The organism is Mycobacterium sp. 1164966.3, assembly GCF_001665395.1.
Taxonomy (GTDB): Bacteria; Actinomycetota; Actinomycetes; order Mycobacteriales; family Mycobacteriaceae; genus Mycobacterium.
Genome location: NZ_LZSG01000044.1, coordinates 227448 through 285118, shown reverse-complemented (window position 1 = coordinate 285118; position 57671 = coordinate 227448). Strand labels below are relative to the sequence as shown.

Annotated in this window: 47 protein-coding genes, 1 other RNA gene and 3 pseudogenes (2 of these 51 cut by a window edge); 31 read left to right on the top strand and 20 right to left on the bottom strand. The window is 62.6% G+C overall.

Annotated elements, in window-relative coordinates:
• The 3 genes and pseudogenes from A9W99_RS17075 to A9W99_RS17065 all read right to left on the bottom strand — a co-directional run.
• On the bottom strand, nucleotides 1–957 hold the 5' portion of the coding sequence (locus A9W99_RS17075) for a homogentisate 1,2-dioxygenase (RefSeq protein WP_067380383.1). Its footprint begins 147 nt before the window's first position; the window shows 957 of its 1104 coding nt (coding positions 1–957); it begins with the start codon at nucleotides 955–957; its stop codon lies beyond the left edge, outside the window.
• 285 nt (nucleotides 958–1242) lie between these two features.
• Complete coding sequence (locus A9W99_RS17070; RefSeq protein ID WP_067380381.1) at nucleotides 1243–2223, bottom strand: NADPH:quinone oxidoreductase family protein; 981 nt, start codon at nucleotides 2221–2223, stop codon at nucleotides 1243–1245.
• A gap of 21 nt (nucleotides 2224–2244) precedes the next feature.
• Nucleotides 2245–2574: pseudogene (locus A9W99_RS17065) on the bottom strand (oxidoreductase); the annotation flags it as partial.
• Nucleotides 2575–2649: 75 nt separating this feature from the next.
• On the opposite strand from A9W99_RS17065, the gene A9W99_RS17060 reads away from it, so the two are divergent.
• Genes A9W99_RS17060 through A9W99_RS17050 form a run of 3 tightly spaced genes read left to right on the top strand, consistent with a single transcriptional unit; the run spans nucleotide 2650 to nucleotide 4167 of the window.
• Nucleotides 2650–3507 (top strand): oxidoreductase, encoded by an 858-nt coding sequence (locus A9W99_RS17060; protein WP_067380377.1) that lies wholly within the window; start codon nucleotides 2650–2652, stop codon nucleotides 3505–3507.
• Nucleotides 3508–3556: 49 nt separating this feature from the next.
• Nucleotides 3557–3787, top strand: coding sequence for a type II toxin-antitoxin system Phd/YefM family antitoxin (locus A9W99_RS17055; RefSeq protein WP_067380374.1), 231 nt, complete (start codon nucleotides 3557–3559; stop codon nucleotides 3785–3787).
• On the top strand, nucleotides 3784–4167 hold the full coding sequence (locus tag A9W99_RS17050; protein WP_067380371.1) for a type II toxin-antitoxin system VapC family toxin: 384 nt from the start codon (nucleotides 3784–3786) through the stop codon (nucleotides 4165–4167). Before A9W99_RS17055 ends, A9W99_RS17050 begins: the two co-directional genes overlap by 4 nt.
• Before the next feature lie 195 nt (nucleotides 4168–4362).
• Here A9W99_RS17050 and A9W99_RS17045 read toward each other — a convergent pair whose 3' ends face one another.
• From A9W99_RS17045 to hisN, 3 genes are all read right to left on the bottom strand, one after another.
• Nucleotides 4363–5565 (bottom strand): acyl-CoA dehydrogenase family protein, encoded by a 1203-nt coding sequence (locus A9W99_RS17045; RefSeq protein WP_067380368.1) that lies wholly within the window; start codon nucleotides 5563–5565, stop codon nucleotides 4363–4365.
• A 28-nt stretch (nucleotides 5566–5593) separates the two neighbouring features.
• Nucleotides 5594–7012, bottom strand: coding sequence for an acyl-CoA dehydrogenase family protein (locus A9W99_RS17040; protein ID WP_067380365.1), 1419 nt, complete (start codon nucleotides 7010–7012; stop codon nucleotides 5594–5596).
• A gap of 81 nt (nucleotides 7013–7093) precedes the next feature.
• Nucleotides 7094–7882 carry a histidinol-phosphatase gene (gene hisN, locus A9W99_RS17035; protein ID WP_067380362.1) on the bottom strand — a complete coding sequence of 263 codons (789 nt, stop codon included), beginning with the start codon at nucleotides 7880–7882 and terminating at the stop codon, nucleotides 7094–7096.
• 23 nt (nucleotides 7883–7905) lie between these two features.
• Here hisN and A9W99_RS17030 point away from each other — a divergent pair, with 23 nt between their 5' ends.
• Both A9W99_RS17030 and A9W99_RS27345 read left to right on the top strand, forming a co-directional pair.
• A complete protein-coding gene (locus A9W99_RS17030; RefSeq protein WP_067380358.1) occupies nucleotides 7906–8259 on the top strand; it encodes a hypothetical protein in 354 nt (117 codons plus the stop codon).
• A 149-nt stretch (nucleotides 8260–8408) separates the two neighbouring features.
• Nucleotides 8409–8689, top strand: a pseudogene (locus tag A9W99_RS27345) (group III truncated hemoglobin); the annotation flags it as partial.
• Between the two features lie 24 nt (nucleotides 8690–8713).
• Here A9W99_RS27345 and A9W99_RS17025 read toward each other — a convergent pair.
• Nucleotides 8714–9145 (bottom strand): pyridoxamine 5'-phosphate oxidase family protein, encoded by a 432-nt coding sequence (locus tag A9W99_RS17025; protein WP_067380355.1) that lies wholly within the window; start codon nucleotides 9143–9145, stop codon nucleotides 8714–8716.
• A 256-nt stretch (nucleotides 9146–9401) separates the two neighbouring features.
• Nucleotides 9402–9728: pseudogene (locus A9W99_RS27825) on the bottom strand (NAD(P)H nitroreductase); the annotation flags it as partial.
• A 268-nt stretch (nucleotides 9729–9996) separates the two neighbouring features.
• On the opposite strand from A9W99_RS27825, the gene A9W99_RS17015 reads away from it, so the two are divergent.
• Nucleotides 9997–10197 carry a hypothetical protein gene (locus A9W99_RS17015; protein WP_067380349.1) on the top strand — a complete coding sequence of 67 codons (201 nt, stop codon included), beginning with the start codon at nucleotides 9997–9999 and terminating at the stop codon, nucleotides 10195–10197.
• Between the two features lie 9 nt (nucleotides 10198–10206).
• A complete protein-coding gene (locus A9W99_RS17010) occupies nucleotides 10207–11790 on the top strand; it encodes an FAD-binding oxidoreductase (RefSeq protein ID WP_067380346.1) in 1584 nt (527 codons plus the stop codon).
• 99 nt (nucleotides 11791–11889) lie between these two features.
• Here the strand turns inward: A9W99_RS17010 and A9W99_RS17005 are convergent, their stop codons facing one another.
• Entirely contained in the window at nucleotides 11890–13248 is a 1359-nt protein-coding gene (locus A9W99_RS17005; RefSeq protein ID WP_067380344.1) for an FAD-dependent oxidoreductase, read from the bottom strand.
• Nucleotides 13249–13397: 149 nt separating this feature from the next.
• Between A9W99_RS17005 and prfB the strand changes: the two genes are divergently transcribed.
• The 9 genes from prfB to ssrA all read left to right on the top strand — a co-directional run bounded on the left by prfB (nucleotide 13398) and on the right by ssrA (nucleotide 20616).
• Nucleotides 13398–14504, top strand: a complete 1107-nt coding sequence (gene prfB / locus A9W99_RS17000; RefSeq protein ID WP_067380894.1) for a peptide chain release factor 2 — start codon at nucleotides 13398–13400, stop codon at nucleotides 14502–14504.
• Nucleotides 14494–15465, top strand: coding sequence for a mechanosensitive ion channel family protein (locus A9W99_RS16995; protein ID WP_156623145.1), 972 nt, complete (start codon nucleotides 14494–14496; stop codon nucleotides 15463–15465). Before prfB ends, A9W99_RS16995 begins: the two co-directional genes overlap by 11 nt.
• A gap of 2 nt (nucleotides 15466–15467) precedes the next feature.
• The gene (locus tag A9W99_RS26160; protein ID WP_082930067.1) at nucleotides 15468–15947 is read left to right on the top strand and encodes a hypothetical protein; all 480 of its coding nucleotides are present in this window, start codon (nucleotides 15468–15470) and stop codon (nucleotides 15945–15947) included.
• 44 nt (nucleotides 15948–15991) lie between these two features.
• Nucleotides 15992–16681, top strand: coding sequence for a cell division ATP-binding protein FtsE (ftsE, locus tag A9W99_RS16985; RefSeq protein ID WP_067380890.1), 690 nt, complete (start codon nucleotides 15992–15994; stop codon nucleotides 16679–16681).
• Nucleotides 16682–17575, top strand: a complete 894-nt coding sequence (ftsX, locus tag A9W99_RS16980; RefSeq protein WP_067380336.1) for a permease-like cell division protein FtsX — start codon at nucleotides 16682–16684, stop codon at nucleotides 17573–17575.
• Between the two features lie 4 nt (nucleotides 17576–17579).
• Complete coding sequence (gene smpB / locus A9W99_RS16975) at nucleotides 17580–18071, top strand: SsrA-binding protein SmpB (RefSeq protein WP_067380333.1); 492 nt, start codon at nucleotides 17580–17582, stop codon at nucleotides 18069–18071.
• Between the two features lie 48 nt (nucleotides 18072–18119).
• Nucleotides 18120–18965 (top strand): maleylpyruvate isomerase family mycothiol-dependent enzyme, encoded by an 846-nt coding sequence (locus A9W99_RS16970; RefSeq protein WP_067380330.1) that lies wholly within the window; start codon nucleotides 18120–18122, stop codon nucleotides 18963–18965.
• 153 nt (nucleotides 18966–19118) lie between these two features.
• Nucleotides 19119–20081: a hypothetical protein gene (locus A9W99_RS16965; protein ID WP_067380327.1), complete on the top strand. Its 963-nt coding sequence runs from the start codon at nucleotides 19119–19121 to the stop codon at nucleotides 20079–20081.
• Nucleotides 20082–20248: 167 nt separating this feature from the next.
• Nucleotides 20249–20616: a transfer-messenger RNA gene (ssrA, locus tag A9W99_RS16960) on the top strand.
• Between the two features lie 13 nt (nucleotides 20617–20629).
• On the opposite strand, the gene A9W99_RS27335 is transcribed toward ssrA, so the two are convergent.
• Nucleotides 20630–21241 (bottom strand): site-specific integrase, encoded by a 612-nt coding sequence (locus A9W99_RS27335; RefSeq protein WP_253869947.1) that lies wholly within the window; start codon nucleotides 21239–21241, stop codon nucleotides 20630–20632.
• 498 nt (nucleotides 21242–21739) lie between these two features.
• Nucleotides 21740–22204 carry a helix-turn-helix transcriptional regulator gene (locus A9W99_RS26155; protein WP_082930052.1) on the bottom strand — a complete coding sequence of 155 codons (465 nt, stop codon included), beginning with the start codon at nucleotides 22202–22204 and terminating at the stop codon, nucleotides 21740–21742.
• Between the two features lie 124 nt (nucleotides 22205–22328).
• On the opposite strand from A9W99_RS26155, the gene A9W99_RS16950 reads away from it, so the two are divergent.
• The 3 genes from A9W99_RS16950 (at nucleotide 22329) to A9W99_RS16940 (ending at nucleotide 25700) form a co-directional block, all read left to right on the top strand.
• Nucleotides 22329–22559, top strand: a complete 231-nt coding sequence (locus A9W99_RS16950) for a hypothetical protein (RefSeq protein WP_067380324.1) — start codon at nucleotides 22329–22331, stop codon at nucleotides 22557–22559.
• Nucleotides 22556–24901, top strand: coding sequence for a hypothetical protein (locus A9W99_RS16945; protein WP_156623144.1), 2346 nt, complete (start codon nucleotides 22556–22558; stop codon nucleotides 24899–24901). Before A9W99_RS16950 ends, A9W99_RS16945 begins: the two co-directional genes overlap by 4 nt.
• A gap of 526 nt (nucleotides 24902–25427) precedes the next feature.
• Nucleotides 25428–25700, top strand: coding sequence for a hypothetical protein (locus A9W99_RS16940; protein ID WP_156623143.1), 273 nt, complete (start codon nucleotides 25428–25430; stop codon nucleotides 25698–25700).
• A gap of 328 nt (nucleotides 25701–26028) precedes the next feature.
• On the opposite strand, the gene A9W99_RS26650 is transcribed toward A9W99_RS16940, so the two are convergent.
• From A9W99_RS26650 to A9W99_RS16915, 5 genes are all read right to left on the bottom strand, one after another.
• On the bottom strand, nucleotides 26029–26892 hold the full coding sequence (locus tag A9W99_RS26650; RefSeq protein ID WP_172828893.1) for a carbohydrate kinase: 864 nt from the start codon (nucleotides 26890–26892) through the stop codon (nucleotides 26029–26031).
• Nucleotides 26893–27053: 161 nt separating this feature from the next.
• Nucleotides 27054–28157, bottom strand: coding sequence for a hypothetical protein (locus tag A9W99_RS16930; protein ID WP_082930051.1), 1104 nt, complete (start codon nucleotides 28155–28157; stop codon nucleotides 27054–27056).
• Nucleotides 28150–30054: a hypothetical protein gene (locus tag A9W99_RS16925; RefSeq protein WP_067380310.1), complete on the bottom strand. Its 1905-nt coding sequence runs from the start codon at nucleotides 30052–30054 to the stop codon at nucleotides 28150–28152. Before A9W99_RS16925 ends, A9W99_RS16930 begins: the two co-directional genes overlap by 8 nt.
• A gap of 8 nt (nucleotides 30055–30062) precedes the next feature.
• Nucleotides 30063–31169, bottom strand: a complete 1107-nt coding sequence (locus A9W99_RS16920) for a hypothetical protein (RefSeq protein ID WP_216639736.1) — start codon at nucleotides 31167–31169, stop codon at nucleotides 30063–30065.
• A gap of 35 nt (nucleotides 31170–31204) precedes the next feature.
• Nucleotides 31205–33082, bottom strand: a complete 1878-nt coding sequence (locus A9W99_RS16915; RefSeq protein WP_156623141.1) for a sucrose-6-phosphate hydrolase — start codon at nucleotides 33080–33082, stop codon at nucleotides 31205–31207.
• 401 nt (nucleotides 33083–33483) lie between these two features.
• On the opposite strand from A9W99_RS16915, the gene A9W99_RS16910 reads away from it, so the two are divergent.
• Nucleotides 33484–34044 carry a recombinase family protein gene (locus tag A9W99_RS16910; protein WP_067380304.1) on the top strand — a complete coding sequence of 187 codons (561 nt, stop codon included), beginning with the start codon at nucleotides 33484–33486 and terminating at the stop codon, nucleotides 34042–34044.
• Between the two features lie 66 nt (nucleotides 34045–34110).
• On the opposite strand, the gene A9W99_RS16905 is transcribed toward A9W99_RS16910, so the two are convergent.
• Both A9W99_RS16905 and A9W99_RS16900 read right to left on the bottom strand, forming a co-directional pair.
• Entirely contained in the window at nucleotides 34111–35232 is a 1122-nt protein-coding gene (locus A9W99_RS16905; RefSeq protein WP_067380301.1) for a hypothetical protein, read from the bottom strand.
• Between the two features lie 14 nt (nucleotides 35233–35246).
• Entirely contained in the window at nucleotides 35247–36968 is a 1722-nt protein-coding gene (locus tag A9W99_RS16900) for an McrB family protein (RefSeq protein WP_067380298.1), read from the bottom strand.
• A 391-nt stretch (nucleotides 36969–37359) separates the two neighbouring features.
• Here A9W99_RS16900 and drmD point away from each other — a divergent pair, with 391 nt between their 5' ends.
• The 11 genes from drmD to A9W99_RS16855 all read left to right on the top strand — a co-directional run bounded on the left by drmD (nucleotide 37360) and on the right by A9W99_RS16855 (nucleotide 55008).
• Nucleotides 37360–40914: a DISARM system SNF2-like helicase DrmD gene (gene drmD / locus A9W99_RS16895; protein WP_253869944.1), complete on the top strand. Its 3555-nt coding sequence runs from the start codon at nucleotides 37360–37362 to the stop codon at nucleotides 40912–40914.
• On the top strand, nucleotides 40914–44987 hold the full coding sequence (locus A9W99_RS16890; RefSeq protein WP_067380295.1) for an Eco57I restriction-modification methylase domain-containing protein: 4074 nt from the start codon (nucleotides 40914–40916) through the stop codon (nucleotides 44985–44987). Before drmD ends, A9W99_RS16890 begins: the two co-directional genes overlap by 1 nt.
• Entirely contained in the window at nucleotides 44987–48700 is a 3714-nt protein-coding gene (drmA, locus tag A9W99_RS16885) for a DISARM system helicase DrmA (RefSeq protein ID WP_067380292.1), read from the top strand. Before A9W99_RS16890 ends, drmA begins: the two co-directional genes overlap by 1 nt.
• Nucleotides 48700–50751, top strand: a complete 2052-nt coding sequence (gene drmB, locus A9W99_RS16880) for a DUF1998 domain-containing protein (RefSeq protein ID WP_067380290.1) — start codon at nucleotides 48700–48702, stop codon at nucleotides 50749–50751. The genes drmA and drmB overlap by 1 nt, the downstream gene beginning before the upstream one ends.
• Complete coding sequence (drmC, locus tag A9W99_RS16875) at nucleotides 50741–51445, top strand: DISARM system phospholipase D-like protein DrmC (RefSeq protein WP_067380287.1); 705 nt, start codon at nucleotides 50741–50743, stop codon at nucleotides 51443–51445. The genes drmB and drmC overlap by 11 nt, the downstream gene beginning before the upstream one ends.
• Nucleotides 51445–51828: a hypothetical protein gene (locus A9W99_RS27330; RefSeq protein ID WP_253869940.1), complete on the top strand. Its 384-nt coding sequence runs from the start codon at nucleotides 51445–51447 to the stop codon at nucleotides 51826–51828. Before drmC ends, A9W99_RS27330 begins: the two co-directional genes overlap by 1 nt.
• A 257-nt stretch (nucleotides 51829–52085) precedes the next feature.
• Nucleotides 52086–52832: an antitoxin Xre/MbcA/ParS toxin-binding domain-containing protein gene (locus A9W99_RS27325; protein ID WP_067380283.1), complete on the top strand. Its 747-nt coding sequence runs from the start codon at nucleotides 52086–52088 to the stop codon at nucleotides 52830–52832.
• Entirely contained in the window at nucleotides 52832–53392 is a 561-nt protein-coding gene (locus tag A9W99_RS26150) for an RES family NAD+ phosphorylase (RefSeq protein ID WP_082930049.1), read from the top strand. The genes A9W99_RS27325 and A9W99_RS26150 overlap by 1 nt, the downstream gene beginning before the upstream one ends.
• 410 nt (nucleotides 53393–53802) lie before the next feature.
• The gene (locus tag A9W99_RS27565) at nucleotides 53803–53907 is read left to right on the top strand and encodes a helix-turn-helix domain-containing protein (protein WP_082930048.1); all 105 of its coding nucleotides are present in this window, start codon (nucleotides 53803–53805) and stop codon (nucleotides 53905–53907) included.
• A 10-nt stretch (nucleotides 53908–53917) separates the two neighbouring features.
• The gene (locus tag A9W99_RS16860; RefSeq protein ID WP_067380279.1) at nucleotides 53918–54268 is read left to right on the top strand and encodes a hypothetical protein; all 351 of its coding nucleotides are present in this window, start codon (nucleotides 53918–53920) and stop codon (nucleotides 54266–54268) included.
• An 8-nt stretch (nucleotides 54269–54276) separates the two neighbouring features.
• Nucleotides 54277–55008 carry a TetR/AcrR family transcriptional regulator gene (locus A9W99_RS16855; protein WP_253869984.1) on the top strand — a complete coding sequence of 244 codons (732 nt, stop codon included), beginning with the start codon at nucleotides 54277–54279 and terminating at the stop codon, nucleotides 55006–55008.
• Nucleotides 55009–55083: 75 nt separating this feature from the next.
• Here the strand turns inward: A9W99_RS16855 and A9W99_RS16850 are convergent, their stop codons facing one another.
• Nucleotides 55084–56775, bottom strand: coding sequence for a class I adenylate-forming enzyme family protein (locus A9W99_RS16850; RefSeq protein ID WP_067380273.1), 1692 nt, complete (start codon nucleotides 56773–56775; stop codon nucleotides 55084–55086).
• Nucleotides 56776–56791: 16 nt separating this feature from the next.
• On the bottom strand, nucleotides 56792–57671 hold the 3' portion of the coding sequence (locus A9W99_RS16845; RefSeq protein WP_253869937.1) for a MaoC family dehydratase N-terminal domain-containing protein. 398 nt of this gene lie beyond the right edge of the window; 880 of the gene's 1278 nt are visible here — the last part of the coding sequence; the start codon falls outside the window, past its right edge — the gene reads right to left on this strand; its stop codon occupies nucleotides 56792–56794.

Here is a 57671-nt window from a genome sequence, read left to right as displayed (position 1 = left end):
GTGAACCCCTTGCGGCGCATGGGATATCAACCCCGGCGGCATCGGAATACCGTAGAGCGAGCCGCCGTGGAAGAACGCGATCTCGTCGTAGTCGACGTTGCGGTGATACCACGGGGTGCGCTCGGTGCCGGCGACGCCTTCGGCGGGTTTGGGCAGAAAGTTCATCACGTAGACACCGGTGGCCTGCATGAACAGGTGCACTGTTGGCGGCAGGTGGACGCTGTCGGAGGTGATCACGTTGTAGTCGGCGATGTTGAAGGTGAACGCGAAGTTGTCGCCGCGCCACCCTTCCACGTCGATCGGATTGTGTTGGTAGTAAAGCGTAGTGGCGGGCCCGCCTTGAACATCCCGGTGCACGAGCCGAACCTCGTATTCGTCGCGTCCGTCATCTGCTATTGGGGCCGGTTCGGGGATGGTGGCCTGCGACGGGTCGAACGGGAAGTGCCGTCCGAGTTGTCCGGGCGGCGGGACCCGGAACTCGTCGGTGGCCTCGACCATGAGCAGCGTGGTCTCGCTGTCCGGTACCTGGCGCCATGTGCAGGCTTTCGGAAGGTAAACCCAGTCGCTCTGCCGGTAGCGCAGCGGGCCGAACTCGGTTTCCAGTAGCCCGGCTCCGGCATGGACGAAGCACAGCAGATCGCCGTCGACGTGGCGGGTGTAGAACGGCATTGCCTCGTGGCGGCGGCTCAAGAAAATCCGGCAATCGGGGTTGCTGAACATCAGCAGCGGCCCGCCGTTGGGGTCGATGGCGTCACTGGGCTTGAGCTCGCTGGCCAGCACGTCGACCGGGCGCAGTGGACCCACCGCGCGAAACGCGGTCGGGTCGTGGCGGCGGTAGATGTTGGCGGTACGCCCGGTGAAACCACCGCGGCCCAGCTCGTCGTCTTTCAGGCCGTCGAGGTCGGCATGCAGACGCCGCGGCGTCTTTCCTTTTCGCAGGTGAACGAACGATTCCATGTGGGCTCCACGGTTGGCGACAGCTTTGGCGACGGAAGAAACTGAAAGTGACGTTACTTTTTGTTTGCGGCGGGCACAAGGTGCGGATGGACGAGTAGCTGGTAAATGGTCAAACTCGTGACCATGCCGGAAGTCAGCTCACTCGCCGAGGCAAAAGCGCATCTGTCGGAGCTGATAGCCACGCGGTACTTATCGCGTTCTGTGCAGAATCGATAACCAACGTCGGTGCGTCACCGTTGTCGGCATGTTCAGCCGTGCGCTCGGCGGTTTTCGACCGGCAAGTGGTCAGTCGCGGACGCGCAAGACGACCTTGCCCTTGGCGGTGCGATTCTCCAGCGACGCGACCGCCGCGGCGGCCTCCTCGAGCGGGTAGACCGCAGGCTCAGGAGGTGACAACCGGCCAGAGGTGAGCAAATCCTCCAGTCCGGCCCACTGCTCGGCGAGCGCGCCGGGATGCGTCGCCGTCCAAGCGCCCCAGCCGACGCCGACCACGTCAATGTTGTTGAGCAGCAGGCGGTTTACCTTCACCGTCGGGATATCGCCGCCGGTGAAGCCGATCACCAGCAGCCGACCCCCCGCAGCGAGCGAGCGAAGCGAGTCTGTCATCCGGTCGCCGCCGACCGGGTCGACGACGATGTCGACGCCTCGTCCGTCCGTCAACTCCTTGACCGCGTCCTTGAACCCGTCGGCCAGCACCACATCGGTCGCACCGGCCGCCGTCGCGATGCGGCCCTTTTCCTCAGTGCTCACCACAGCGATGGTGCGCGATGCCTCTAGTGCCGGCGCCAGCCGCAGCGCCGACGTTCCGATCCCGCCCGCTGCACCGTGCACCAGCACCGTCTCGCCCTGCTGCAGCCGGCCCCGCACGGTCAGCGCGAAGTAGACGGTCAGGTCGTTGAACAGCACGCCTGCGCCGGCCTCGAAGCTGACGTTGTCCGGTAGCCGGAACGTCCGGTCCGGTGCCAACACGGCGACCTCGGCCATGCCGCCGGTGAGCATCGTCAAGCCGACGACGCGGTCGCCGGGTTGCCACTGGCTGCCGTCCGGTGCCGATCGAATCACTCCGGCTATCTCGGCTCCGAGCACGAACGGCGGGTTGGGCTTGTATTGATAGAGGCCGCGGGTGAGCAGCGCGTCGGGAAACGCCACGCCGGCGGCGTGTACATCGACGACCACGCCTTGAAGATCAGGGTCGGGCGGCTCGTCGACCTCCACGACCTCGATCGCTTCCGGACCATCCAGCCGAGTCACCCGTGCCGCACGCATGCCGAACAATGTACTTCCGCTTCAGAACCCGCCCGCGACCCGCACCACCGCCCGCCCGGAGAACGTCCCCGCCCGAACTTGATCGATCACGTCGAGCACGTCCTTGGCGTCGACGTCGGAGGTGATCGAGCCCAGCCGGCGCGGCCGCAACGAGTCGCCGAGCCGGTCCCAGAGTTGCCGGCGCCGCCCGATGGGCATCTGGACGGAGTCCATCCCGAGCAGTGCCACCCCGCGCAGGACGAACGGCATCACCGTTGTGTGCAGGGCGGCGCCGCCGGTGAGGCCGCTGGCGGCCAAGGCGCCGCCGTAGTCGACGGTGCTGAGCACATCGGCCAGCGTGGCGCCGCCCACGGGCCACTGGCCAAGGCGCGCTGGCGCGCGACCAGCCCTTGAAACATGTCCATGATGCGACGCTAACCTCTCCTGATGGATTCCTTCCCGCTTGGTGGGTTTTCGGTCAGCCGCATCGGCTTCGGCGCCATGCAACTGCCGGGCCCAAACGCCTTCGGTCCGCCGCGCGACCGGGACGAGGCGCTGGCCGTGTTGCGGCGGGCCTTCGAGCTCGGCGTCGACCACATCGACACCGCCCAGTTCTACGGCCCCGACGTTGCCAACGAGCTGATCCGTGAGGCGCTGCATCCGTATCCGGAGAACTTGGCGCTGGTAAGCAAAGTTGGTGCCCGCCGCGACGACACCGGAGGATGGCTACCGGCCTCGGACCCTGCCGAACTGCGCCAAGACATCGAAACCAACTTGTGGGCGCTCGATGTCGACCAGCTAGCCGTGGTCAACCTGCGGCTGGTGGAAAGTGAAGGGCCGGATCAGCGTTTCGACGACCAACTTTCAGCGATGATCGCCGCTCGTGACGAGGGCTTGATCGGCGGAATCGGGTTGAGCGAAGTGCGGCTCGAGCACCTGCAACATGCCTTGGAGCGCACCGAAATCGCCTGTGTACAAAACGCTTTCAACCTGGTCCACCGGTCGTCGCAGGACGTGCTGGACGAGTGCCGGACGCGCGGTATTGCGTTCGTCCCGTTCTTCCCGTTGGGATCGGCGTTTATGCCGTCGAATCCGGTGTTGGGCAACGATGTGATCCAAAGGGCGGCTGCGCAACTCGGCCGCACCCCGGCCCAGGTTGCGCTGGCATGGACGCTGAGCGTGGCCCCCAATATTCTGCTGATTCCGGGTACTTCGTCAGTACGGCATCTCGAAGAGAACATGGCCGCCGCCGACATCGAACTCGACGACGAGACCCGCGAGCAGTTGAATGCCGTGGCTGCCTGAGCTGGCGCACGACCTAGTCCAACTAGACTAAGTCCGGTATCCTAGGCCTGTGTCGACCGTAAACATTCATGATGCGAAGACCCATCTGTCGCAGTTGCTCGCTCGCGTCGAGGGTGGGGAGACGATCACAATTGCGCGTGCCGGTAAGCCAGTTGCCGATCTCGTGCCGCACACACGCGTCGATATCGTCTTCGGGGTCTTGGCTGGCCGTCTCCGCTACAACGCAGATCATTTCGACGACGTCGATAGCGATCTCAACAAGTTGTTCGGCATCGAATGAGCGGTCTGTTGCTTGACAGCCACGTGGTGCTGTGGCTCCTTGACGACAGTTCCCGGTTGGGCCGGGGGGCACGCGATCGGATTGCGGCAAGCACCGCCGTTTACTTTTCGGCCGCGAGCATGTGGGAGCTCACCATCAAGGCGGCTATCGGCAAGCTGGCGCTGCCTCACGACCTGGACGATGCGACCGACCGATCCGCCCTGCGGGACTTGCCCGTGACTCGTCGTCACGCGCTCGTGTCTGACCTCACCGCGTTGCCCCACAAAGACCCGTTTGACGCGATTCTGGTAGCCCAGGCGACGGTGGAGGGGCTTGCGTTTCTCACGGCAGACGCGAAGCTCGTCAGGGCGCTGCCTGATGTCGTCGATGCCAGGCTCTAGCGCAGCGTCGAGATCAGCCGGCGCTCATCAGGCGCGCGACGACCCGCATGGCGCTGCGGCTGACGGTGTGTCGGAGCTCTTGGCGCAACTGCATGACGGCATCCGCGACTGATTCGCGGCGAGCGCTAGCGCGAGCAGACACAAAATCCCCCCAAAATCGTTGATTTCGAGGGATTTTGCGTCTGCTCGCCGTGGCTACTTCAGCTCAGACGACGACAGGCCCAGCAGCCGGCGCGCGACTACCAACTGCTGGATCTGCTGGGTGCCCTCGAAGATGTCCAGGATCTTGGAGTCGCGGGCCCACTTCTCCAGCAGCGATTGCTCCGAATAGCCTGTGGTGCCGGCCAATTCAACGGATTTGCAGGTGACGTCGCTGGCCATCCGGCCGGCCTTGGCCTTGCTCATCGAGGCTTCTTTGGAGTTGGGAATGTTGTTGTCGGCCTGCCAGGCCGCCCGCAGCGACAGCAGGTAGCTGGCCTCCCAATCGGCCTCCATCCGCAGGAACTCGGCCGCCGCAGCGCTCTGCACATGGGCCGGCCGGTCGTAGTCGATCTCCACCCCGGCATTGGTGAGGATCTTGCGGATTTCCTCCAGCGCGGCACGACCGATGCCGACGGCCATAGCCGCAACGATGGGCCGGGTGTTGTCGAAGGTCTCCATCACCCCGGAAAAGCCCTTACCGACTTCGATTTCCGGGTTGCCTAGCAGATTGTCTTTGGGAATGCGGGCGTTGTCGAAACGGATCACCGCGGTGTCGGATCCCTTGATGCCAAGCTTGTGCTCGAGACGCTCCACGGTGACACCGGGGTGCTCACGCGGCACGATGAATGACTTGATCGCCGCTCGGCCCTTCGACTTGTCCAGCGTGGCCCACACCACGATGTGGGTGGCCCGTGACCCCGCGGTGACGAAAATCTTCTCGCCGTTGATGACGTACTCGTCGCCGTCCAGTGTCGCCGTCGTCGTGACGGCTGCCGAGTCCGACCCGAACCCGGGCTCGGTGATCGCCATCGCGGCCCACACCTTGCCCAGCCGTTCCAGTTGCTCATCGGTGGCCACGGCGGAGATGGCCGCATTGCCCAGGCCCTGATAGGGGATGGACAGCATCATCGCCACATCGCCCCAGCTGGCCTCCATCGACTGAACCAGCGCGGCCATGTTGGCGCCGTTGTGGTTGTCGTCTTTGTCCTCGCTGTCGCGCAGCGCATCGGCTCCGGCGAAGCTGAACGACTCCGACGCTCCTTCGAACAGGCTGATCAGCGTGTCCAGCTCGACCGGGTAGGCGTGTTCCTTCAGGTCGTACTTGCGGGCGATGGGCCGCACCATCTCCGCGACGCCCTGATGCGTTTTGGTGATCACCGCTTGCAGCTTGCGCGGTAGCTCCAAATTGATTGCCATGACTGATCTTTCGATTGACCGAGTAAAACTAGATGAGAACTACGCCCTCGGCGACGCCGATGGCCCGCAGGTCGCGGTACCAGCGTTCGACCGGGTGCTCCTTGGTGTAGCCGTGGCCGCCGAGCAACTGCACGCCGTCCAGACCGATCTGCATGCCCTTGTCGGAGCCGAGCCGCTTGGCCAGCGCCGCTTCCCGGGCGAACGGCAGGCCCTGCTCGGCGCGCGACGCGCCGCGCCAGGTGATCAGCCGCAGCCCGTCGAGCTCGATAGCGATGTTGGCGCACATGAACGCAACGGCCTGACGATGGGCGATCGGCTCGCCGAATGCCTGGCGTTCCTTGACATACGGGACGACGTAGTCGAGCACAGCGTGCGACGTACCCACCGCAAGTGCGGCCCAGCCCAGCCGGGACAGCGCGATCGCCTCGGAGTAGTCGGCGTCGGTTGCCTCATCCTCACCGAGCCGCGCGTTCAACGGCACCGAAACCCCGGACAGCTCAACCTGACCCAGGGCCGCGGCACGCACACCCATACTCGGATCCGCCCTGACCGTCAGGCCCGCACTGGACGACTCGACGATGAACAGCGCCGGCTTGCCGTTCAATTGCGCGGCGACAATGAACAGCTCGGCGTTGGCGGCCGCCGGAACCAGCGACTTCACCCCGTCGAGTCGGTATCCGCTCGGCGTACGGGTCGCGGTTGTCTTGAGCCGGGTCGGATCGAACAACGCATGCGGTTCGGCGATGGCCACGCAGGCTTGCGGAACATTCTCTCCCGCAAACTCTTTCAGGTAGGTGGCCTGTTGGTCGGCGCTGCCCCAGTGGGTCAGCGCGGACGCCACCCCGCCCGGGGCCAGGATGGGCAGCGCCAGACCCATATCGCCATAGGCCAGCGCCTCGCCAACCAGCACGTTCGTCACGCTGGAGCGATGTGCGGCAATGCCCTCGAAGTCCTCGGGGATGTTGATCGCGGTGATCCCCAGCTCAGTGGCTTTGGCGATCAGATCGGGCGGGTAGGTCGCGGCGTTATCGGCGTCGTGCGCCGCCGGCCTCAGCATCTCCGCGGCGAATTCGTTGACGGTTTCGACAATCAGCTTCTGGTCGTCATCGGGCGTCAGGTCGAAGTAGTTCTTGTCGCTCGACTTGAGCCGGGTCGGTGCGCCACGCAGGTTCTGCACCCGTTTGAACTGACGGCTGGTCGCACCCATGGTGGAGAACATCTTGTTCACGCCATAGCGCAGTGACCGGTTGAGTGGATCGCGCAAGTGGTATTTGTCCAGGAACTCCTGACCCACGAGCGGCGTCAGCAGTGCCAGCGAGATGTCGATGCCGGTCCGCTTGTGCGGCTGCAGCCCGACGCCGGTCTTACGGCCGCGCCGCGTGCGGCGGGAGGGGGATTTGCCCGACGGAGTATTCGACGCCGGAGAAGCAGGAAGTGTGTTCGTCATGTAAGCGGCCTCGGTTGTTGGGGCGATGCCAACCACCGTATCTTACTCCGGAGTAAGATAGCTAGTGTCGTGTTAATAAATTCACACGTGGGAGGCGTTGAGCCTGCTCAGGACCTGCTCGTGTAATAGCCCATTGCTGGCCACGGCACTGCCGCCGTGCGGGCCGGCGGTGCCGTCCAGGGCGGTGAATTGCCCGCCGGCCTCAGACACCAGCACATCCAGGGCCGCGAGATCCCACAGCGACACCTCCGGCTCGGCGGCGATGTCGACGGCGCCTTCGGCCACCAGGCAGTAGGACAGGAAGTCGCCGTAGGCGCGTACCCGCCATACGGCGTCGGTCAGCTCGACGAAGCGTTCGCGCAGGCCCAGCCGCGCCCACCCCGACAGGCTGGAAAATGACAGGCTCGCCGCGCCCAGCTCCGCCACCGACGACACCGACAGGCGCCTGGGCGATGCGCCCTCGACCGTTGCGAATGCCCCGTGGCCGCGCGCCGCCCACCACCGGCGCCGCAGTGCCGGCGCACTGACGACGCCGACCGATGGGACGCCGTCGTCCAGCAACGCGATCAAAGTGGCCCACACCGGCACTCCCCGCACGAAGTTCTTGGTGCCGTCGATCGGGTCGATGACCCATTGTCGCCCGCTGAAAGTGCTTGTACCGCCGAACTCTTCGCCGAGGACGCTGTCCTCGGGCCGCTCGCGCGCGAGCGCCTCGCGCAGCGCCGATTCGACCGCACGATCGGCGTCAGTCACCGGCGTCAGGTCCGGCTTGGTGTCGATGTGCAGGTCGAGTGCGCCGAACCGGGCGCTGGTCAGCGTGTCTGCACGGTCGGCCAACGTCAGCGCCAGCGTCAGATCAGGGGACCTCATCCCTGCAGTCCTACCATTGTTGGATGTGGGAATTCGCCGTCGTGCTCCTGTTGGTCGCGATTTTGGTCGCGATTCTTGCTCCGCGGTTCATTTCGGGTGGTCCCCGAGGTGCGACGGCGGACGGCACGCTGCTGATCACCGGAGTGAGCCCACGGCCGGACGCCAGCGGTGCGCAATATGCCACCATCGCGGGCGTCATCAACGGACCGACCGTCGACGAGCACGCGACATATCTGCGTACGGCCGTGGATGTCGACCAGTGGCCGACCATTGGGCAATCGATGCCGGTGGTGTATTCGCCTAAGAACCCGGACAAGTGGTGGTTCGCGCCGCCAGGGCCGCCGTGGCGCTCCGGGCCGCCCGGGTCCGGGTTCTGAATCAGCGACTTTGGAAGCTGTCGGCGACGCTCTGCAACAGTTCAGGGTGCCGCAGAAACGGCGTGATGATTTCGCGCCACCGGGTAGTTCTCCACCGCCAGAATCGCTTTCAACGGATCTACCACGGTGATCCTGCGGACCCACCTAGGCGGGCTAGAGGACTGGACGCGCACATTCCGACGATGTGCGACTTCTGGGAAACCGTGCTGTTTCGCGCAGGGCGCTACCGGGGCAGCGCACTGGCTGCGCATCGCGACGTGCACCACCGGACTCCACTGTCCGGAAGCCATTTCATGTGCTGGCTGGGAGCTGGTAGGACACGGTCGACGAGTTGTATCGGGGGCCGGCAGCCGAGCGCACGAAAGTTCAGCCCGCCGGGATTGCGTGGGCGATCAACCGCCGGCTCACGGGAGTCGATGCGCGCGAGCTGGACGCCCCTGCTCGCGCGGTGATTTCAAGACGCAAAACTTGCGTGCGGGTCTGGTTCGGGACCGAACCTGAACTGCCGCCCGGTGATCTCGGAGGGCGTCACCCTGACGAAGTGAACCTTTGGGGTCGCGGTCCACGGGATCAATTGCGCGCGCTCGGCTTCCGCGATCTCGGCGTCGGTGCGCAACAGCTTCGCACGGCCCCGGACGATCACACTCCAGCCTTCGGCGACGTCGTGGTCGTCGGCCTCGAAGAGCACGGTGTTGCTGGCCACGGCGGAGAACAATTTGGTGCCCTCCGCGGTCCGAAAGAGCACGGTCCGCCCCTGGACTGCATAGTTGACCGGGAAGATCTCCGGCTCGCCGGCAAATGTGGTGACTAGTCGGCCCAGCGCGACGCCCCCCAACCGTCGCCAGCTTTCGTCTTCGGACAGAACGGTAACGGGCTCCTCGGCCATGGACTCAACCTTTCTCAATCGGCTAACGAATCTCTAGCACACTGTCCAATGGCCGCCGCGCAGTCCGGGCCGGAAGATCTTCATTGGCGGCGTAATTCCTGCGCGGATCAAGACCTGCGGTTCGCCGCGATTGCCGATGAGGCCGCGCACGATGCCGCGAGTCCGGCTCGTCTCGATCAGACGGGCAGGTCGCCAAGCCGGGTACAGGCATCACAGCTCGCCGAAAACCCTTCGGCGCGACGATGCGTCTATCTGAGGCGCGGTTTCGCTGGCCGTCCGTGACGTCCTCGATCGGGCTGAAATCGATTGTGGCCGAACGCGCGACCTTGTTGGCGTTGGGAAACCGGGTGATGTTTGTTCGCCACTGCGCAGCCGTCAACGCGACGCGCAGGTGATCTAGCGCAGCGCCACCACTCAGGACAGCCTCTCGACCGGAATGGTTTGCGGCAGGGACGGTTTGGCGGTGATCGACGAGCAGGTGGACGGCGCGGCCGTCGGCGATCCAGTGCCAGGGTTGGCTATTGTGCACGGACGCTGCGGGGCAGGCGAGCAGGACTGCGTTCCTGAGCTCCGCGATGTCCACGTGCTTCACGGTACGAACGCATGGTCTGCGTCAATAGGGCCATTGGTCATCTCAGCCAATCACTTGAGTCCAGCAAGTAATTCATTGCTTACTGGGCCGGACCCACTGATGCTGCGATCTGGTATCACCCGCGCTATCGAATTCAATAACCGCGACACGGTCCTCGTTCTGGTAGCCGAGTGGCAGGTGTGACGAGCTCGCCAGTTCAGGCGTCCGGGTCATCCGGCAAAAAACGGCGAAAACCAAATTCTCTGGCATTCTGAATCCCATGGGCAAGGAAATCGATCGGATCCGGGCGACGAGTGCGCTCGAAGTGATCAGGCAGCACCCCGGACTGACGCTGTTCGCGCTGTCGCCGCTGATCGGGTTGGTGGCCGTCACGTGGATTTTGGCCGGTGCCGGCTGGGGGATCGCCCTGGCCCTGGTGCTGCTCGTCGCCGGCGGAGCGCTCGTCGTCGTCAAACGCTGACGTCGCCGCATGCGTTCGTGGTGGGGTTGGGGCACAGTCGAGGACGCGCTCTCCGAGCAGGAGACGCGGACCTTGGAGTCGCGCGTCGCCGAGATGCTGCCCGGCCACGACCTGACCGATCACCGGCCCCCGAACCCCAACGAGCTCGGGTTGGCGGCCCCGCGGATCGCTGCGCCGCCCTCGCTGGCGAGTCTGTGTTCGGCCGACCCCGCGGATCGGGCCGGACACGCGCGCGGCAAGGCGTTTCGTGACGTCGCGCGCAACCTGCACGGCTACCTCGACCACGTCCCCGACCTGATCATCCGGCCGCGCCGCGAACAGGACGTGGTCGACGTGCTGGATTGGTGTTCGCGACAGGGGATTCCGGCGATTCCCTACGGTGGTGGCAGCTCGGTGGTCGGTGGGGTGGAGCCACGATTCGACGGTCCGGCGGTAACGGTGGACGTCTCAGTCATGAGCTCAGTGCTGGAAGTGGACCGGGTCAGCCGCGCCGCGCGCATTCAGGCCGGAGCGCTTGGTCCGTGGATCGAGCAACAGCTGCGCCCGCACGATCTGACACTGCGACACTTTCCGCAATCCTTCGGTTTCTCGAGTCTCGGCGGCTGGCTGGCCACCCGAGCCGGCGGGCACTTCGCGACGCTGTACACCCATATCGACGACCTGACCGAGTCGTTGCGGGTGGTCACTCCGGCCGGGGTCAGCGAGTCACGGCGACTGCCCGGATCCGGTGCGGGGCCGTCGTCGGACCGGTTGTTCCTCGGCTCCGAGGGCGCGCTCGGCATCATCACCGAGGCGTGGATGCGGCTGCAGGACCGGCCGCGCTGGCAAGTGACGGCCTCGGTGGCATTCAACGATTGGACTGCGGCGGTGGCCGCGACCCGGACGATTGCGCAGGCCGGTCTGTACCCGGCCAACTGCCGGCTGCTGGATCCGGCCGAGGCGTTTCTGAATGCGGGCACCGCGGTCGGCGGCGGGCTGTTGGTGCTCGCCTTCGAGTCGGCGGACCACCCGATCGACCCCTGGCTCGACCGGGCCGTTGAGATCGCGGCCGGACACGGCGGCACAGTCATCGCCCGTCGCAGTCGCGAAACACCAACTGACACAACCGGAAACGACGCTTCATCAACCTGGCGCTCGGTGTTCCTGCGGATGCCCTACCAGCGTGACGCCCTGGCCCGGCGCGGCGTGATCGCCGAGACTTTTGAAACAGCTTGTACCTGGTCCGGATTCGACGCCCTGCATGCAGCGGTGACCGACGCGGCGCGTACGGCGATCGAAAAGGTCTGCGGGGCCGGGGCGGTGACCTGCCGGTTCACCCACGTCTACCCCGACGGGCCGGCGCCGTATTACGGCATCTACGCCGGGGGACGGTGGGGCTCACTCGAGGCGCAGTGGGACGAGATCAAAGCCGCAGTGTCCGAAGCGATCAGCACTAACGGCGGCACCATCACCCACCATCACGCGGTCGGTCGCGACCACCGACCGTGGTATGACCGACAGCGCCCGGACCCGTTCGCGGCGGCCCTGCGCGCGGCCAAGTCCGCGCTGGACCCGGCCGGCATCCTGAACCCCGGCGTGCTCGTCGACCTGTAAATGGTCGCGGCCGCTTCGCCCGGCTCCGCCGCGCTTGCGACCGCTTCGATCTGTAAATGGTCGCGGCCCGCTCCGCCGCGCTTGCGACCGCTTTGGTGGTCAGCCGTGGCCGACGCGCAGCAGCTCGGCCAGATTCGGCAGCTTGACCCGCGGGCGCCCCTGCGGTTCTCCGGCGGCGCGCTCAAAGCGGTCGATGACATCCCAGTGCGCCGACGTGATCAGCTTCGGCTGCCGTTGGGCCAGCCACTCCGTCAGCTTGTCGGCATGGTCCGGTGGGAAATCCGCCAGCTCGGCGCCGCCCAGATCGGACAGCAATGTGTCGACGGTGTCCTGTGAGTCCTTCTTGTTGGTACCGATCACGCCCGTCGGCCCGCGCTTGATCCATCCGACGACGTATTCGTTGCGGCTGCTCTCCACCCGGCCGGCGGTGTTGGGAATGGTTGCGTTCTTTTCGTCGAACGGCAGCCCCGGGGTGGGCACGCCGCGGTAACCCACCGAGCGCACCACCAGCTGAACCGGCAGCTCTTCGCGCTCGCCGGTGTCCCTGGCCGTGACTCGCCCGCTCTCGTCGGTGACAAGCTCGTTGCGGCCCAGCACAATCCGCTCCACTTTGCCGTCGCCTTTGATCTCGATCGGCGACGTCCGGAACCGGAATACCATCCGTCGATGCCCCGGGCGTGGCTCGCGACCGGCGTAGCCGCGCAGCACGGCGATGTTCTGCTTGCAGACCTTGCCCACCGCGGCCGCGTCCTCGTCGCTGATGCCTTCCAGCTCCGCCGGATCGAGCACCACGTCGACACCTTCGAGGTCGGCGAGCTCGCGCAACTCCAGCGTGGTGAACGCGGCTTGCAGCGGCCCGCGCCGCCCGACGATCACCACTTCCTCGACCCCGCATGGCCGCAGCGATTCCAGCGCGTGATCGGCAATGTCGGTTTCTGCCAACACCTTGGGGTCGGTGATCAGAATGCGTGCCACATCGAGCGCGACATTGCCGTTGCCGATGACCACCGCCCGCGCGCCCGACAGGTCCGGTGCCATCTGCTCGAAGTTGGGGTGGGCGTTGTACCACCCCACGAAGTCGACGGCGGCGATGCTGCCCGGCAGATCTTCGCCGGGAATGTTCAACGCGCGATCGGACTGCGCGCCCACGGCGTAGATGACGGCGTCGTACTGCTCGGCCAGTTCGGCGGACTCGACGTGCTCGCCCACGATCACGTTGCCGAAGAACCGGAAGCGGGGGTCGGCGGCGGTCTTCTCGAATTGTTTGCTGATCGACTTGATCTTGGGGTGGTCGGGCGCGACGCCGGAACGCACCAGCCCCCAGGGCGTCGGCAGCATTTCCAGCATGTCGACGGCGACGTCAATCTCATCGGACGCATCGGCGGCCTTCAGCAACGATGCCGCAGCAAAGAATCCCGACGGCCCCGAACCGACGATCGCGACGTGATATGGACGCATACTCAACCTTCTATTTGTGTCCGGCCGCGACGCAAAGGGCTGAGAGGGGCTGGGCGTCGCAGTCTCGGGCTGCACACGATTGCCATTTGATGCTAAACGGTGCGCCGCTGGTCGCGGCGCGAACAGGGGCGCCGGTAACGTGGGCGGCTGTGGAACCCGACCGTCAAGCCGACATCGCCGCCCTCGACGCCACCCTGACCACGGTGGAGAGGGTGCTCGACGTGGACGGTCTGCGCAGGCGCATCGAGAAGCTCGAAGTGGAGGCTTCCGATCCGAAATTGTGGGACGACCAAGCGCGGGCGCAGAAGGTGACAAGTGAGTTATCCCACACCCAGGGGGAGCTGCGCCGGGTCGAGGAGTTGCGGCAACGCCTCGACGACCTGCCGGTGCTCTACGAATTGGCGACCGAGGAGGGCGAAGCGGACGCGCTGGCCGAGGCTGACGCCGAGCTCAAAGAGCTGCACGACGAGATCGAGGCCGCCGAGGTGCGCACCCTGCTCTCGGGTGAGTACGACGAGCGCGAGGCGCTGATCACCATCCGTTCCGGTGCCGGCGGCGTGGACGCCGCAGACTGGGCCGAGATGTTGATGCGGATGTACATCCGTTGGGCCGAGCAGCACAAGTATCCGGTCGAGGTGTTCGACACCTCCTATGCCGAAGAAGCGGGAATCAAGAGCGCCACCTTCGCCGTGCATGCGCCGTTCGCCTACGGCACGCTGTCGGTCGAGCAGGGCACCCACCGGCTGGTCCGGATCAGCCCGTTCGACAACCAGAGCCGGCGGCAGACGTCGTTCGCGGAAGTCGAGGTGCTGCCGGTGGTGGAAACCACCGATCACATCGACATTCCGGAAGGCGACGTGCGGGTAGACGTCTACCGCTCCAGCGGGCCGGGTGGCCAGTCGGTGAACACCACTGACTCGGCGGTGCGTTTGACCCACATCCCAACGGGTATCGTCGTGACTTGTCAGAACGAAAAGTCGCAACTGCAGAACAAAGTTTCCGCGATGCGAGTGCTCCAAGCAAAACTGTTGGAGCGCAAGCGTTTAGAAGAACGTGCAGAGCTGGACGCGTTGAAAGGGGAGGGCGGCAGCTCCTGGGGTAACCAGATGCGCTCCTACGTCCTTCATCCGTATCAGATGGTCAAGGATCTGCGGACCGAGTACGAAGTCGGCAATCCGGCGGCCGTCCTGGACGGAGACATCGACGGGTTCCTGGAAGCGGGAATCCGGTGGCGCAACCGAAAAGATGACGACTAATACAACTGTGCTCGCAATATCGATGGCGCAGCGCTGGCACGATTTCTGGCGCGGCCACTTCGGCGACTGGATCATCAACCGTGGCCTGAGGATTGTCCTGCTTCTCATCGGAGCGGTGCTGGCGGTCCGCTTCGTCACGTGGGTGGCCCAACAGATCACCCGGCAGCTCGACGAGGGCTTCGCGGAAAGCGATGCGCTGGTGCGATCGGAGGCCACCAAACACCGTCAGGCAGTGGCTTCGGTGATCTCCTGGGTGTCGATCGTCATCATCGCCATCGTCGTCATGCTTCAGATCGCCGACATCCTGCGGTTCTCGGTGGGTGGTCTAGTGGCACCGGCGACGGTAATCGGCGCGGCGCTGGGCTTCGGCGCTCAGCAGTTGGTCAAGGACCTGCTGGCCGGCTTTTTCATCATCGTCGAGCGCCAATACGGCTTCGGTGATCTGGTCAAGCTCACCATCGTGGGTTCCACGACGGACGCGACCGGCACCGTCGAGAATGTGACATTGCGGGTGACCAGGCTGCGTTCTCCCGACGGCGAAGTGTTCACCGTTCCCAACGGGCAGATCGTCAAGTCGATCAACCTGTCCAAGGACTGGGCCCGCGCAGTGGTGGACATCCCGGTGTCGACCAACGCCGATCTGAACCGGGTCAACGACGTGTTGCACCAGGAATGTGAGCACGCGCTCGACGACAAGGTGCTGGGCGAATTGCTGCTGGACGCCCCGACGGTGATGGGCGTGGAGCGGATTGAACTCGACACCGTCACCCTGCGGCTGGTCGCTCGCACATTGCCCGGCAAGCAGTTCGAGGCGGGCCGGCAATTGCGGGTGCTCGTCCTGCGTGCGCTCGCCCGCGCCGGCATCGTGACCGCGGCCGACGCGACGGTGGGCCTGGTCGAAGATCCCGCGGTGCCCGCCGCCGAGGCGGCGGAGGAGAAAACTCCGGGGCCGGTGCGCTAGTGGTGAAGTTCACTTTCAAGATCCTGGAGAAGAACAACGACGACGAGGCGAACCGGCGCTGGCCTGGTTACATCTTCGGCGGCCGGGTCCGCACTTCCACGGTTGCGCTGATCTTGGCGTTCCTGGCGGTGTGGTGGGTCTACGACACCTATCGCGCGGAGCCTTCGCCCAAGCCTCCGCCCGCCCAGGTGGTGCCGCCGGGCTTCGAGCCCAACCCGAACTGGACCTGGGTGCCGCGCGAGCGAGTGGACCCAAAACCGTCGACCGTGACGATCACCCCTACGCCGACGACCACGAGCGCGACGGAGCCGAGCCCGCCGAGCACGACCACCACCCCGTCCACCCCGCCGTGCCTGTTACCTGCGCCGTTCTGTCCGGCGACGACGACTCCGACCACGACGCCAGCGCCGACGACAACGCCGCCACAGCAACCCATGCCGGGGCCCGGTCCGGCGCCCACCCCGTCGCGCCCGGCGGGCTGACCGTCGCGACCCGGCGAAAATCACCGCTACACTGGCGACCCGTGATGATCACGCTGGACCATGTCAGCAAGCAGTACAAATCCTCGGCACGTCCGGCGTTGGATGACGTCAACGTCAAGATCGACAAGGGTGAGTTCGTTTTCCTGATCGGCCCGTCGGGCTCGGGCAAGTCGACGTTCATGCGGCTCCTGCTGGGTGCGGAGGCGCCTACCACCGGCGACGTCCGGGTGTCGAAGTTCCACGTGAACAAGTTGCGTGGCCGCCACATACCGAAGCTGCGTCAGGTGATCGGCTGCGTCTTCCAGGACTTCCGGTTGCTCCAGCAAAAGACCGTGTTCGACAATGTCGCCTTCGCGCTCGAGGTGATAGGCAAGCGCACCGACACGATCAACCGGGTGGTGCCCGACGTGCTCGAGACGGTGGGCCTCTCCGGCAAAGCCAACCGGCTACCGAACGAGCTGTCGGGTGGCGAACAACAGCGCGTCGCGATCGCCCGGGCCTTCGTCAACCGTCCGCTGGTACTGCTGGCCGACGAGCCCACCGGCAACCTCGACCCCGACACGAGTCAGGACATCATGGATTTGCTCGAACGCATCAATCGCACCGGCACGACGGTGGTGATGGCAACTCACGACCACCACATCGTCGACGCGATGCGGCAGCGCGTGGTCGAGCTGTCACTGGGCAGGCTGGTTCGTGATGAACAGCGCGGCGTATACGGGATGGATCGTTAAGTGCGCTTCGGCTTCCTGTTCAACGAGGTCGTCACCGGCCTTCTTCGCAACATCACCATGACCGTGGCGATGATTCTGACCACCGCGATCTCGGTCGGCTTGTTCGGCGGCGGGCTGCTGGTCGTCCAGTTGGCTGAGCACTCGCGGGCCATCTACCTGGATCGGGTCGAATCCCAGGTGTTCTTGACTACCGACGTCTCGGCCAACGACCCTGCGTGCGACGCCGATCCATGTAAGGCATTGCGCGGGAAGATCGAGGCGCGCAAGGACGTCAAGTCGGTGCGGTTCCTCAATCGCGACGACGCCTACGCCGACGCGATCCGCAAGTTCCCGCAGTTCAAGGACGTGGCCGGGAAGGACTCGTTTCCGGCGTCGTTCATCGTCAAACTGGACAACCCCGAAGAGCACAAGGATTTCGACGCCGCAATGCAGGGCCAGCCCGGGGTGGACCACGTGCTCAACGAGAAGGAACTGATCGACCGCCTGTTCGCGGTTCTGAACGGCCTGAGCAACGTCGCGTTCGCCGTTGCCCTGGTCCAGGCCGTCGGGGCGATCCTGCTGATCGCCAACATGGTTCAGGTTGCCGCCTATACGCGGCGCACCGAGATCGGCATCATGCGCCTGGTGGGCGCCAGCCGCTGGTACACGCAGCTGCCTTTCCTAGTGGAGGCCATGGTGGCCGCGACGGTCGGCGTGGGCATCGCCATCGTGGGCCTGCTCGTGGTTCGGGCGTTGTTCCTGGACAGTGCGCTGAGCCAGTTCTACCAAGCCAACCTGATCGCGAAAGTCGACTACATCAACATCCTCGACATCACGCCGTGGCTCTTCCTGCTGGGCGTTGCGATGTCCGGGTTGACGGCGTATGTGACATTGCGCATATACATGCGGCGGTAAAGCGGTGGCCGACAAGCCTTCCGGCAAGCGTGGTGGCAGACAGATCATCGCCACCAATCGCAAGGCGCGGCACAACTACGCGATCGTCGAGCTCTTCGAGGCCGGGGTGGCGTTGCAAGGCACCGAGGTGAAGAGTCTGCGCGAGGGCCAAGCCTCGCTGGCCGATGCGTTCGCAACGGTTGACGACGGCGAGGTGTGGCTGCGCAACCTGCACATTCCTGAGTATCAGCACGGCAGTTGGACCAACCACGATCCACGTCGCAACCGGAAATTGCTGTTGCATAGGCGCCAGATCGACACCCTGATCGGCAAGATTCGCGACGGCAACCTCGCCCTGGTGCCGTTGTCTCTGTATTTCTCCGAAGGGAAGGTGAAGGTCGAGCTCGCATTGGCGCGCGGCAAGCGAGCCTACGACAAACGTCAGGACATGGCCCGCCGCGATGCCCAGCGCGAAGTGGTCCGGGAACTCGGCCGTCGGGCCAAGGGCATGAGCTGATCGCCGCGGGTTAGCGCGATTCGACGCCTCGCGGCTTACGATCCGACCATGGCCGACCGACCCCTCACCACGCTCGACAAGTCCGACGTTTTGTCCGGCCTCTTCGAAGTCTGGGATTCCATCGACGCGCTGCTCGACGGGCTGCCCGAGTCAGGGTGGCAGGCACTAACGCCGCTGCCTGCCTGGAACGTGCAGTCGGTGGTGTCGCACATCATCGGGACCGAGTCATTCCTGGCCGGCGTCTCCCCGCCCGAGCCGGACGTGGACGTCAAGGAACTCGATCATGTACGCAACGACATCGGCGCGTTGAACGAATGCTGGGTGCGGCATCTCAGCGGGGAATCGGGTGCCAGCGTCCTCGAGAAATTCCGTTCGGTGACTCGAGGACGCCGCGAGGTCTTGCCTCGCATGTCCGACGACGAGTGGAACGCGCTGACCGTGACGCCGGTGGGTCCGGAGAGCTATGGGCGGTTCATGCGGGTGCGGGTTTTCGACTGCTGGATGCACGAGCAGGACATCCGGATGGCACTGCAGCGGCCGTCGTCCGACGACGAACTCGGCGGGCGCGCGTCGCAACTGTCGCTCGATGAGATCGAAGGCACCATGGGGTTCGTCGTCGGAAAGCGGGGCAAGGCCCCCGACGGTTCACGAGTTCTTTTCGAGCTGACCGGTCCGCTTTCCCGCGACATCCGGGTCAGCGTCGACGGCCGGGCCCAGGTGGTCGACGACTTCGGTGGGCAGCAGCCGACGGCGACCATCCGGCTCGACGGGCTGCAGTTCACCAGGCTCGCGGGCGGGCGGCCGATGTGTCCGGCGCGCAGCCAAGACGTCGAGCTCGGTGGTGACAAGGATGTCGCGGCGCAGATTGCCGAGCGCCTGAATTTCGTGATCTGAACGCATCTTTCGCGATACGGAATGACCGATTAGTCAATGCGACCTACGTCACAACTGGCTGTTAAATGTTGAGGCTGCGGCCAGCCGGGGTAGCCGAAAGTTACGGGCACATCTCGCGCCGACAACCAATCGTCAACCCCAGGAGGTCTACTGATGACTGCACCCGATACCTCGAGACTGCTGGCACAACTGCGCACTCTTCTCGATCTGACCAGCACCGAGATCCAGGTCGCGGAAACCCGGGTCGCTCAGGCGCGCACCGAGGCCGTGCGCCGTGAGCTCTCGCAGAACGCCGCCCATGGCCGCGAGCGCGCAGAAGCGATCGAGCGTGCGATACGGGACCTCGGCGGCTACCCCGACGTGATCGGCCCGTTCCTGGGCCGCGCCGCCGCGGCGGTCAAGGCGCTGACCGAACAGGCCCAGCCGTTCGATGAGGCGCTGTTGGGCGACCTTGCGCTGGAAGACCAGCTGCTGGACCGGGCCCGTTACGCCAAAGCTTTGGCGGTGGCCGCCGAGCGCAAGGACATTGTGGAGCTCGCCGACCGGTTGATCAGCGCGCACGCCGCGACCGTGGACTGGCTGACCACAGTGTTGGCCGAAGACGCCCTCGGGGGACCGGCCGCACTTCGTCGCACCCCGCTGCAGGCAGCCGCCGGCACGGCGGTGAAGTTGTTCAACCTGCCGGCGGCGTGGTCGGCGCGTGGGCTGGACAGGGCCGTCGACGCAGTGCGCTCCACCGGTCCCGCGGTCAACGACCTGATCAAGCGTGGCGGGAACGCCGGCGAAATCGCGGCGAAGGCGCTTTCTGCTTCGCAGAACGCCGCTCTGAAGGCGGCCGAGCGCGTCACGCGCGCCGAGGGCGCCAACCGAGTCGCCGACACGCTGCACTCCGGGCGCACCGCCGTCGGCGTTCTCGACGCTCACGAGTTGCCGATCAAGAACTACGACGACCTCAACGTGAACGACGCGGTGGCCGCGATCAAAGAGCTGACGGCCGCCAACGACGTTCGCGCGATCATCGCCTACGAAGAGGCGCACAAGAACCGGCAACGCATCGTCTCCGCTGCGCAGACCCGCGTGGCTGCCATCGCGCAAGACGTGGTCGGCATCAGCTAGCCGGCCAACGCAGCCAGTCAGTCGAGCGGCCTCCGGAATCGATCGGGGGCCGTTCGGCTTTGGCCGGCCCGGCCCCGGAAGTTAATTGCGTTGCCGCGTGTTGATTCCGGCGTACCATTGATGGTCCTGCCGAAAATTGGCGGGGATGCTCGAAGCAGCAAAGACAAGGGGCTGAAAGGTTTCGACTTCGCGCATCGAATCAAGGGAAGCGTGCCGGTGCAGGCAAGAGACCACCGTAAGCGTCGTTGCAACCATATAAGCGCCGATTCACATCAGCGCGACTACGCTCTCGCTGCCTAAGCGACAGCTAGTCTGTCGGACCGGGAACGCCCTCGACCCGGACCCCGGCATCAGCTAGAGGGATCCACCGATGAGTTCGGTCGCGGGACTCATCGGGACAATCACAGCGACTGGGATCGTCATCCTGGCTAGTTCGCGGGACCAGGAGATCCGAGCAGAGGCATAGCGAACTGCGCACGGAGAAGCCTTGAGGGAATGCCGTAGGACCCGGGTTCGATTCCCGGCAGCTCCACAAAAGAAGAAGCAGGTCAGGGTATATTTTGGTCTTGGCCTGCTTCCTTTTTGGGCACAATTTGGGCACATTCTGAAACGAGGTCGTCCATTTTGTCGGCCACATCGTCGAGGTCATCAGGGAACAGATGCCCGTATTGATCGAGCGTCATCGTCGCCGTTTTGTGCCCAAGCTGGGACTGCACCGTCTTGACGTTGGCGCCGGAGGCGATCATCAACGACGCCGCCGTGTGCCGCAGTTCATGGACGGTGACCCGAGGGAACTTCTCATCTGCCGCCTGGCACCGTTTGACCGCCGCGCCAAACCAGTGCGTCGTCGTTGGGGGCCGCAATGGCTGCCCATCGGACCTGCGCCACAACAGTTCGTCGGGAGACTTGCCGACCATTGTCGGCGCGAGCAGCTTGAGCACCGAAGTCGAGACCGCCACCGTGCGCGCTGTATGCGTCTTGGTGGTGCCGATAATCGTCTTGGCGTTGACTTTGGACGCCGATCGTTCCACACGAATACGGCCACGACTTAGGTCGACGTCACGGACCCGAAGCGCGGCCATCTCGCCCCAACGGAGGCCAGTCGTCGCGAGAAGCAACACGATCTCGGAGTGTTTGGACTCGTCGGCCAGCGTCAACACCTGCGCTGCGGTCAGGTAATTACGGGTCTTCGGTGTCTTGCGGGGAAGCTTGACACCTCTGGCTGGGTTGGCAGCAAGTCGTCGGTCGGCCACCGCATCGTCGAGGATGCCTGCGAGCACGGTGTGGGCATGGGCCACGGACGATGCTGAGAGCTCAAATTCGGCGACCCACGTTTGAACCTCAGTCCGACGAATGTCCACGATGCGGCGGCGACCCCATTTTGGTTCCACGTGGACACGCCATACCGATTCCAAGCGCGCCGACCAACTGGCTTTATGGTGCGCCTGGCGGGCAAGCCATTCCTTCCCCAACTCGCCGACGGTGACCTCACCGAGCGACGGCGAGACGTAGTTGCCGGTGAGCTTCTCGACTCGACTGTGTTGGCGAACGCCTCGGCCGCGCGCTTGGTGGTAAATCCACGCTTCTTCGTTTGTGTGTGATGCGGAGTTCGGTAGCGGACCATGTAACGGGTTGCGCCCTCTGAGGTTTGATATCTCTCAATCGTTGCCATTTTCGGCCTCCCGATTGAAATCAGCAAAGGCGACAGTGATCCCAAGGTCGGCGACAGCCCAATCCGGGGTGGAATCGAGACAGAGACGGTAATTCATTGTGCCGTCAGTCTCGCGAAAAGGTGCCGCGCGCAGAACATCCCACAGTAAGTGCGCGGGTTCGGACGGTCGACACGTTGCTTGTACCTCATCATGCCCAGCTGCCGTGTACGGCATCAAGAATCGAAGCGGCGAAACCCCTAGTGCGACCGCCAGGGCCATAAGATCGTCAACGTCGACGCGGCGAGTCCCCCGCTCGATCTTGTCAAGTGCGGTATGCGTGAGCGGACGCCCAGCGTCGGCTAGCCGGGCCGCCAGAGCCCGGAGGCCGAGACGATGGGCTTCACGAATGCGTTTGACGTTTTCGGCAACAGTGTCAGCGGTTGGTCCACGCCGAACAGCGTTAGTACCCATGTTGGATACAGTACGTCCGCAAGTTAATCTTGCACAAGTGCGGCATGTCGTGCTGCAATAGTGTCATCATAAACGGAACGATACGTACTCAATTTGATTACACCAGGATTGCGAGGCTCGGCTGATGACCATTGTTCGGCAGCTCAACGATTACGGGGAGGACGAGCTGATCCCCGCGAGTGCTATGTCAACGCTGTTTCGAGGAACGACGACCCAAACCTGGGCAGCGCTGCGGCACAAAGGGAACGGACCTGTATTCGTCAAAGTGACGCGACGAATTTACTACCGGCGCCGCGATGTTGAAGCCTGGCTTATTGGCAATCGACGCGAACGCACAGACTTGCCCGCATCGTGATGACACCCGACAGCGGCAAAGACGACGCGACGGAAGCCAGTCAGGTCGACTTCGGGCAATTGTTGGCGATGATCGGCCACACTGAATCTGATCGAATAGCGATCTGTTCCAAGCCCGTCGGCGGAGAGTTCATGGCAACGGTCGTCACGGGTATTCGCGAGGCGGTCGAGTTTGTTAACACGCTCCGCCAGCCGACGGACGTCTGGTTCGGCGTCAATAGCCGGCGCTCAGGACTACAGCGGGGACAGAAGGGCTCCGCCGCAGATTGCGTCGACTTGGTGGCGCTTTGGGCCGATCTCGATGTGGGAGAAGGAAAGTGCCCCGATTACGCGACATGCGATGCGATCATCGATGACCTGTCCGAGATCCTCGGAACTGCACCAGTGGCTGTCGTGCACAGCGGCCATGGGCTTCACCCGTACTGGCGGCTAAGCGATGAGGTAGACGAAAACTTTGGTATTGCCTCTGCAAGAGAGCTCATGGACCGATGGGGCAACCTAGTCCGTGCCGTCGCCGCCAAATATCTCGTAGCCAAGATTGATAACGTGTTCAACCTCGACCGTATCCTGCGAGTACCAGGGACGTTGAATTATAAGGACGGCCAGAAACCATGCGAGGTCATCGCACGCCGACATGGCGGTGAGCCGATCAGCATTGCCGAAGTCATAAGCGCGCTCGACAGATTCGGTATCGGACACGACGAATGTGCGCGCGCTAATACCGCGGTTGTATATGCCGATGTCAACGGTGACGATGAGAACTCGGCATCGTGGGTGAATAGTGACGCCTACCAGACGTTCTCGCCGGAATGTCTCGTTGAGCGGGTAAAGAATGCAGCTGACGGGCGCCGCAACACCACTCTGTTCGGAGCAGCGAAAGACGCGGCGCGCCAAGGTGACCTCAGCGAAGACCTGATTGCAGGCCTGACCTCGGCGGCTCGGAAGAGCGGGCTGGCGGAGGCTGAGATTTCTTCAACTATTCGATCAGCTGAGTCGTCGCCCGATATAGAGCCGACCCAAATCGATGAGGACGCATTTTGGGCTGCACGCGACGAACTCCGCAGATTGCGGCAATTCGCGCGAGCGCGACGGGTCGGGCCCTGGGCGGTGTTTGGCTATGCCTTGGCCCGGGCCGTAGCGGTGATACCGCCGACGGTCGTACTGCCGCCCCTTGTGGGCTCCCATGCGAGCCTGAACATGTTTGTCGCGCTGGTCGGCCCCAGTGGCGCCGGTAAGGGTGGCGCGAGCGGAGCTGCCGCCGACTGGCTCGACACTGACGAGGATGTCTTCACTGCCACGGTGGGCAGCGGTGAAGGTCTTGCGAAGGTATTCGCCTTCAAACAACGCGTCGGCAAAACGGGACCCTGGGTACAACACGGGCTACGCGCGGCGGTGCTGTTCGACGCTCCAGAGGTCGACAATCTGATCGCACTGACCAACCGCAACAGCGCGACCCTATTGCCGCAGTTGCGATCCGCCTACAGTGGCGAGGAGCTCGGCTTCTCCTATGCCGACCCGGCCAAGGCTGTGCGATTGTGCGCGCACCGCTACCGGCTGTGTCTGACCGTAGGTGTGCAGCCGGGACGCGGTAGAGCGCTTCTTGACGACGCCGACGGCGGAACCCCACAACGGTTCGTGTGGCTGCCGAGCGACGACGCCGATGCCCCTGATGAAGTCCCCGATCTACCTGCTGGTCGTCATCTTCCGCGGTGGCCGCAACAGGTTGGCCATGGGGTGACGCCGACAGCACCGCAAACCCAGCTGGATATCCCGGTCACACCAGCCGCTCTGCGTGAACTTGGGGTTCCTGATGTTGCAAAGCGGGCTGTCGATTTCCACCGGGTGGCGATGCTGCGCGGTAGTGCGGCCGATCCGCTCGACGGACACAGGTTGTTGTGCCGATTAAAGGTTGCCGTTGGACTTATGTGGCTCGGCGGCCGAACCGACCAAATCTCTGACGACGATTGGCATTTGGCAGGAATAGTCATGGCGGTATCCGATCGCACCCGTCGTGGCGTCGTAGCTCTGCTGCGGTCCAAAGCCAACGCGGAGAATCTGTCCCGCGGCCGCGCCGAAGGAGTGCGAGAGGCTGTCAAGAGCGGGGTGGTGCGAGATAGTCAGATACAACGCGTCGCCGACAAAATAGTCCGGAAGCTAAAAGAATCCGGCGGTGAGCTCGCGCGGTCAGAACTACGCCGTGCTATTAGGTACGGCGATCGAGCCCACTTTGACGACGCCGAAGCAATTCTGGTTGATTCTGGGCGCGTCGACAAGCTGCCGTCGGTCAATAGCGGGCCCGAGGGCTTTGTACTACGGCTGAGCGGTGAGGAAGCCAGCAAATGAGGCAAGGGTGTGGGGGTGGCGTTGCCTCCACCGTGTACAGGGTGGACACGGTGTACGCGGTAGCGGAAAGCAGCTTGCGTAGGTTGAGAGTTCCAGCACGAGAAATGGAATCTTATCAATCGCGTGCGAGCCACCGTTTGAACGCTCTGGCTCAGGAGGTACACCTTGTCCACGGTGAACACCCTGACGTCTCGATGAAGCGTCGCCGGCGACAGCAATCCGCTATGGCACTGATGCAGAACAAATCGCATGACTTACTCAGCGGCGGCAGCGGATGTGGCCGAATCGGACGGAGATGAGGATGAGTGACCTATCGAGCACCGAACCTATCGATCGGTGGGCCCGGAGTGCCCATCCAGAGAGACGTTGCACCGCACATCGGAAGAATGGAGACCGATGCAAGAATGCTGCACGCCGAGGAACCAACGTGTGTGATTTTCATGGTGCGAAGGCGCCGCAAGTGAAACGCAAAGCTCGGCAGCGTATCGAGGAAGCCGCGGACCGGATGGCTTGCGAGCTGCTGAAGATGGCGACCGACGCCAATGTAACTGATTCGGTGAAGCTTGCGGCGATCCGCGACGCACTCGATCGGGCCGGGCTTGCGGCGAAGAACGCAGTCGAAGTAGAAGTCGGACCTCCGAAGCCGTACGAGCAGATACTCGACAACCTCATGGTGCTCGAAGGCGGCTCGCGCGCTGAATTCCGTCGATCGCGAGTTGCCCTTGAGGCGCACCCTCGGCGCCACATCGGTAATGATGACCAGGGATTGGCCGCTTCAATCGACGCCGAGGTAAATTGATAATCCGATTAGCCGATTCGATCGCGCCGAACAAGCGCACGATCCGACGAAGCCTAACGTAGTTTCACTGACAACGGTGCGGCTGCACGATCTGCATCACAGCATTCCCAGCGCCTGGATCACAGCATTCCCAGCGTCTGGATACAGGCCCGTGTGCCAGTGCCCAAGTACTACGTGGCGGAAGCACAGCAGCTCACATTCAGTGTCGATGTTTTCGAGATTAGATTACCGCGATATCGACAATCTGCCCTGCCGGATTAACCGCTGCGCAACGGTTTTCGCTATCCGACGCTGTGAAAACGGCTGGTTCGCGACGCAAAACCAGCACTTAAGCAACATCGCACTTCGGACAGTGTAAAAGGCTGAGCGGCGCCTCCCGCTTTTCGAATGCCCGGTTGGCTAGTGCGGTCTTTCGAACGCGCGTCATCAGTGGCGCATTGGCGGCCAGGCTGGAGTACATGCCTCCCCGAGCGCCTTCGAATGCGCAATTCCAGGCGGCGAGCTCTTGCCCGTACACAAGCCCGTCCTTAATCTCGGTGAGCGTCGAACTTTCGAAGGTGGCTCGTCCTCCGGCTGCCATCGTTGCGATCATGCCGGCCGTACACCAATCTCCGGAGCCGCACGAGTCAACAGTGCGGGCAGCGGGGACTGCCTCCAAGGCGCGCCACCCGTCGTGACGCTTGCGATGAGGCGTCCTGTAGCGCAATCCGTGCATTCCGAGGGTCTGAACCTCGAGCATCCGATTATCAGCAGGACTTTCGTCAGCCAGGTCGGAGATGCGCTGGTTAGAGTACTTCACCACATGCGACAGTTCGAGCGCTTCTGCGAATAAGCGTTGGTCGCCACGGCCCGATGGCTCGAAGAATACTAACGCGCCGGAATCCGAAGCGAGGGAAGCGAGTTCGAGCGTTCCCCGGGAAACTCGGTCAAAGAAGAAGACTGATGTTCCTGGTAGGGCCGATTGCGCTTGTTCGACAACCTGTCGGGTGACAGGTTTAAACGATGGAAGCCAACCACCACAACGAAGGCACTCCCATGAGAATTTGTGAGTAGCTTTGCCTTGCATTGAACGCCGAACTTCCTGAACAACGATGGGTGTGTCCGAGACTGGTGTGCACCCAGCTAGATCGAGATGCACGCCCCATCGACCTAGGTCGGCGCGCACGCGCTGCGAGGCGGCGTCTTCATTCATCCTTGCAATCGGGTATGAATCCCAACCGTGCCACGACAAGATCGTCATTACGTTGCCGCACGTGCCACCGGCCCATGCTTGAATCGGGACGCTTGGATCGGAGCTGACGACGAGATCGAGCGCGACTAGTCCCGCGCCCAAGATCTTCGGTCGACGGACACTCACTTGTCGGACCCCTTCCTTAAGGCGGGTCGGTTATTAAGGTACGCGTCACCCTCCAACCAGAGGTGGACCAACATCGGATTTGCATCAGGCAAAGTCGCGTCCTCGTCCATTTCGTAAGCTTCGGCCTCAAGGTACGCGACTGGCAGATCGCGCTCGATGCACGCGATCAGCGATCCCAGAGCCATCAGCTTGCTACCGGTTGGCGAGACGATGATGGTCGACCCGCCGTTGCTCTCAAAGACCGGACGCCTGAGATCATCAATCCGCAAAATGGTTCGGTAGACGTCAAGCGGATCTCCTTCGTCTGCATAGACCAGGTTTCGACTGTCGACTTCCCAGACTTCCAACAGCTCATCGCGGAACTCGATCGTCAGCTTGTCAGGGAGCCTGGGGTCGCTGGCGGGGAAGGGGACGATCGGACAAGTATCGTCCGGTCCGACGAACTCGTAGATTCGCCCCAATTCCTGATTTCCGCGGAATGCCAATTGCGGCATCCATAGCTTTGCTGGCTCGGGATCTCGGTCAACGCCCTGTTCGGCGCTGAACCCGTGGACCCAACCTGGCCGGTCTCCGGCGATCGGTCTAATGGCGGTATCAACAGCGGGATTATGAGCAACTGTGATGTGTAAATTGGTCTTGAGTCCGGAGTCAAGGATTCGATCCACAAGTAGCCGAATCATCGGGAAGCTAGTGCCGATGGACAGTGCACTGATGTCTACGACAAGCTCGTCGACGCTATCGAGCGATAGCTCTTGAACCTTGGCGGCAGTTCGCCGGCCGCCGACGAGGGCGCCATCATCATCAAATACTCGGATGTCAACAACCGACAACTGCGGGACCACCGCAAGGAACGACTGCAGATTTGCTTGAGCGGCAGACTCGAGCTCATCTGACGGTGACGGTCGCTCCTCCTTGATCAATACTAGGTCGAGAGTCGCGCCTGAATTGATCATCTGTTGCGCAGCGACGCACGCACGGGGATCAAAACCAGCGCCAGCGATCATGAGGACATGCTTCTCCTGAAAGTATTCGGCGATGAATTCGTGCGCTTCGTCGCCCCGGTTTAGGACGCATTCGTCGTATCGTCCCGCCTCATGCACTGCGCGTGGCTCCCACCGCTCGAAGCATGTCATCGACCTCGCGCTCGAGGAAGCCGCCGCGTTTGAGCGTCAACCCAGTGCTAACGGTGACGGGTCCGCCGAGCTCGATTAGGCACCACTCTCGTCCTTTGGTGGAGTGCTTCGGTTTTAGTACGACTGCGTTGTAGGCAACGGCATACTGAAGCACTCTGGCGAGGTCGGCATGCTGTCGCGGTAGTTCGTCGAAGTCCTCTTGCGGAACACCCCAAGCGTTCGCACCGCCCCCAAGCGACGCGTTACCTTCGAGGCTTCGGTCGAGACATTCGGCGGCAATCGCATTCGTCAGCCGCCTAACTTCTCGGTGATGGGGGAAGTCCCACGAGTCGATCAGCTCGACAGCTTTCTTGGTTATGAGCCGATGCTGGTCAGCAATTGAGATCGTAGGTTGTTTGCCTCGAACTAGCTGGGTCTCCGCTTGGGCAACCAGACGGGAAGCGAGTTGGAGAAATTGTTCAGCATTCTCGGTACTGGCATCGCATAGCGCGTCGAAGCCGACGTAGTAAGGCACGTTGGCATCATGAAGAAGGCGTATTCGAGCCCCGTCGATCAAACTTGCGTCAACCGTGATCGGCTTGTTCGGCTCGATTTCATCCCCGACAAAGACATCTAGCGCGAGTTGGGGCGTTCGTTTTCCGTACCGCTCGAGCACAATCGCCGTTGCCGCAAGAACCAGTTCAGGGCTACTAAGATGTGACTTGGATGCGTCCAAATACTGCTCCACCTTGGCCACCAACTCGGCTCTGCGGGCGTCGGATGCACCGACTCTTCGCTGGATCACGTCAACCCGATGTTCGAGTTCGGCCAGCTTTGCGTCTGAGATGGTGACCCTGTCTGTGGCAAGAAGGTCTGCAAGATCGGTGAGACGCCGCCGATTGAAGGTGTCCATTTGCGCTAGGTAACGACTGGACATGTCCTTGGCCATCTTTCGAAAAGCAGGTCGACTCTGCTTACGATCAGTTGGCTGCATGCGGATATCTGTGATTACGCGGTTTCTCTGCATGGCCGGGTCAGAATCGTTTCCCAACACGTGCGCTGGTTTGAGAGCGTCGAGGCGCGTTAAGATCCACCTACCAACTCGCATCTCCCTCTGGGCGAGCCACCGTTCGATCCGCTCGTACTGGACGGGATGGAGTGAGTGCGCGTCATCAAAGATTGCGAGTGGTATGAGCGAGACTGTTTCGCGATCTAGCGGCACATTAATCCGTTCGATTACATCGAACGGGTGGTAGGCATCTCCTATCGCAGCCGCGAGCGTGTCCAGCTTGGGTGGTACTAATGCGCGGACGATTTTATAAATTGCACGCTCGACATCTCTTGCTCGAGTGAGCACTTGGTCGCCTCGACGTCCGCCGATTTGTTCCAGCGCGGCCTCGGCTCCGGTGCGTGCCTGGATCGTGACCTTCTCAAGAGCTGTTCCTGCATCGCCGAGCTGCCGCAGCCACCGAATTACTGCACGGGCTTGAACGAGCGTTGTGGTGAGCGACGTCCGCACCTCGTCCGGGTAAGGGAATTCCCAAAACTCGCGATACTCAGACTCGAGAGGCACGCGAGCTCCAAGAATTTGCGGTTTGAGGTCGGTGAGCACTGCACATCTAGTTAGCGCATCGGAAAGCGATCGGTAGGTGCTTGCGTCGCGATGACGTACCAGTGACTGAACCGTCGAATACTCGAAGAGTCTCGCAAGAGTCGTCTTGCCGCTGCCTGGCGTGCCAGTAACGATTGCGAGGCGGTCGTAGAGTGATCCGTTCCGTGCATGACGCTCGAAGAATGTGATGACAGGCTCTGGAGTCACGACCGCGAGAAAGGCTTCTGTATCAACTAGGTACTCGGTTGCTCGCTTTTCAAAAGGGTTCGCCATAACCCCCCCTAGGTGTGCCGCTGTCGGCGTCGAAATAGTGGCCGCATCGCTGGAACCGAATTCTCGGGCGCGTCCCCGTCGGCACCATTTGTCTCTGCCCAGAGGAGCGGCAACGAATTATTTGGCGTGTTGTGGTCAAGGACGAGCGGCAGCGCGCAACCGCCGTACCCGAGCTTCATGTCGTCAGTTCCGCCTACTTTTGTATGTGATGTTTCCAGTACTGGGTCGTAGTACCGATTGGCCAGCTCTAGGAAGTCCTGATCTTCAGGATTGCTGGCACTCATGGGAAGTGACTCGGGGAGCTTGATGCCATACGTCAGCCTAGGCAGAGAGCTGATCCCCAGCTCCGTGAGCAGTGCCGCGGAGTCTTGAATGCGTGCACCGAGACCGGAGATAGCTGCAGCTGTGCCGGCGTAGTGGTGGACGTTCACTCTGTAGTCTTCTTCGAAGATCTGGCGCTCGAGGTCCGAGACCGCCTTCCTGACAGATTTTGCGAACTTCACCAGCTTGCCCTTTGGGGCACCGGTATCAGAATCAATCCGGAAGAAGGTGGTGCCGGTGGCGACGAAGTCGTCGACCAAATAGACCGCTACAAATCTGGCATCGGGATCGTCGGTGTCTTTCCGTAGACTGCCAAGGAGGTCCTGCCATTTTTCGCTATCCAACTGGGCCGAACCCACTACTTGCTCGTTGGAGATCAAGCCGACGTTCTGATGACGAAGGTAGTCCACCCGGGCTCCGTCACTAAGGCCCAGAAACAGCGTGCGGCGCCGCAAGTGCGCAATCCGGTCTAGCGCGTCGGCGTCAGCATTGACGAGGTATGGGCGAATTTGGAGTTCTTCGGCAACAGCGCGGACAAGCTCGGGCCGGACCCAGTTCGTATAAAACTGGGCAACCAACTTCTCCATCTCGCCTGGACCGATGTACACCAATCGGTCGGTTACGAACTCATACGCTGTGCTGCGTTCGTTCGGCTTGAACTGTTGAAGCCACGCGGCCAGGCTTTCGATAAACCTGACACCAGCCTCGAAATCTCTATAGCCGTCGTACTTTAGCGATGCCATCAAACGCAGGCGGCGAAACTCGTCATACGCGCGATCGTCGTCCCAGTCCATGATTCTCCCCAATATGCGGAGAGCAAGTTGAGTGTTCACGTAAGACTCAGCCGAATGAGTGGGTCCCCGTTCAACGTGATCGCGCGTAGGTAATGCAGCGTGGCCCGCATGCCCCGCAAGCCCGGCGGAGCGATGTTCCAGCAATGATCTGGATGACCGCTGACTTGGTCGACGCTTAGCCCGAGCGGGTGAGCGAGCATTTCGAAATCATTGCCAGGCCAGCGCCCGCGGTCTCCAATACGGAGCACATAATCCGGGTTCGCTACGTTGCTGACTACGTTCAGTTTGGACGCAGAGCGGTCAACGACATCGATTGAATGGCTAGAGCGCATTAGTCGCACGCCGCCAATCTGAAGTTCGTCGATGAGCTCGCGTACATCCGTCCACAATGCATCTTCGTCGGCCGCGGATCTTGGGGTGAGTGTCAGTTGGCTTGGACGGAGATCCACCTGCATACGCGGCATGGTCGCGAGTCTGGCTTGAATTGCGTTATTTACGTTAGCAATCGCGGCAGTTGGAGTGCGGCCACGATCAGGCCCATCCGTCGAATCTAAACCAATGATCTCGGCGCCGTTGTAGTAGCCGACGAGAACCTGCGGCCAAAGAGATGTCGGCAACACCGCGCGTAGGCTGTCGCCGGCCGACTTGCCCCTGCCAGTTGCGATTCCGATGCGCACCCCTCCGTCTGCGAGCCTACGCAATTCAGCACCGATCTCTGGCACAGGATTCTCGAAGCGCCTTGCTGTGTCGACCACTGTTCCGTCATAGTCGAGGACAACGCCGGCGAGCCTGGTCGATGTAAGGCGCTCTTGCATACGCTCCAGGTTCGTCCGCCAAAAATCGGCCTCGGGTGGAGCGTCTGGACCCTGCGCGTTTATCTTTCGCCGGATGGCCCAAGCACCAGTGCTGGGGACGACAGGCTCAGGGATGCGCAACCCGTAGAGCTTTCTGCCGAAGTCAGGAACACCCGGTTGTCCTGGGTCGATCCCTCTGGAAAAGCCGGCCTGCGCCGTCAGGTGGAACGTCGCGAGGAGAGACCCCAATTCGGCGCGCTCTCCCCGGCCTTCAACGTCAATGCGTGAGCAGGGGATTCCCTTCGGAATCACACGCAAGGTTTGATCCGCGAGCTTACGGTCCGAATCGGAAATGAACACCAGGAGTCCAGTACTATCGCCGTTTTTTGCGAGCCAGTGATGGCGTCCATGGGCGAAATGCCGATAGTCGGCCAGTTGAACGTCCTTGATGCCTGCCTCGACGAACTTTGACTCAAGATCAATGCCGCCAAGGGTTGTCTCACCGCCGTGCAGAACGACCAAGTGATCGACCAACCGAACTCTCTCGTACTCCTCTAGCCATGTCGCAACACGACTAGAGGTCGGGTCGGCCAAGGGGCTAAGCGATGCAGCTACCCCATACCACTCGTTGTGTCGCCCTGCGGCATTCAAATAGCAGCGAGACATCAACGCGCAGAAGGCGAGCAGCGAATTTGTTGCTAGGAAACCGTCCTTCTTTGTTGGAGTTGCGAGCACGTGCAGGGTCAAGAATGGGTTCTCGCGACAAAGGGTTGCGACTCGGCTCCGCTCTTGCATCGTCAAGACGTTCACAGCGTCAGGTTCGCCGAGCTGACAGGCACGCACGGCGGCGATGACGTCGACGTTGGAACCGCCGGCGCTGAAGATCCAATGAGTTGCGTTATTCGCAATTGGCTCTGAAGCAAGGCGGTACGGGGTCGCAGCCGCCGCGACTTGTCGAAAAAAAGTACGGTGCAGACGCGCTAGATGACTCGCCGCAGAGAACGAGCCTCCTGACCCCACCGCCACCAGCGGTGAGGACCAACCGCGCGAGATAGCCATCAATAATTTGGTCACGTCGGTGTCAGAGACCCAATCAAGTGTGTGCCGGAGTTCGGCCATTTCCGAACGATAAGGACGTGCCACGAAATGAAGACCCTACTGACTGTTTGCGCTCTCGCCTGACTCGTGAAGAGGGTAGTGGTCAGCACTGACAAACTCACCGAGGTCGTCGGGATGTCGTAGAAGTGTGTTGGTCACGTCCGCAGGTGTCGGTCGGCGGCAATGCCGCCGGTCAACGAATTGTCACGTGCTTTCCGCGGTCCAACCGTTCGAGCTGTCGGCTTGGTTCACTCGCGCCATCGAGCCGTCTCGAAAACGATGGGTTCTTGCGACTGAGACGTACCCGCCACCGAGTCTGAGCTACCTGCACTGACGGTGATCATTGACTGTCTAGAAAACCTGTCTCAAAACTGCTATTCTCATAACCCAGTCAGACACGAGTTTGTGAGACAGGAGACGTGATGGCCACCATCGGCTACGCGCGGGTGTCAACCACTGAGCAGGACCCACAACTTCAACTTGACGCCTTGCAGAAAGCAGGTGCCGCCCGCATCTTCACCGACCACGGTGTCAGCGGCGCGACCGCCAGCCGCCCACAACTCGATGCCTGCCTCGATCACCTTCGCGACGGCGACGTCCTCACCGTCTGGAAGCTCGACCGACTCGGACGCAACACCCAGCACGTTCTCGCCGTCGTCGACGACCTGATCTCACGGGGGGTCGGGTTCCGCAGCATCACCGAAGGCCTGCATACCGAGGGCGCGATGGGCAAGGCGATGCTGACCATCATGGCGGCATTCGCCCAACTCGAACGCGACACCATGATCGAGCGCACCCGCGCCGGGTTGGCCGCCGCCGCCGCCAACGGCCGCAAGGGTGGGCGCCCACGCAAGGTCAACGACGCTCAGGCCGCCAAAGCCCGCCATCTCAAGGAGAAGGGCGTCGCGGCCACGGATATCGCGAAGATGTTGAGCGTCTCTCGCGCCACCGTGTATCGCTATCTTGCCGAGGACGCCGCCTGAAACCGCAAAGGATCGTAGGTCCGATCGAGGGTTCCTCGATTTCGTGTTCGATTCACCGTCGATCCCTCACTGATCGAAATCACTGCCCGCCTGTAAGGCGCCCTGGGTTGTCATGCACTGCATCCATCGGTTGCGAATGTCGGCGGGCTTGGCCGAGAGGTCGACTGACATGAATCGCAGGGTGTGTCCCTGGATCTTGGTCTCTGCGGTGAACTCCTGGCGGCCGGAGGTCTTGACGAAGAGCAGCACCCCCTCAGCGGCGTCAGCGACAGCATTCCCATTACCGCTCTGTGAGGCAAGGTAGGCGTAGAGCTGGTAGAGATATCCGCTGGCCACTGTGGTCTTCCCATCTCGGTCGACCAGCGCATCGGTGAACTTCGTTTCGATAACGATCCGCCTCTTCATCGCGGGGTTATCTAGTGTGACATCAGTTTTCATGACGGGCAGGAACGTCGGAGTCGGGCCCATTTCGGACTTCCAGTGCAGCTTGCGAGATCCGATGGTCCAGCCTTGTGCGGACAGTGTGTGCCAGAAGAATCCACGTACCGCGGCCTCGAACAGCTTGCGATGCTTGCCAGGCTCGTTGAGGAGGGCCGGGAGGTCTGCCAGGCCTTGCTCGTGGTACGGGATGGCCATGTCACGCAGCAGATGCGCGGCGTCAAGCATGCGGCGGTCGCCGGCGTCGTGATGGGCGAGGCGATCGCGGGACAACTCGCTGCGCGAGGGTTCGACAGCGCCGACGCCGAGTCGGTGCATTCGGAAGGCGGCGGCGCGGCAGCGTTGTGCGAGTTCGGCTCTCTTGATGGCCTGCGCCGCGTAGATCAGGGTATGGGCGATGAATCGGTTTCGGGGGGAATCGACGCTGAGTTCCTCGAATCGGCAGGCGATCCGGCCCTGGTCGGAAAGCCGACGGGTAACGGATCTCAGGTGGTCAATACGTCCCCGCACCCGGTGGAGATCAGCATGGCGGGTCCGGTAGTGCAGGGTCAGTTGGCGCCGGAGGCGTTGCTCGACCTCAACAACCAGCACTTCTGCGATGGCGTCTAGGAGGTCCTCATCCCGTTCGCCCGCAAGGATCTTGTTTCGTTCAGGTGCCCGCATTTCGGCGAGTAGTTCTGAGGCATAGATGAGCAGGAACCACATGCTGCGCACCGGGATGCTGGTTTTTCCCTCCCCGAGGATGATCACTGTGCTCCCGAAGCTCAGGCTTTGAGGGCCGCTATGGCGGCCTCGGCTTTCTCGCTGGCGTCGAACCAGTACTCCTGCAGTTGCGGGCCGATCTGTGTATCGATGACGCCGAAGTACCAATCCTTTCCATCGGACTGCGCCTGAAGTGGAGTCAGAAAGCTCTGTCCGATCACAAAATTAGGTCCCAGCATGCGGTCTTCCGCGATCGTTGTATTCAGGTCATGAATACGGCTGCGGATCGTCTCCACCAGTCCCGGATCATTGGGCAGCTTCTTGGCGAGATCAGCCGCCCAGGCATCGGTGAACGCCGGTTCGAGCGTTTCGTAGCTGAACCGCCGGCGCAGGGCGAGGTCGACCAGAGCCAGTGACCGGTCGGCGATATTCATCGTCCCAAGCAGGTACAGGTTGTCCGGCAAGTAGTACTGCTCTGCGATGGATTTCGGATAGCTAAGGGCCAGCGCATCGTCCGGGTTCCGCTTGCTTTTCTCGATGAGGGTGAGCATCTCACCGAACGCTTGGGCGGGGTTGCCGCGGTTGATCTCCTCGATGACCAGGACGTGCGGAACGTCGGGATTCTGCCGAGCTCGATCGGCGTGCTGCAGCAGAGCGCCGTCAGTCAGGTCGAGCTGGCCACCGGATGTGGGCCGCCAGCCGCGGACGAAGTCCTCGTAGGAGGTGTTGGGGTGGAATTGCACCGCTCGGATAGCTCCCGGTGCTTGGGTCCCGATGAGGGCTTGTGCCAGGCGCCGCGCCAACCACGTCTTTCCTGTTCCCGGGGCTCCTTGCAGCACGAGGTTTAGGTTCTCTCGCCAGTGATCGAGCATCTTTTGGAGACGCTCCTTCGAGTGGAAGCACCCTTCGGCGACGATGTCGGCCACGGTGTACGGGGTGTCCGATGATCCGCCCATGGATCCGCCGCCGGCGCCAGCGTCTTTGCCACCAGGGGGCTGGGGATCCTCCTTATCGGGGAGCCACTTCGGTCGCCAGATGTCGTCGTATATGTCGACCGGTCCGCCTGCTTGAGCTTCGATTGCGTCGATGATGTTGCGCAGGTCGGCGTCGAGGTCCTTCGTCGGGCCGTCAGGAAGATTGTCTGTAGCGAAGGCTGCGCGAAGGGCGGTGCGATGCTGTTGACTCACCATCGGCGGGTAGTAGCGCGGTTGGAAGAGGTACAAAAGTGCTTGGCGCTGGGCTGGCTCGCGGTGGCCGGGCGAGTCCATGACCAGGTCCCGCAACGCCTCGGGACTTGTCTTCGCCTGGGCGCGGATGCTTGGGTCCTGGCTCTTGAAATACTCCGCGAACTCCACCAGGAACGACAGCTGCGCCCAGCGGCGATTGTTCCAGGCCGGCCCGCCGTTGAAAACGCCCTCGTTGAAGGCCGCAAGAACATCCGGAGTTAACGCAACTGGCGGCTCTAAGGGTTCCAGCACCTCTTCGATGACCTTGCGCTTGTAGGGCGTGGTGAAGTTCGAGACCGGCAGGATGTTGAGGATGTAGATCTCGGCGAAGAGCTGCCTGGCGGACGGGCTGCAAGGTGCCAGTTGAATTGCGAGCTTCTCGGCGAAGGACTTGGCCGAAACGTCGGGTGCGGCGACATAGTTCGTGTGCAGTTCAGCGAGGCGGGAGCTGGTCCAGATCTGCTTGTCGGGAGTTAGCAGAGAACCATCAGCAATGAGACAATCGTTAAGGATCTGAGCGGCGACCTTCTCGACTTGCGGCGCATTTGGCCTTTTCATCGTTGGCGACGCATTTACCACTGTCATTGTCTCCCTGGGTGAAACAGCACGTGCTTGCCGACTTGAGATCGCTGTTCCTGTATGCGATCGGCCGCTAGCTCGACTGTCTTATCCTCGTTGTTGGGCGGCCTCCGCGGAACGCGGTTTTCCGAATCCGTCTGAGACTAGCGCCGGATTGGACCTCTTTGTCGGCCAACGCAACGTGGGGCCGCGATGGGCTCAGACGAACCTCTTCACAGTTGACTGTGCGTGGTCGAGGATGTTGTCGGACTGATTGCAATCGCATGCTCGCCTCCGCCATTCGGCGCCTCGATCGCGAGCACCACCGGTCCGAGAAGTCGGGTGGGAAACCCCACACACCAGCGAAGCTGGCCTATTACCGTTGCTTTGTGTGGGGGAGTCACCGCGAATTGAGGCTGACCACCTGTCGCCGGGCCAGCGCTTCACGATCCGTCGGGCGGTCCAGGGTGCGATCGACTCGCACGGCGTTGAGTGGGCGATGCGGAACACCTGTGCCGACCTCGAGGCGAAGTACGGAATCTCCTACGACACCATCGACTACCTGCTGCACGACGAACTTCCGGCCGCGCTGCCCGAGGAGCTGTTGACGTCGGGGCAGCGAAACCGGATCCGGCGCGATTTCAGCGCCGCGACAGCCATCACCGATGTCACCCAGAGACGCAACGCAGCCGCGGAGGTGGTCAGAAGCCACGCAGAATTGCTCGGCGTCTCCGAGGACACCATCAGGACCGTTGTCGGTGTCGACGGCGATACTGCACCGCCAGCCCCAGCACCCGCGTCCGGAGGAGTTCCTGTGCTTGTAGCTGCCCCGGCCCTGCCCGAACCCGGGCAGGTTGTCGAAGTCCGCGGCTCGACGTGGGCGGTGGCCAACGTACAAGCCCAAGGGCTTCCGTTGAGTCCGGCTGACGATGCGGCGGCCCATATCAACCATGTGGTCGACCTGCAGTCGCTGGACGAGGACCGCCTCGGCGAGCAGCTGTCGGTGATCTGGGAGCTGGAGGTCGGCCACACGGTCACCCCGCCACAGGGGCTGCACGAGCACATCAACCCAGCGGGCTTTGACGACCCCGTCACGTTGGCCGGCTTCATCGATGCGATGCGTTGGGGTGCGCTGACCTCGGCGGACCCCAACCGCTACCAGGCGCCATTCTGGTCAGGTGTGGTGGTGGAGGCCTACCAGCTCGAACCGTTGCGGCGGGCGTTGACCAGCCCGCGGACCAACCTGCTGTTGGCCGATGACGTCGGGTTGGGCAAAACGATCGAGGCCGGCCTGGTGGTGCAGGAGCTGATCTTGCGGCATCGCGCCCGGACCGGGGTGATCGTGTGCCCGCCAAGCCTGGCGCTCAAATGGCAAGACGAAATGCGCGACAAGTTCGGTTTACAGTTCGTGATCGTCAACAGTGAGCTGATGGCTCAGGTGCGCCGAACCCATGGCTTGCACGCCAACCCATTTCAGCTGTATCCGCGGGTGATCGTCTCCATGGCGTGGCTGCCGCAGGTGCGCTGCCAACGGCTGCTGCGCGACGTGTACGCGCAGGCCAAGAACCCCAAACTGGGCAAAAGATTCGCCTTCGACATACTCGTCGTTGACGAAGCTCACCACGTCGCGCCGTCAAGCCCGTCGGCCATCGCGAAGGGGCGCGGCTACTCGGTGGACACTCAGCGCACAGTGGCGGTGCGCCAGCTCGCCGAAACGTGTGAGCATCGGCTGTTTCTCAGTGCCACCCCGCACAACGGCCACCCGGAGTCCTTCACCGCGCTGATGGAGATGATCGATCCTCGCCGGTTCTCTCGCGGCGCGCTGCTGGATTCGGCGGCCCTCAAGGACGTGACCGTGCGCCGGCTCAAGAGCGACCTCAAGGGCAAAGGCTTCAAAGACCGCCAGGTCAATATCCTCGACTTCACCCCCGAGGACAGCGAGCAGCAGATGTTCTCTCTGCTTGATGAAATCGTCACCCGCAGCGCCAAGCAGAACGGCACCAAACCGGGCGGGGACATCGTCACGATGCTGCTCAAGAAACGGTTCCTGTCGAGTCCGTTCGCCTTCGGGATGACCATCAGCCATTACCTCGACGCGCGAGCGGGACGCGGCTTGCGTGCCGACGACTATGACGACATCTTCGGTGAGGGCCAGGCCGACGAAGAAGAAGGTTTGTGGGAGCACGACGAGGCCGAACGGCTGCGGGAGTCCAAGGTGTCCGATCCGCTCAGCGCGGCTGAAGCCGGACAGCTCGAGAAACTCGCCGAGTGGGGTTTGGGCTACGAGAGCCGACCCGACTCGCGATTGCACCGGCTGGTGAAGTTTCTGGACGCGGTGTGCCGGCCCGACGGTAGGCACTGGTCCAACGAGCGGGTAGTTGTGTTCACCGAATACGCCCATACCCTCGGCTGGTTGCAACGGGTCCTGGCCCAACGCGGCTACGCCGACCGGTTGGCCGTCATCGAAGGCGTAACTCCCACCGAGGATCGCGAATACATCCGCTCCCAATTCACGGCCAACCCGGCTGAGGAACCGGTTCGGGTGCTGTTGGCCACCGACGCCGCCGGTGAGGGAATCGACCTGCAGACCCACTGCCATCGGCTGGTGAATTTCGACATCCCGTTCAACCCGTCGCGGCTCGAACAGCGCATCGGCCGGATCGACCGCTACGGGCAGACCGACACACCTGAGGTTTTCCACTTTGTGCCCGATGACAAGTCGTCCACCTACGCCGCCGACGCGGACTTCATGGCCCGCGTCGCCAAGAAGATCGCTCAGGTCGAGGTGGATCTGGGATCGGCCAACCAGGTGATCGGTGAGGAAATTCAGGAACACTTCGCCCGCCGCCAACCTGCCAAACGCAAAGCCAAGGGGCTCGATGGCAACAAAGTGATCCAGGAGGCCCTAGCCGGCGGCATAGAACTCAACGCACGGCTCACCGAACTGGAACGCGGCTATGACGCGTCGCGTGCCGATCTGCATCTCGACGCGCAGAATTTGCGCCGCGTCGTCGACACCGCGCTGCAAATCAACCATCAGCTCCCGCTGGAACCGGTCGGCGACGCCGACACCGACGCCGACGTGTTCACGATGCCTGCGTTGAGCCCTGGATGGCAGGAGACGCTCAAAGGCTTGGCCACCCGGCTCAAACCCGATGTGCTGCGGCCGATCACGTTCGACCCAACCGCAGCCGAGGGGCGCAGCGATCTGGTGTATGTGCACCTGGGCCATCCGATCGTGCAGAAAGCCCAACGGCTGCTTCGCCGCTCGCTATGGAGTGTGGATTCCACCCTGAACCGCGTGACCGCGGTGGTGATCGACGGTATGGCGGAGTCGTTCGTGGCGGCGGTGACCCGCATGGTGCTCGTCGGCCGGGGAGGGGTGCGTCTGCACGAGGAGGTTTTCCTGGTCGGTGTTCGTCTACGCGGGCGTCGCGCGATGGCCGAGGAGAAAGCGGAGCGCGCCCTCGACCACGCCCTCGACGGGGACCGGCTGACCCTGGCCAGCCGCCGGGTCCGCGACGACCTCTGTGAGCTGTGGAACGCTCCGGACGCACCGCTGCGGGAGCGACTAGAGGAGTCGATGCACGCCCGTGCTGAGCGCCGACACACCCGCGTGCTCGAGCAACTGGACAACCGCCGCGCGTCCGACATCCAGCGGGCTCGCGACATCTTTTCCGCGTTCCGGTCCAATCTGCGCGAATCGCTGGACCTGCTGCGCAGCAAGGACGCCGAAGCCGAGGCGATGCTGTGGGCCGACGAGCAGCAGAAGCAGTGGCGCCGCGACATCGAATCCATGCAGCGCCGCCTCGACGAACTCGACGACGAGGAGGCCCGAGAGATCACCGCGATCACCGACCGCTACGCCGAGGTCAAACCCCACACCACCGCCGCCGCGGTGGTGTTCGCGCTGACCCCGGCCGACGCGATAGGAGGGCTGCGCTGATGGCGCCGCCCACCCCGCGACAACGTTCCACACCGAATGTCTCTGAGCTGCACCGTGCGTGGCTCGAACTCGTCGACACCGACGGACCGTTCCTGGCGGTCGCTCCGCTCAAACGGGTATGGCCCCAAGGCATGCCCGGCTTGGATGATGCCCGCAAGGAAGCATTGCTGTACGCACGCAAGGACTTCGAAGCCGCTTGGGAGGTAGCCGATCGAGCCACCGGTGACGGAGACTCGCCCCGGGATGCTTACCGCATCGCCCGCGACAAATGGGTGGAGACCGTGCTGCGTGATGTGGCCGGCTGGGCCGAATCCCTGTCGTGGGGGACGGTCGCCGGGGTGCAGGCGCAGTCACCGAACCGGGCGGTCACCGTGGGCGCGCAGGCGGCCCTGCTCGCCCCGGATGGCGTTATCGGCGCGCTGATGTCGGTCATCGACCCGGTCGACTCGCTTCGCCAGGTTCCCAACGACCTGTGGGCGGCCACTCCCATCGACCGGATGGAATCGCTGCTGCGCGGCAACGACATTCCGATCGGCATTGTCACCGACGGACGCTGGTGGGCCCTGGTGAGTGCACGTGCCGGGGCGATGACCGCCTCCGGCGTCATCGACGCGCTGACATGGGTGGAAGAGCCCCGCACCCGTGATGCCTTCCTGACGTTGATCTCGCGCCAGCACATCATCGGCGGCACGCTCGACGAGCGGCTGCCGCTGCTGTTCGAGGAATCCGTGACCGCTGCCGAAGAGATCACCGAAGCCCTCGGCGCCCAGGTGCGCGGCGCGGTCGAACTGCTCATCCAGTCTTTCTCCGAATCCGCCCGCGACGCCCAACAACGCGGCGGACCCTATCCGCTTCCGACCGACACCCACCAAAGCTACGAAGCCGCGGTGACGATCATGATGCGGATCGTGTTCCTGCTATTCGCCGAGGAACGCGGCCTCCTGCCGTCCGGCGAACTGTTCGAGCAGGGCTACGGGATCTCCCGCGAACTAGACCGGCTACAGACACGCTGTGATGAGGACAGCGAGGAAGCCCTCGATGCCACCTCGCTGACCTGGCATCGCCTGCTGGCGACCAGCCAGGCGCTGTACGGCGGTGCCTCGTTTGAGAACATGCGCGTGCCCGCCTACGGCGGATCGCTGTTCGACCCGGCGCGCTTCCCGTTCCTCACCGCGCTGACCCCGCACGGAACCCTGGCCGTCACCGTGTCCGACCGGGTGATGCTGCACGCACTGCGGTCGGTGCAACTGGCCATCCTCAAAGGCGGCGAGGCGCGGCGAATTTCGTTCCGCGACATAGATGTCGAGCAGATCGGCTACATCTACGAAGGTCTGCTCGGCTACACCGCGGTCGCCGTCGGTGAAACCTACCTCGGTCTGCAGGGTGCCCGCGGTGAGGAACCCGAGATCACGCTGTCGGATCTGGAGCGACTCGCCGCGGCCAACAGCACACCGAAGAAACTGGCCGAGGCAATCCGCGCCCGTGTCGCAGACAACCAGCCCTCCGCCAAGCCGCAGTCAGCCGCGGGCATCGCCAAAAATATTGCGGCGCCGGTCGATCCGAGTGTCGTCAGTGCGCTGGCCCAAGCGGTCGGTGACGACCCCGAGTTGCGCGAACGTGTGCTGCCCTGGCTAGGCGTCATGCGCCAGGATCTGCGGGGTCGCCCGTTCGTGGTTCTTGACGATGGACTGTTGGTTAAGGAAACGCCGTCCCGCAAGAATGCCGGGGCGCACTACACGCCAAAATCACTAGCTATGGAAGTCGTCCTGCATGCACTGCAGCCGCTGTGCTATGCGCCGGGCCCGTATCAGACCGCCGACGAGTCACAGTGGAAGCTGAAGTCTTCCGACGACCTGTTGGGCCTGAAGGTCGCCGACATCGCTTGTGGCTCAGGCGCATTCCTGGTCTCCGCGGCGAGCTATCTGGCCGATCGGGTGGTCGAGGCGTGGATCGCCGAAGATCCCGCCAACGCTCATCGCGGCGACCTGCACCGCCGCGCCGTCCGGGAAGTGGTCGCCAACTGCCTCTACGGCGCCGACATCAACGACATGGCCGTCGAAATGTGCAAGCTCTCGCTGTGGCTGGTGTCACTGGACCGTGATCTGCCGTTCTCCTTCGTCGACGACAAAATCTTCCTAGGCAACTCGCTGCTCGGCACCACCAGCCTCGATCAGCTCCGCAGGCTACACATCGACCCTTCCCGAGTGCCGACTGGAGAAATGTTCGACATCTTCGACGTCGACATCGACGCGATAATCCGCAAGGCGGCCGATCTACGTCGCAAACTCGCCTCCGAGATCGACGAGAACGATCCCGCGCGCAACAGTGCCGCCAAGCGTCGCCAACTCGCTCAACTTCGCCATGTGACAGCAGAATTGCGCAAGATCGCCGACGGGGTTGTCGCTGCGGGACTGCCCCTGGGGGGAAAGCCGGGCAGGGCGCTCGACGAGGCTTACGAGAACCTGCGCATCGCGGTCAAGGCAGCGCACGTCGAATCTGGTATGCCCGATTCGACGATGCTCGATTCGATCATCGACATTGGTCTTAGCCCGACCGTGCCGACCGACTACCGGCGGTGGCAGCCCAATCATTGGGTTATCGAAGCGCCCGACGTGATCGTGGACCGTGGCGGATTCGATGCTGTCATCGGCAACCCACCGTTTGTCTCGAGTACGAATGCACCTGCTGCTGTCGGAGAGAACATGCACGACTGGCTAGCACACGTGCTTGGGGAAGGAGTGAAGGGTAAGGCGGACCTCGTAGCGTTCTTTCTGCTGAGGGCGATCAGCTTGGCTAACGCATCATCGACATTGGGATTGATCGCAACGAACACAATTGCTCAGGGGGACACTCGGCAGGTCGGACTTGATTACGCGGTTGCGAAGGGCTTGGAGCTTACTCGGGCTATTCGGAGCGCAAAGTGGCCCGCCTCAACCGCCAGCCTTGAGTATGCCGCGATCTGGGGAACAAGAATCCCCGTTGCCGAGAATGCCCAACGCGTTGTTGACGGTACGCCCGCAGGTTCGATCTCGACATTGTTGGAGCCGGCTGGTCGCGTCTCTGGTCTTCCCTTAGTCCTGCAGGAAAATCGCGGAATCGCATTCAACGGGATCAAAATGTATGGGCAGGGGTTCTTGATCTCTCCTGACGAGGCAGCCCGGTGGATTCACGCGGACCCGCGGCTTCGCGATGTTTTGGTGCCATACCTCTCGGGTGAGGATGTGAATGGGCATCCGGAAGCCCAGGCTCCTAGGTGGGCAATCGATTTCAACAATATGGCGCTGGAGGCGGCATCAACTTACGCGCTGCCCATGGCACGTGTTAAAGAGCTAGTGAAACCAGAACGTGAGCGTGCGAGTGAAGCAGTTGCTTCGGCTCCTTGGTGGCTGCCGTTCAGAAGCCGTCCCGCTCTTAGGGCAGCGATCCGCAGCTTGACGCACGTCCTCGTGATTACCGCAGTGAGTAAGACCGTCATGCCGTTCCGCGTACCGAGTGCACAAGTTTTCAGCCATAGTCTCAACGTCTTTGCAAGTGACAGTTACGCACTCCAGGCGGTGCTGTCCTCTTCGTTGCATCAGCTATGGGCGGTCACTTATGGCTCGACGATGCGTACTGATGTGCGTTACACGCCCTCGGATGTATTTGAAACCTTCCCGTGTCCAGTTCAATCCGACCGTTTGGATCGAATGGGGAGGATGCTCGATGATAAGCGCCGCGAAGTAATGCTTCGCCGCAACCTTGGTCTGACAAAGCTCTACAACTTAGTAAACGACCCACAAATCACTGACGCCTCCGACCCGGATATTGCCCGGATGCGTTGCATACACGTCGAGCTTGATGAAGTGGTGATGAATGCCTACGACTGGTCGGACATTTCGCTCGATCATGGCTTCCATACATACCGGCAGATGGAGCGCTGGACGGTGAGTCCCGCAGCGCGGGTGGAGATTCTGGATCGGCTGTTGGAGGAGAACCACCGCCGCGCCGCCGAAGAAGCACAACAGGCCGCGAAGCCGAAGGGCAAAGGTCGTCGAGGCAAGAACGTGTCGGAAGAGCAAGGAACATTACTGTAATGCCTGAGTCTGCCGAGAAATTAAGGGAATTGGGGCCGACCTACGAGTTGACCTATGAGCCGGATGGTTCGTCGTTCACTGTCCGCGAGAACTTGGTCGATATCTTGCACCGGGAATTGCTGGGCCCGATCCATGGTCCTGATGAGGTATTGCCATTCAGTCCGCGGTCGCAGTATCTGGTGGGGCACATCGCGCCGGTGCGGCTCACCGGGGCGGCGTCGGGCAGTGACGACGCGGCTGAATCCACTGAACGGGGCGAGCTCGCCGAGGCCCGGGTTGATGAGGACGCGGTCACCGAGGTGCGCGGTGTCCCGGCGTTCGCCACCGAAGAGCACGAAGCCGATGCCGACGATGATGACGCCGAGGATCGGGCACCCAAGCAGGGCTTGATGATCCCCTCGTCCATGGGCCTGCGGTTTCAGGTACCGCCGGACCTGGAGGCGTTTACCGTCACCGCGTCGTGGGGCACCTATGAGTCGGTGCAGACCGACATGGTCACCAAAGCAGGCCGTCCGATCCGCCATTTCCAGCGCATCGCCGTTGAACAAGCTCGCACCGTTCGCCTGGACGACCTCGACGCCGGTCGGATGACGACAATCCCTTTGCGCGACACCATCTGCCTGCGGGTCGATCGCTTCGACGACCTGGCGTGCAATCGGGTGCTCATCGAGATCGCGCTGTGTAATGACCGCGAGACACCAATGCCGATCCCGATCGGGATGTGGATGTTTCAGACCAAGCTGTATGTCGATGCTGGCGGATCGGAGGCCTTTCTTCCTGTCTGCGATGTGCTGGAACAGGACTGGCCAGAACACGACCCTGAGGTGCAACGGCTGAACCTGCAGTACCGCAACCGGCTTGAGTACGCGATCGGTCGGACGTGTTCGGTGGACTGGACAGTCAAGAAAGGTTCGCGGCGCGCTACGGCGGTGTGGACCACGTGGCTGCCGATCGCCGAGACACCGCAGACGCAGGCGCGTGCTGTAGAAAATGCGCTGCTGTCGATGGACGCCCTAGCGGCGGCGAGCGCCGAACAGGTCCGCGCCGGGCTTGAGCCGCTCGTTGCCGGCTACCGGACGTGGCTCGACACCCAGGAGACCGCCGCAGCGCACTTGCCGGCGCATCTTCGGGACACAGCAGACCTGGCGCTTTTGGAGGGCCGCCGCGCGCACAAGCGACTGCAGGATGGCCTGGACCATGTGGTCGCTGATTCCGAGGCGCTGCGCTGCTTTCGATTCATGAACGCCGTGATGCGGGATCAGCGCGTCGCCTCTCAAGTGGCTGCGCTGCGTGCTTCGGATCCCGGTTTGTCGATCAGCGGCGCGCAAGCCAAGGTCGCCGAAGAGGGTGCGAATGCCGCTTCATGGCGGCCGTTCCAGTTGGCATTCATCTTGATGCAGCTCGGCGCCCTGACGACTCCGGCAGCGCAGTTGCGCAGCGCCGAGCACCTGGCGCGCGTCGAATTGCTGTTCTTCCCGACCGGTGGCGGCAAGACCGAGGCATATCTCGGTCTGGCCGCCTACACGTTTGCGATCCGCCGCCGCCAGGGTGTCGTCGATTCCGCCGACGGTCCCCTCGACGGCCGCGACGGTGTGGCAGTGTTGATGCGTTACACCTTGCGGCTGCTCACCGCCCAACAGTTCCAACGGGCGACCGCACTGGTGTGTGCGGCCGAGTTGACCCGCCAGGCCGATGAGACCATTTGGGGCGCTGAGCCTTTCCGCATTGGGCTGTGGGTGGGAACCGATGTCAGCCCGAAACGCTTCGAAGAGGCCGACGAGCAGCTGACCAAGGCCAACGAGTATGGGGCGCACCGGCTCACCGTGCTGCAGGTGCAGCGCTGCCCGTGGTGCGGCACCCCGATCACCGCCGCTCAAGTCAAAGCCGACGCCACGGCGAGGCGGGTGTTCGTCTACTGCGGCGACGACCTGGCTCGCTGCCCGTTCGCCAAGGGTGGGCAGGTCTCTGAGGGCCTACCGATCCTGACCGTCGACGAGGAGATCTACCGGCTCACACCGGCATTCGTCATCGCCACCGTCGACAAGTTCGCCCGGCTGGCCCGCGAAGGCGAGGCCGCATCGCTGTTCGGTTACGTCGGGCGGCGCTGCTCCCGCCACGGCTACGTTCATCCCGACTACTCAGCGTGCAATATCTCCACCGCGCACCCGGCGGTGACTGGCTACCCTGCCGCCACCGTGCATCCGGTGGGCCGGCTCAGGCCACCGGATCTAATCATCCAGGATGAGCTGCACTTGATTACCGGGGCACTGGGCACCTCGGTCGGTTTGTTCGAGGTCGCGGTGGAGACGCTGGCGTCGTGGGAAAAGCCCGACGGTACGCCGGTACGTCCGCTGATCGTCGCGTCGACAGCCACGGTGCGCAACGCGCAGGAACAGGTCCGCGGACTGTACGGTCGGCGCGTCGAGATCTTTCCTCCGCAGGTGCTGGACGTCGCCGACACCTACTTCTCCCGCGAAATTCCCATCACCAAAGCCACACCTGGTCGCCGCTATGTGGGGGTGAGCGCGCAGGGCGTGCGCCTGGCCAGCGCCGAGATCCGGGTCTCGGAGGTGCTGCTGTCGGCCGGGCAGCTGTTGTTGGACCGCAGTGGCATCGCCGCCGACCCGTACCTGACACTGGTTGGGTACTTCAACGCCACCCGCGAACTGGCCGGCATGACCCGATACATGGGCGATGACGTACAGAACCGGGTTAAGCGGCCGCGCAAGGATTCCGGGTTCCCGCCTCGGCACGGCGCCGCATTCGGGCTCCTCAACACCGGCGAGTTGACCGCGCGCATCGCGTCCTCGGAGATCGGCCGCACCCTGGACCGGCTGGGCCTAGAGTTCGACCCCGACTACGACACCACCGAAGCGTTCCAAGACCGGCTGGCCGCCCAGCGCGACGGCAAAAAGGTGCCTACTCGTAAGGAGGCGCCGTTCGACGTGGTGTTGGCCACCTCGATGTTGCAGGTCGGTGTCGACGTACAGCGGCTCGGGCTGATGCTCGTCGTCGGCCAGCCCAAGAACACCGCCGAGTACATTCAGGCCTCATCGCGCGTGGGTCGCGACGCTTCACGCCCGGGTTTGGTTGTGACGCTGGGCAACTGGGCGCGGCCTCGCGACCTGGCGCACTTCGAGCAGTTCCGCCACTACCACGAGACGTTCTATTCTCAAGTAGAGGCGTTGTCGGTGACGCCGTACTCGCCGACGTCGCTTGATCGTGGTCTGGACGGTCTGTTGGTCAGCGTCGCACGGGTGATCCAGGCGCCCTCTGACGACGGGCTCTCACAGGAGCGCAATGCGTGGCGGATCAAGGAGCACCGGGCGACGGTCGATCGGATCGCTGACCGCCTCAAGGCCCGCATAGCGGCGGCTGCGCTCGATGAGGCGGCGGTGAAATACGCTAGCGACCGCTTGGTCAACCGGATAGACCGATGGGTGGATCGGGCCACTCGAGCCGGTGAGATGCATAAGACGCTGGTCTACGAACGCACCGGGGAAGGCGACAAGTACCTGGCGTTGCTGATGAGCCCGGAGAATGCGAAATCCGGTGTCGGGTCGTCGACCGAGCCGCCGTTCATTGTGGCGAACTCAATGCGTGAGGTGCAGCCGGAGATCAACATTCTCGTCAGTCCGATCCCGGAACGCTTGTTCGCCCGCGTTCCCGAGGGCGCACCACGCTGGACGTTGCCGGTGGGGGATGAGGACTGATGACCGACACGACACCCGACGCGGTGATGCTGCACGATGTCGAGCAGACGTTGGATCCGTTGACCGACGCCGAAGAGACGGCGGTAAAGAACCGGGCCAAGGTCGGCTCGTCGCGTCCGTCGTCGCTGCTGTACACATACGGGCCGGGCGCGATCATGGACCTCCCGGGCTTCTCGGTGATGCCCGCAGGTCTAGATGACTGGGAACCGATCTGGAAACGGCGCGAACATGTTCCGTCGATCATCGAGCCTCGGCTGCTCAAGGTGGTCCGCATGCACCTCGGTCCTCAGGTGGATGCGTTGCGACCCTACCCATGGCAGCCCAAGCAGAACGCGTTCGTCAAAGACGGTGCCGACCTCGGTATTCCGGCGCGGGTGTTCCCGCAGTGGCTGCGCTGCACCGGATGTGACTACCTCGGGCCGCTCCCGCGCTTCAGCTATACGAATACCCATCCATTCCGGCCGGACCTTGCCCAGTTCACCCACAAGAGCTGTCCGGGCCGCGGCGCAAAACGCGGCAGCTCTAAGGCAGGCAGGCGAGAGAGTCCCGCGGTTCCGGCGCAGCACCTACTGACATGTACCAATGGTCACCTCGACGAGTTCCCCTACGAATTGTGGGTGCATCGTGGCCGGCAGTGCGCCAAGGCGGAGCGGCCTGATCTGAAGATGCGAGATGCCAACCTCGGCAAGAGCGTGGGGTCGATGATCGCGTGTACGCAGTGCGGGGCGACCCGCGGCATGGCCGAAGCGCAAGGCTCGGTTGGCCGCGACAAGCTGCCCCAGACGTGCCGGGGGCGTCACCCACACCTGAACGCTTTCGATAAGGAGTGCGGTGCCCGACCGGCGTTGATCATGATGGGTGCCTCCAACCTGTGGTTCGCCTCCACCCAGTCGATCATTGTCATGCCGCGCACTGACGCTGAGAAAGTCGAAGCCCTCGGTGATCTTCTGCGGCTTGAGCTTGGCATCGAGACGATCCAGCAGTTCGCCGGACAACTCGCGGTCATCCGCACAATGGCCGGCTTGAAAAGCATTGACTTGAACGGGGTTTCGGATGAGAGCCTCTCGTCTGCGATTGCCGATGCGCTCTCGCCGCCGGAGTCGGAGGAGGAACGTAAGAAGAAGCGTGACGACTGGGATCCGGTGGAACTGCTGGTCCCCGAATGGCAGTATCTGCAAAAGCCGGCTTTGTTCCCGTCTCAGAAGAACACCACTGGGCTGATGGTGACCGACACGGCGCGCGGCCCGGAGCTTCCCGACCAGATCAGCCGAGTCGTCGCGGTCAACCAGATGAAAAAGGTCAATGCGTTCATCGGGTTTACCCGCCTCGACGAGATGGATCGCATCAACGACCTGCCCGGCCGGCTGGTCAAACTCACCCGCAACGGCAAACCGACATGGGTGCCGGCGACCGAAGACCGGGGAGAGGGAATCTTCCTGCAGCTCAACCTCGATGCCGTTGAGGCGTGGGAGAACATGGTCTACAAGTCGCCGTTGTGGGCGGCGCACAAGGGGGCTCATCGGCGTAACTTCGATCGACGGTTCTCCGAAACCGCCAAGCCTGTGGACCACGAGAGCAGGCTCCCTGCGCCCCGATACTGGTTGCTACACACGCTTTCCCACGTTCTGATTAGGGAGATGGCGATGTCGTGCGGCTATGGTGCCGCGAGCCTGACTGAACGGATCTATGGCTGGCCTGCCTCCGCGCACCGCGAGGGCGCAGCCGGGCTGCTGATTTGCACCACCGCCTCAGACAGCGAGGGCACCCTGGGCGGGCTGGTAGCCCTCTCAGAGCCTTCGCGCCTGGAGGGGCTGGTGATCGCGGCGTTGCGGCGCGCGGGCAGATGTTCATCAGATCCGTTGTGCGCGATGCGCACTCCCAGCGACCCCGAGGATTTTTTGCACGGGGCGGCATGTCATTGCTGCTGCTTCGCCTCGGAAACGTCGTGCGAAAAGGCCAACCGTTTCCTCGACCGCCGATTCCTACTCACACTGCCCGGTGGGGATGACAAACCTGTGCCGGGGTTCTTCGGGAGCCCTGATGTCCGATGATCCGGTGGCTCAGCTGGGGAGGTATCTCACCGCGACGGAGGCCGAAAGCTTGGCGGTGCTGATCGGAGCTGGTGAGCACACCACTCACGCGCTGGCATCGGTAAGCCCCGCGCGGCGTGGGCGCGCCGCAGAGTTGTTGAAGGCCGCGGGAATTGGGCACCTATCGCCGGAGTCATCAGTCGCAGTGCTTCGCGGTATCGCGGGGGCGAAGTCGGTTCACCGTGACCTTGTACCGGTTTGGACCATGCCGGGAAACGAAGCGACGACCGGCCACTTGACCAGTCAATTTCACGACGTGGTCGCCGCTGCCCGTACCTCGGTGACCTGTGCGACCTACAACTTCTCGCCGACGTCGAAGATGTGGGATGCACTCAAGACTGCATCCGAGGCACCCGAGGTTGTGGTGTGCATCTACGTCGATGCCGAGGTGGGCGACCCTGTCGGCGTGAAGGTCCGGCTTCCGCGCGCCACCGTTTACCGCTCCGCGATTCTGTCGGACGGCGTTCAGATCGTGAGCCACACGAAGTTCATCGTTGTCGACCACGAGGTCGTCTTACTAACCAGTGCCAACTTTTCCTACAACGCGGAGAACCGCAATGTCGAGTTCGGGTTGCTGATCAGGGATAGCGGCCTGGCGGGGTCGATCGAATCGACAACGGCCAGCAAGCGAGGAACTCTGTATGAGCTCATTTGATGCAGCCTTTGACCGTGCGAGAACGTTTAACTGGCGACAACTGTCTCTTCGCGTCGAGGGCCGGGAGCGCATGGCTGTCGTCTGCCGAGACATTGGCGACGCGAATGAATGATGCTGCCGACCGGCTAGCCGCGGTTATCTGCGAATTGATCAACGAGGCCGTCGCGAAGGGCATTTACGACGGCATGAGCGACCGAGATCGGCCGAACATGACTGAGCAGGAGCTGTATGAATACCTCTGCTTTGACCTCGAACTTCCCGTGACCCGGCGCACCGTCAAGTACGCCGTGATGCGCCGGGAGATTGTGCCCACACGGCTGGGCAATGGAAATTATTTCTCCAAGCGTGACGGCTTGGATTGGATCCAGTCGCGTAAACGATGAAGTGACGGCGACTGACAATTGATCTTCCGTCAGGTGGGTGATCTGCGGATCGTCGACCGCTGTGACGGCGACAGCTGATCGGCGTCGTCACCGGTCAAACCCTCCATAACCCGAACTTATCCCCGTTTGCAAGACGGGAACCGTTTGCCGAATCCTTTGAAGCTGCCCGGCTGGCAACCAGGCTCCTAGGACTACCGAGTCGGGCTCTGTCCCGGCATGAGGTTGGATGTATAGCCATCGACTGGACATCCGGTCGCGTGAAGACCAGCATCGGCATCATGGCTGTGGCATTTCTGCGGCTGACAGAAACAGTCGGCGAGTCGGGCCCGGAGACAGCGGTATCCGACGCGCTGAAGAGAAGCGCACCGCTTCTCCTCGTCACCGATGACTTAGACGCGCGCTATCCCATACAAACTGCCATTTTAATCATTAGGCCGCCTTCGGACGAACCTCAGCTCCCGGTATGGCACAGGGACGATTGGGACGACGCAACGCACTTCAGTGTCGCGGCGATCGTGGTCGCGGGGAGGCGGGACACATTCTCTACCCAATTTCTTCTCGACAAATATATTGCCGAGTTAAGAGGACAGATGGCATCCTCCTCAACGCCATTATTTTTCTACGATCCTTCACTCGATCCAGTCCCAGTTGACTTGCGCGAGATTTTGATTGGTCTTACGCATGACATGTCACCATTAGAGACATTGAGTCTTCCGTTGTTTATACAAGCGGCGGGCGGTGAGCATCGGGCGCAGGTTGTCATAGATAGCGCGATAAAGCAGCGCGGCGGTGACGAGCAATCCGCGCTCGAAACTTTCGCTATGGAGACGCGCGGGGTGCTCGAGGGCGCAACAGAGAATTGGTCTTTCGACTCAGCCGTGGATTGGCTGCGGTCTCCGAATGCCTTTCTCAACGGGGCTCGACCAATCGACGTGCTGGTCATGGAGGGCAGCAGGACCGTTGTCGATGCAGCTTACGCAACGACCTGGAGCTTGTTCGGCTAGTGCTGCTGTACAGGGTTTTCGCCTACAAGCCGGCAGCTGCCGTCGGTACCCCCGGCCATCCCGGCTATATACACGGACCCGCGCAGGGCAAAGGGCGCATCGATAATCCTGACCGGTACACCGTCTGGTACCTAGCTCGCGACGCCTCTGGCGCAATAGGTGAGGTTTTCGGAGATATCACGGAATGGCGCAATTCAATGTTTGATGTTCCTTTTCTCGCTGGTGCGAAAAAAGCTCTCGGAATATATCAAGCCCCCGATGATCTTTCCGTGCTGAATCTTGACCATGCGTTCGCCTTGCATGAAAGGGGTCTGCGACCAACGCAGATCGTCGAGCGTAACCGCGCCGCGACCCAGCGATGGGCGCTAAGCGTGTACGAAGAATGCAACTACAAGGGCGATCAGCTTTGGTCCGGTGTTGAATGGTGGAGTTTTCATCGTTCGCACTGGCGTGTCATGGGTCTATGGGGGGTGACTCCGGCCGCTCTGGCAGTCGACGAGTTAGACCTCACACATCCAGCTGTGGTTGACGCTGCGGCCTCGCTGCGACGGGTGATTTGAGTTAACGCGATGGCGTGCTTAGGTCAGCTGGACGGATCGGCAAAGCTGACCGGCATATCGCGCTCCCGGGTCGGTTTCCGCGGTTTGCCGGCGAGGTTGACACGCAGACCCAAGAATCCCAGAGACTCTCAAACGGCGTCTCTTTCCGCAGTTCAAGGCCGGTCCACGCCGCAGGTGGATAGACGTTCCGATCGTTGACCCGGAGACGACTCCGACGCAGCCGAAGTCTGAGTCGTGAGCTGTAGAGCCAGCACCCGGCTGGGCACATTCTGGGCACACTCAGTGTCCAGAGAGGTCAATTCTGGTGAATCACGCTCTATGTCATTCCGCAGGTCAGTGCCGGTTCGGCTCAGAGACCAGCAGCCCGAAACGGGTTCGATTCCCGGCAGCTCCACAACAGAACATGCAGCGTGCGCGATAAGGGCACTGCCGCCAGCGAAATCGCGAAGATGTTGGGCGTCTCTCGCGCCACGATCTACCGTTACTTGGGCGAGCCCTCATCCGACGTCGCATAACGGTGCAGGGATGAGGGCGCGCGATTTCCGCGACGACGACACCGGCTACCTGACTTGGCTCGGCAGCCACGCCGATGGCTACGCGCGCGGCTATCTCGCGGCCGGAGCGCGTGGGCACCTGTCCGGCTGCTGGACGATCAGTGGTCAAAACCCGCTTGTTTCCACGTTGGCGGGACAGTACGCCAAGGTCTGTGCACAGGAGCAGGCCGATATCGAGCGGTGGGCAACCGACCATGTGGGTACGTCGGTCCTGCCCCGTTGCGCTGGAACAGCCCGACCGGGAGGATTCCGCGTGGGCGCTCGGGCAGTCAGGAATACGCGGCTGGTCACAGGTGAATCGGCGGTATATTGCCCTCAGTGAAGGACAAAATCGACAACCGTCGCCCGCGAACCTCAAATGAGGACAGCGATCAGGGCCGCACGTGGCAGGAACGAGCAATTGAGCGTCGGCTCGGCGATGCGCGGGCTTTAGCGGTTGCTCGTAGCACGCGGTTTATGGCGACGGCGCTAGAGCTGGTCCAAGAATCCGGGCAAGCGAGTTTCACGTTACAGACACTGGCCGATCGTGCGAACCTCAGCGTAAGGACCTTCTATCAGCACTTCGCCGGCAAGGACGAACTTCTGTTGGCCTTATACGAAGACGTCACTGCTCAATTCACCGAAGCGATAAGGGAAAAAGTCGAGGCGGCAGAAGGCCCGATGGGGCAGCTGGAGGCATGGTGCAGGGGAGTGCTGTCCCGTCCCGGCTCATCGCAAGAAGTAGGCGGTCGTCTTGTGCTTATCTATAACTTGAGCCTTGAACTGGATAATCCGGAAGCGTTTGCGAAAGTATGGGAACCGCACCGAAAGCTGTTGACAGAGATTTTGACTGCATGTTCGCAAGCAGGCCTCGTTCGAAACGACCTCACCGTGAAGCAACTGACGTCGCTATTGGGCTCCACCCTCACTTCGCTGGGCCAGTACAACGCGTTGCACGGTGGGATGGATGAGACTGCCCTGACCGAAGAGGTTGTGTGGTCCTGGTGTCGCCAAGCAATCCTCCCCCCGGCGGCAACGCGTGCGGATGACTCTGCCGTTGGCAAGCAGTCGGCAATAAATTAGGCGCACTACCGGTCATCGGTACGCGGCTATTCCCGCCCCGCTCACCAAAACGCTACCGACGCAGCTTCATTAGGCTCATATGACCGACAGTCGCTTTGCGGCGAGATCTCGAAGCTCGTCGGACTTGATCTTGTTGCTGCCTGTCAGCGCAATCTCTTCTTCGCAGAAGAACAGCACGTGGCGCGGCACCTTGTAGCTGGCCAGCCGTTCGCGCAAATATTTGCGAATCTCGTCGGGTTCGACTCTGGCGCTGTCGTGCGGCACGACACAGGTGACAACGATTTCGCCGAGTGTGTCATGCGGCAGGCCAACGGTTTTGGTCAGCTTCACCGCGGGATGCTTCGCCAGCGCATCGTCGACTTCCAGCGGTGAGACATTCGCGCCGCCCGTCTTGATGATTTCGGTGAGCCGGCCTTCCCAGAACAGCCGGTCGGCGTCGTCGAGATGCCCGCCGTCACCGGTGCGGAAGAACCCCTCCGCGTCGAGCGTCTCGTCCAGCGGTGTACCCAGATAGCCCAGCATCAGTGTGGGCCCTTTAACGCAGATCTCGCCGCTTGCGTACCGCGAAATCACTTGTCCGGTGAGTGGATTCACAATCTTTACTGTCACGCCCGGCAGCGGCATCCCCCAGCTGTCGGCGTGTGCCTCACGCGATGTGTCGACTCCAAATCCCGTTGAGAACGTGAATGTTTCGGTGTTGCCGTAGGCGTGTTCTGGGAAGGACAGTTCGGCGGACACCGCCGGATGACGAGCGATCGCTGTCTTGGAGTCGGCGAACCGCATGCTCCTCAAGTCCACCTCGAGCCAGTTGGGCAAGCTTTCGATTTGCGCCCATTGATGTGGCCAGGCGAACGGATAGTTCACGCGCTCCGCGACCATCAGCTCTAGCGCATCCGCGGCGTCAAATGTTGGTTGCAGTACCAGCGAACCACCGGCGGCGAGCGTGGCGCCAAGTGACATCACGAAATTGCCGGACCAGAAGAAGCCGTTCGCCGACCAGCAACGGACGTTGTCGTCACGGCTGAACCCGCACATCCTTCTGAAGCGCCACATTTGGATGGCTACGCCGCGGTGGGCGCTCATGATGCCCTTGGGTTTGCTTGTGGATCCTGACGAAAAGAACACCACTGCAGCATCACTCGGACGCACTGCTTCAGCTGTCGCGTGTACCAGTTCCCGCGGTTCGCCGCGACCACGGGCGAGGAAGTTCTCCCATGAGTCGATCCCGGTCGGTGCTTCTCCGACCGTTGCGAGATGACGGAGGAATGGGAACCTTTCGGACTGCAGCGCTCCTGGAGCCATCGTGCAAATCGCGGGCTCCAGCTCGGACAAGACGGTCACGAAGTCGGTCTTCAGCACGCTTCGCTCAAACAGCAGCATGGCGGCACTTGAAGACCTGAGTAAATATCCGAGCTCCGACGCGGTCGAGAACGTGCTAAGTGTCACCGCCACCCCACCGGCGAGCGAGACGCCGAAAACGGCCGAAATCCACTGCGGACGGTTGGTCATCAAGACGCCGACCCGAGTGTCTTTGCCAACGCCACAGGCACGCAACGCGCATGCCACTTCAACTGCTCTCTCCCACAGCTCGGAATACGTCCAACGAATTTCGTCCTTGGCAGTACGAAAGACGAGCGCTTCTCGGTCGCCGTAGGTCGATGTCACGTCGCGCAGAAAGCCCGGAAGCGTGAGCGTGCCAAGCCCCGGCTCTTCGCTCAGTGGCGGGCCATATGCGATTGAAAGGGATTCCGCAGCACCAGAATTCATCTATTCACTGGCCTCGCTACACCGGTAGCTCGATCTCGGCCGTGCAGGCGACGAGTTCCTCGTCATTCTGGTTGCTGAGTCGCAACTTGACCTGAACAAGTGGCACCGCCCATGCGGATTCCTTTTCCTTGCCGATGACCTCGGCGTCGAAGTAGGTGACGTCGCCCTCGAACGCGGGTCCGCGGAAGTCGGCCTTGGTGTGCCGGACCATTCCGTCATTGCCGGCCCAGTAGGCGAGGTAGTCGGTGCACCAGGCGCCCATCGTTGCGCCGTAGCCGTAGGCGCGCGCCATCCCCACCTCGGTGGCCCGGTCGGCGTCGATATGACCACGTGACGGGCCGAGATAGAGTCCGTCGCGCTTGCGGGGATCGACCTTCGCGTCTTCCTCGTCGAAAGCAAATTCCTTGCCAAAACCAGGATCCTGATGGACCCACGGATCGTCGACGTCAACCGGTGCAACCCACCGGAACGCCCCCCAGATATTGAAGATGAAGGCCCGGTACTCGGTGGTGAAGCTAGCGATGCTGTGCGGACCGATAACCCGCCGCGGTAGCGTGTCACCCACCTTGACCTCGTCAAAGTGCGGCGAAACACCCATCCGGTTGGATTCCAGCCAGTCTCGACGCAGTCTTTCCACTTCTTCCAGCTCGAGCTGTGTCCATTGCTTGATGTCGCCGAGCTGGCTTTCGAACATCCCGCGTTTCCTCGCCTCGTCATACAGATAGCGGATCCCCGTCGAGCGTTCGCGGGCAACCAGAACGCCGTTCTGGTTAATATGGGTGGTGTCTCCGCGCGAAAACATCGTGGGCCCAGCGAATTTGGTCTCCACAACCTTGTAGTCGTGGAACCGCCGTTCTTGGAACAATTGGTCGCCTGGCCGGACGGGGCATCCGTAG

Excerpts from the sequence above, each read along its gene's own strand:
- A9W99_RS17005 (WP_067380344.1), bottom strand. The coding sequence starts at position 13,248 with ATGCGTCCATATCACGTCGCGATCGTCGGTTCGGGGCCGTCGGGATTC.
- A9W99_RS17025 (WP_067380355.1), bottom strand. The coding sequence starts at position 9,145 with ATGGCCGAGGAGCCCGTTACCGTTCTGTCCGAAGACGAAAGCTGGCGA.
- A9W99_RS16970 (WP_067380330.1), top strand. The coding sequence starts at position 18,120 with ATGGCCGACCGACCCCTCACCACGCTCGACAAGTCCGACGTTTTGTCC.
- drmA (WP_067380292.1), top strand. The coding sequence starts at position 44,987 with ATGCCTGAGTCTGCCGAGAAATTAAGGGAATTGGGGCCGACCTACGAG.
- A9W99_RS26650 (WP_172828893.1), bottom strand. The coding sequence starts at position 26,892 with ATGAATGAAGACGCCGCCTCGCAGCGCGTGCGCGCCGACCTAGGTCGA.
- A9W99_RS16925 (WP_067380310.1), bottom strand. The coding sequence starts at position 30,054 with ATGGCGAACCCTTTTGAAAAGCGAGCAACCGAGTACCTAGTTGATACA.
- A9W99_RS16915 (WP_156623141.1), bottom strand. The coding sequence starts at position 33,082 with ATGGCCGAACTCCGGCACACACTTGATTGGGTCTCTGACACCGACGTG.
- A9W99_RS17040 (WP_067380365.1), bottom strand. The coding sequence starts at position 7,012 with ATGACGAACACACTTCCTGCTTCTCCGGCGTCGAATACTCCGTCGGGC.
- A9W99_RS17010 (WP_067380346.1), top strand. The coding sequence starts at position 10,207 with ATGCGTTCGTGGTGGGGTTGGGGCACAGTCGAGGACGCGCTCTCCGAG.
- A9W99_RS16900 (WP_067380298.1), bottom strand. The coding sequence starts at position 36,968 with ATGAAAAGGCCAAATGCGCCGCAAGTCGAGAAGGTCGCCGCTCAGATC.
- A9W99_RS16890 (WP_067380295.1), top strand. The coding sequence starts at position 40,914 with ATGGCGCCGCCCACCCCGCGACAACGTTCCACACCGAATGTCTCTGAG.
- A9W99_RS17070 (WP_067380381.1), bottom strand. The coding sequence starts at position 2,223 with ATGCGTGCGGCACGGGTGACTCGGCTGGATGGTCCGGAAGCGATCGAG.
- ftsE (WP_067380890.1), top strand. The coding sequence starts at position 15,992 with ATGATCACGCTGGACCATGTCAGCAAGCAGTACAAATCCTCGGCACGT.
- A9W99_RS16995 (WP_156623145.1), top strand. The coding sequence starts at position 14,494 with ATGACGACTAATACAACTGTGCTCGCAATATCGATGGCGCAGCGCTGG.
- A9W99_RS17045 (WP_067380368.1), bottom strand. The coding sequence starts at position 5,565 with ATGGCAATCAATTTGGAGCTACCGCGCAAGCTGCAAGCGGTGATCACC.
- A9W99_RS17015 (WP_067380349.1), top strand. The coding sequence starts at position 9,997 with ATGGGCAAGGAAATCGATCGGATCCGGGCGACGAGTGCGCTCGAAGTG.
- A9W99_RS17060 (WP_067380377.1), top strand. The coding sequence starts at position 2,650 with ATGGATTCCTTCCCGCTTGGTGGGTTTTCGGTCAGCCGCATCGGCTTC.
- drmC (WP_067380287.1), top strand. The coding sequence starts at position 50,741 with ATGTCCGATGATCCGGTGGCTCAGCTGGGGAGGTATCTCACCGCGACG.
- A9W99_RS17030 (WP_067380358.1), top strand. The coding sequence starts at position 7,906 with ATGTGGGAATTCGCCGTCGTGCTCCTGTTGGTCGCGATTTTGGTCGCG.
- A9W99_RS16950 (WP_067380324.1), top strand. The coding sequence starts at position 22,329 with ATGACCATTGTTCGGCAGCTCAACGATTACGGGGAGGACGAGCTGATC.
- A9W99_RS16920 (WP_216639736.1), bottom strand. The coding sequence starts at position 31,169 with ATGGACTGGGACGACGATCGCGCGTATGACGAGTTTCGCCGCCTGCGT.
- hisN (WP_067380362.1), bottom strand. The coding sequence starts at position 7,882 with ATGAGGTCCCCTGATCTGACGCTGGCGCTGACGTTGGCCGACCGTGCA.
- A9W99_RS17050 (WP_067380371.1), top strand. The coding sequence starts at position 3,784 with ATGAGCGGTCTGTTGCTTGACAGCCACGTGGTGCTGTGGCTCCTTGAC.
- A9W99_RS16965 (WP_067380327.1), top strand. The coding sequence starts at position 19,119 with ATGACTGCACCCGATACCTCGAGACTGCTGGCACAACTGCGCACTCTT.
- A9W99_RS16860 (WP_067380279.1), top strand. The coding sequence starts at position 53,918 with ATGAGGGCGCGCGATTTCCGCGACGACGACACCGGCTACCTGACTTGG.
- A9W99_RS16850 (WP_067380273.1), bottom strand. The coding sequence starts at position 56,775 with ATGAATTCTGGTGCTGCGGAATCCCTTTCAATCGCATATGGCCCGCCA.
- A9W99_RS16910 (WP_067380304.1), top strand. The coding sequence starts at position 33,484 with ATGGCCACCATCGGCTACGCGCGGGTGTCAACCACTGAGCAGGACCCA.
- A9W99_RS26155 (WP_082930052.1), bottom strand. The coding sequence starts at position 22,204 with ATGGGTACTAACGCTGTTCGGCGTGGACCAACCGCTGACACTGTTGCC.
- A9W99_RS16940 (WP_156623143.1), top strand. The coding sequence starts at position 25,428 with ATGGCGACCGACGCCAATGTAACTGATTCGGTGAAGCTTGCGGCGATC.
- A9W99_RS27330 (WP_253869940.1), top strand. The coding sequence starts at position 51,445 with ATGCAGCCTTTGACCGTGCGAGAACGTTTAACTGGCGACAACTGTCTC.
- drmB (WP_067380290.1), top strand. The coding sequence starts at position 48,700 with ATGACCGACACGACACCCGACGCGGTGATGCTGCACGATGTCGAGCAG.